We start from the raw sequence: 55,648 nt of genomic DNA on the forward strand, positions 1-55,648 counted from the left end.
CCACGCCCAGGAACCCCTGTCCGCGTGAACACGAAGCCTCCATCAAACACAGTGCGGTTCAGGGTGTCGGCTACGCCGCGAAGCGCTGAATCTGACCCACCCCATAACTTCTGGCCACGTGTCGGACCTTACCCATACACTTCAAACTAGAGGGAGATGACGTGATGAAAAGATACCTGACCGTGAACCCCCAGCCACGAGAACGCCCCAACCTCGCTGACCCCAGAGTCCGTGAGCAACGGTTGCAGGCCGCGGAACGCCTCATTCGCAATGAGGAAGCGCGCCGTCGCCAGCGCCGACTGAGTGCTCGCGCGACCTAGACAGATCCGAACGAGAGCCTCCACCCGTTGCGATCGGGTGGAGGTTTTCGTCGTTTGAGACGGTTTTCAAACTTGACGTGTTTCCTGGTCTTGCTCAGGCGATCCCGTTTCGGGAAGTATCACGCACACTGAGACGATGTCCATCGGCGAAAGACGGGACTCTCGCCGATTGCTTGGTCTCAAAGGAGTGAGAAGTCCCACTCCCACTGAGATCCGTCAGCCCGGTCAGATGTGCGGCTGCTGGCCCAGGATGAGCCGCGCCGCGTCGCGGTAGAGGTCGTCGGCGGTGCGACCGGTGGAGAAGTAGTCGCCGATGGCCTGCGTCATGACGGGGAAACGGCGCTGCAGTTCCTCGAGGTCGGGAGCGGCGGGTGCCGCGTCGGGAGTCGGATCTGGGGGAGCCTGCTCCTCGAGCACGTATCCGATGGTGAAGCGCTCACCGGAGAGCACGATGAGCCGGGCGCGCTGAGGCTCGATTCCGCGGTCGACGAGCGTGGCCATCGCGAGCTCGGAGAAGTCGGCGCGTCGCAGTGCCAGACGGGCGCCCGACACCACTCGAGCGCCATCGCGGTGGCGGAGCATCGCCGCGCGCAAAGCGGTGAAGGCGCTCAACAGCCACTGCGCCCAGTTCTCCTCGTCATCCGCTCGGGGAACCGCTCGGATGGCGTCGTCCATGACGGCGTCGGCGAGTGCCCCGAGGAGTTCGGCCTTGCTGCCGATGTGCCAGTAGAGGGTCGGCGCCTGAACGCCGAGTCGCACGGCCAGCGTGCGGAGGCTCAGGGCATCCAGGCCGTCATCGTCGAGGAGGCGCAGCGCCGCATCGATGACCTGCTGACGGTCCAGCGCCACAGCGCCTCACCTCCTTGCAGAATCGCTCTTACGGTGTTAGACATACCCTAACGCTCTAACGGTGTTAGAGCGTTAGGCGATTCCGATTACGACTCCGTCGTCGCGATGTCGCCGCAGCCCCGACATCCCTGAGGAGACCCGCATGAACCCGCTCGCATCGGCAGTTCACGACGCCACGCATCGCGTACCCGGTGTGCCCGAGCACAGCGACCAGCGCGCCGCGCACCGGCCTCATCGAGGCCGAGCCAACACTCCGCACCTGCCGCACGTACAGGACCGGAATGCCCGCCGCCAGTCCCCGCCGCGCGTGCTCGTGGCCTGGCAGAACTGGATCGGCCGCCACCTGGGTGGTTCCGAGCGCGGATAGCCGCTGCGCGCCGAACGCCCTACGCCATCACGGTTTCGGCGTCAGAAGTTCCTGCCGGAGGGTGTCCGTGCGCGAGAGTCGAACACGATCGCGCGGTCCCCTCCATCCCGTTTCGCGGCGTACATCGCTTGATCGGCCGCTCGGATGAGTTGGTCGATCGAGGTTCCGGTATCGTCAGCATCCGTTATCGCGATGCCGACGCTGGCCGTGATGTCGAATTCCGGCGGAAGGCGCCGGAACGGTTCGGCGATGGCTGCTCGAGCGCGGTCTGCCAGGGCGACGGCGTCGGCCGTGTCGGCCACGTGCAACGCGGCGATGAACTCGTCGCCGCCGTAGCGGGCGATCGAGTCTTCCGGACGGAAGACATTGCTCAGCCGTTCGGCGACTTCCTTGAGCACCGCGTCGCCGGTCGCGTGTCCGAGGTTGTCGTTGACGGCCTTGAAGCCGTCGAGGTCGACGAAGAGCACGGCGATCTGCTCGGCGGGGGCACGCTGCGTCTGCTGGACGTTCTCGTCGAACAGGCGCCGATTGGGCAGCCCGGTGACCTCGTCGAGCATCGCCGCCCGTCGCAGGCGCGCCTCCAGACGCAGTCGCACGAGCACCTGCCCGGCGAGTTGTGCCAGCGCCTCCGCTAACGGCACCGCCTGGTCATCGAACGTTCGGGGCTGGTCGAAATAACACGCGAAGGCGCCGAACGGCGTGCCGTCTTCGATGATCGGCGCGCCGATGACCGCGTGCACTCCGGCTCGTCGGAAGATCTCACCCAACCCGATGCCCGGAAGAATGAGGTCAGCCTCGTCGGGGCCCTCTATGGTCACCACATGTCCGAGCTGCACGGTCGTTCTGGCTCGCGGCGGCGCATCCTGCGGCCAGACTGCGGCGAGCATGTTCTCGCCGGCCACCAGCGCATATGAGCCTTCTTCGCCGGTGTGCACGCTGCAGGCGGTCGCGTTGAACGCGCGACGCGCGGTCTCCGACAAGAGCTCGCCGAGCTCCCGTTCCGATCGCGTGTTCGCGAAGGCGACGGATGCGGTGAGCAGCAGTTGCAGCCGCTGGCTCTCACGCAGGCCCAAAGCGCGCGTCTGGTCGCCTACCGCGGCGAGCTCGGGATCGAACGCGACGATCGTGTGCCCGTCGAAGATCCGGACGGCGCGGATGACGATCGAGCTGTGCGTCTCCTGGTAACTGTGCGTCGTCGACGCGAGCCGGAAGCCACCCGGGTTGCCGGTGGCGAGGGCAGCGGCGAGCTCATCATCATCGACCCCGAGCACGTTCGCCAACGGCATCCCGACGAGCGTTCCCGAGTGACGGCTGGCCCAGGCCTCCAGGGCGATGTTCGCCTCGACGATGACGCGAGATCGGTCGATGAGGGCGCGCGGGAATGGCTCCATGAGCGCGACTTCGTCGCGCAGGGCGGTCTTCAACACAGAGACATCTCGTGGCGCATGCCTTGATCGTGACGGGTGGGCACGGAATCGTCAAGTTTGCCGTGGTTCTGCCGCGGCTCAGCGACGTGGGGCGGCCTGCTCGATGATCGCGAGCAGGGCGCTACGGAAGTCGGACTCGCGGCCGATGTCGGGAAAGAGTTCGCTCTCGACCCTTCCCGCTCGCTCCCTCGCCTGCGTTCCGGCTGCCGTCCGCGTGATGACGTGACGGCGGCGGTCGCCCGGGTCGGCTTCGCGCACGACGAGTCCCTCGCGCACCAGGCGGTCGACGGTGCGTGACATCGTCTGCGCCTCCACGCGGGCCGCACGGGCCAGCGCCGCCTGACTGGCCGGTCCGGCGGAGAGCTGGTCGAGCACGATCAGGCCCGCGTGGGTGAGGCCCTGCCGCTCGAGCGCCTCTGCCCACGCCTGTTCGACGCGGCGTGCAGCGGTGGAGAGCAGGCGACCGGTCGGCCAGCGCTCGATCGACTGGTCGTCCGCGTTCACGCCGTCCGCCTCTGCATGCTGACAAATCTAACCCTCGACGGAAGGGCGGCGACGCGGAATGCGCCGCCGCCCTTCATGCACCGCCGGGCGGTGGTTCGACTACTTCGCCAGGAAGGCGAGGATGTCCTGGTCGAGCTGCTCCTGGTAGGCGCCGTAGATGCCGTGCGGGGCCCCGGGGTAGACCTTGAGGGTGCCGTTCTGCACGAGGTCGATCGACTTCTCGGCGGCGGCGGCGATCGGGACGATCTGGTCGTCGTCCCCGTGCGCGAGGAAGATCGGCACGGTCAGTGCCTTGAGGTCCTCGGTGAAGTCGGTCTCCGAGAAGGCCTTCACGCAGTCGTAGGCGCCCTTCAGCCCCACGAGCATGCCCTGGCGCCAGAAGTCGTCGCGAGCGCCCTGCGAGACGGTCGAGCCCTCGCGGTTCGCACCGAAGAACGGAAAGGCGAGGTCCTGGTAGAACTGCGAGCGATCCTTGAGCACGCCCTCGCGGATGCCGTCGAAGGCCTCGATGGGGGTTCCCTCGGGGTTCGCATCCGACTTCACCATGATCGGGGGAACGGCACCGGCCGTCACGATCTTGGCGACGCGGTCACCGCCGTGCTGGGCGGCGTAGCGCACGACCTCGCCGCCTCCCGTCGAGTGTCCGATGAGCACGATGTCGTGCAGGTCGAGCGCCTCGACGAGTTCGGCGAGGTCACGCGCGTACGTGTCCATGTCGTTGCCCTGGAAGGGCTGCGAGCTGCGGCCGTGACCGCGGCGGTCGTGCGCGATGGCGCGGTAGCCGTGCTCGGCGAGCAGCTTCAGCTCCACCTGCCAGGCGTCGGAGCTCAGCGGCCAGCCGTGGCTCAGGATGACCGGCTGCCCGGTGCCCTGGTCGGTGTAGTAGATCTGCGTTCCATCGGATGTGGTGATGTACGGCATGCGTTCTTCCTTTATCTTGTGCGGTGTCGTGCGGGGTGGTGCTGCGGCTCAGCCGAGGTCGGCGATGGCGTCGGTGATGAAGGCGGCCACCTCGGCGGGGTGCGTCTGCATGACGAGGTGCGGTGCGTCGAGCTCGATCACGCGACGCAGGCCGGCGCGGGTGTAGCCGAAGCGCTCGACGTCGGGGTTGATCGTGTGGTCGGCGCTCGAGACGATTCCCCAGGCCGGCTTGGTCTTCCATGCCACGGCGGATGCGCCCTCGCCGAACGCAACGGCCGAGAGCGGGCGCTGCGAGACGGCGAGCACCTTGGCGTCCTCCTCGTCGAGGCCGCCCGCGAAGACCGCGGGGAAGGCATCGACCTTGACGGAGACATCCGTTCCCGGCTCGGCACCCTCGATCGGGTACGGCGCGTAGACGAGGTTGGTGGCGAGGTCGGAGTCGGGGAACCCGCCCTGCAGCGCCCCGAGGCTCTCGCCCTCGTCGAGGGCGTAGGCCGCCACGTAGACCAGGCCGACGACGTTCTCGGCCACGCCGGCGACGGTGATGACCGCGCCGCCGTAGGAGTGTCCGGCGAGGATGACCGGGCCATCGATCTGCTCGACGAACGAGCGGATGTACGCGGAGTCACCCGACAGGCTGCGGTTGAACACGGGCGGCACGCGCACGTCGTGACCCTGTTCGAGCAGCAGCTTCGTGACGGGTGCCCAACTGGCGGCGTCGGCGAACGCTCCGTGGACGAGAACGATCGTGGGGGTGGTGGTCATGCTTTCTCCTTCGGTTGTGTCCTCACCGTAGGCTCGGCCGGTTCGCCCCGTCGTGGCCCTGCTGTTACCACGCAGGATGGTGGCTCGAACGGGGTCACCCTCGCGGCACCCCGCGCGGTCCTCGAACGCGCCGGGATTGGTACCCTGTCCGGATGGGTCGCGCGCGGATGTTCGAGGAGGAGGACCTGCTCGAGCGCGCCACCGACCTGTTCTGGAGCCGCGGCTTCGAGGCGACCTCCGTCGCCGACATCTCGCAGGCATCCGGTGTCGCGAACGGCAGCCTGTATGCGGCGTACGGATCCAAGCTCAACCTGTTCCTGATCGTCTTCGAGCGCTACTGCCGTGCGCGGGTCGCGCTCGTCGAGTCGACGATGGCCGCCTCGACCGACTCGATCGAGCAGGCGGTGCGCGCCTTCTTCGCGGTCATCATCGCGGATTGCGCGTCGCACCAGCCGAGTTGGGGCTGCCTCATGCTCAACAGCGTGGCCGAGATCGGCGCCCGGCATCCCGACGTTCTGAGCATCAGCTCCCGTGCCGTGAGCGACATGGAGACGGCGATCGAACGTCGGTTGGAGCAGGCAGCGGATGCCGGCGAGGCGCCGTCGGCGAGCACGGATCGCGCGGTGCTCGCGGCGCAGATCGTGCTCATCTCGCAGGGCCTCATCCAGCTGAGCCGCATGAACGATTCGCCGGAGCGTCTGGAGGAGATCGCAGCCGCCTCCACCCGGATGCTGCCGCTGGGACGCGGAACTCAGGCCTGAGCGTCCTCGCCACCCGCAGCCGGCGGCTCCGCGTCGATCGAAGCGCGTTTCGGCCGGCCGCCCTTGATGCTGCGGGCCTGCACCTGCGCGGCGATCGCGTCGATGTCCTCGGCCAGCCAGACCACGCCGCGGGCGAGCGGATCGGGCAGCAGTCCCGGCACGCCGCCCGTCTTGCCGGCGTCGTGGTGGGCGAGCCACACGCGCACGGTCGAGGTGGAGACGCCGAAGCGCGCGGCGACGTCGGCGACGGTCAGGAGGGCGGGTCGTTCGGCGGCCATTCTCGGATGCTACCTGTCAAGCCCCTGCTTCGGCGCCCGCGCCGTGCATAGCGTTGAGTATGACCGAAGCCCGCATCCACCACCCGAACCAGTCCGCCGAGTCCGCCGCGCACCTCATCGAGTTGGCACGCGGCATCCCGATCGCCATGCTCACCACGGTGGATGCCGAGGGCAAGCTGGTGAGTCGTCCCATGTCGCCGCGGCAGATCACCGACGACGGCGTGATCTGGATCTTCGCCGAGCGCGATTCACGGGACGCGGCGGAGATCACGGTCAACGCGAACGTGGGTCTCACGCTGGCATCAGGCTCCTCCTATGTGTCCTTCGCGGGAACCGCGCAAATCGTCGATGACCTCGCCAAGGCCCGCGAGCTCTGGGACAGCGTTGTCGAAGCCTGGCTTCCCGACGGTCCCGAGGACCCCAACGCGGTGCTGATCAAGATCACGGCGGAGACGGGGGAGTACTGGGACTCGCCGGGAGGTCGCATCGCGACGGTCATCAGCTTTCTCAAGGCCAAGCTCACCGGAGAGCGGTTCGAAGGTGGCGAGAACGAGACGGTCACCCTCTGAGCACCCCTTTCTGGGTGCCCGCTGTGAGATCGGAATAGCGGTATTTCATCAGGCGTTCTTCTATACGTGGGCATCGCTCGTGAGCGCGGGCGAGACCACATCGGAAGGTAGGAGCACAGTGAGACGTGTGAACGAAGAGGTCGAGCTCGAGAAGGGCGTCGTGACGAAGTACCGTCGTCACGTCAACGGTGGCGGCTTCGTTTCCCCCAAGGCGCGCGTTGACGCGTCGGCGCACATCGCTTCGACGGCGTACGTCGAGCAGGGCGCAACGGTGGCCCGCGATGTCTTCGTGGGCGCCGGAAGCTGGATCGACCGCGACGTGATGCTCGGAGCGCAGGCCTTCGTCGGCGCCAACGTGCACATCGGAGCCGGCTCGACCGTCGGCGATCGGGCGCGGGTGGGAAGCCACACGCGCATCGGAGCAGAGGTGCGCATCGCACCGGGAGTGCATGTGGATCGTGACATCGTCGTGCGTGACGGCGCGGCCGTGCGCGAGCACCTGCGCGCGGACGGAAAGTACGGCAAGGCCGCCTGAGCACCCGCAGGAAACGGGCGGCACCGAGTGCTCGGTGCCGCCCGATGATTTTGCCCGGCGCGAATGGTCCTGCGCCGTGCACGGCGCCGGATAGTGTGAGGCGAACGCGAGGAGCATGCATGGCCGTCATCGACAACGCCGTCTATGTCGACGGGGTGCGCGCCGCCGATCCGGTGACGCTCGCGTCGACCTTCGAGACCAAGGACCAGCTCGGCGGCTTCGCCTGGATCGGCCTGTACCGGCCGACGGATGCGGAGCTGCACGCCGTCGCGACGGAGTTCGAACTGCACGAACTCGCGGTGGAGGATGCCGCGAAGGGCCACCAGCGCGCGAAGCTCGAGCGCTACGGCAACACCCTCTTCGTCGTGCTGCGCCCGGCTCGCTACGACGACGCGACCGAGACGGTGGACTTCGGGGAGCTTCACCTGTTCGTCGGACCCGACTTCGTCGTCAGCATCCGGCACGCGGAGTCTCCCGACCTGCACGCGGTGCGGCTGCGACTGGAGGCCAACCCCGAACTGCTCGCAAAGGGGCCGGAGTCGGTGCTCTACGCGATTCTCGACCAGGTGGTCGACGAGTACGCGCCCGTGGTCGCGGGCCTGCAGAACGACACCGACGAGATCGAGGACCAGATCTTCCAGGGCGACAACGAGGTCACCCGGCGCATCTACGCCCTCATCAGCGAGGTGACCGCCGTTCAGCGCGCCACCCGGCCGCTTCCCGAGATGCTCGACGCACTGCAGGGCGGGAGTGAGAAGTACGGGGTCGACATCGAGTTGCAGCGCCGGTTGCGCGACGTGGCCGACCACAGCATCCGTCTCGTCGAGCATGTTGACGGCTTCAAGCAGCTGCTGCAGAACGCGCTGACCGTGCAGCTCACGCTGGTCGGCCAGCGGCAGAACGACGAGGTCAAGCGCGTGTCCAGCTGGGCTGCGATCCTCTTCACGCCCACCCTCGTCGGCACCATCTACGGCATGAACTTCGACCACATGCCCGAGTTGCACTGGCAGCTCGGATACCCGTTCGCCCTTGCCCTCATGTTCGCCACCGGTCTGGTGCTCTACCTCGTCTTCAAGAAGCGCGGCTGGTTGTAGGCCGGTTCACGGGCCGCGGAGGCCGGTTCCGCGGCCGCTTCTGGCGAAACTCGGGCTGCCTGCGCCGTAATGCGTAGGTATCGACTTAGGGTGTCGGTGTGTGGCGCCTGGAACGTAAGAACGAAGACGAGCATGGGAGCTCGCCGTCGGCCCTGCCCGAATCGCAGGTCACCGCTCCCCACATGCTGAGCACCGGTGACCCCCTCGTGCGACCCGGCAACATCGCCGAGCCGGCCTGGAACCGCTGGCGCGACGAGCTCGCCGCCGTCGGAGGGCGCTCGGCCCTGCTGCATTTCGAGGACAGGCCGCGTACCCGCATCGAGCTCAGCGTCACGCATCCCGGCGGGCTGCCCCAGTTCATCACCGGTAAGACCGTGCTGCTCTCGAGCCTGATCCGCGACGAACTCGCCCTGCGCAACGCTCGGCTGGCGGCCGGAGCGATCACGCAGAAGGGCGTCGAGCTGCGCTCCGTGCGCGGCATCGAGAGCGTGCACCTGGCCATCGGCCTCGCGCAGTGGCGCATCGGCGAAGAGGACTTCCTCGCGCCCGTCCTGCTGCGGCCCCTCGCGATACGCCGCTACGGCCGCGACTTCGAGCTCAAGCTCAAGGGACAGCCCTTCCTGAACCCCGAGCTGGCTCACGCGCTCAAGACCCAGTTCCAGATCTCGCTCGACGCCGACGCGTTCGTCGCGCTCGCCGTCAGCAACGGCGTCTTCAAGCCGCAACCCGTCATCGACCGACTGCGGGGACTGACCTCCCACCTGCCGTGGTTCAGCGTCGCCCCGCGCCTGGTCGTGTCGTCGTTCGCCGACATCGGCCGACGGATGTGCGCCGACGCGTCGAACCTCTCGCATCCGGTGATCGACGCCGTCGCGGGCAACCCCACCTCGCGCGCCCTCATCGAGGGCTCGTACAACCCCGTGCAGGCGAGCAACCAGGACTCGCGTCCGCCCGCCACCGACGTACTGCTGCTCGACGCGGACGCGGAGCAGGAGACGGTGATCGCGCAGATCTCCGCGGGCAACTCGGTCGTCGTGAAGACGCTTCCCGGAACCGGCGGAACGCAGACCATCGTCAACGCGCTCGGAACGCTCGTCGGCCAGCACAAGCGCGTGCTCGTCGTCAGTGCGCGCCGGGCCAGCCTCGACGGCATCGCCCACCGCCTTGCCCAGGTCGGGCTGCCCGGCGTGGCCGTGAGCACCCGCAGCCTGCGCCGCGACCTCATCCAGGGCATCAGCCGCAACGAGAAGGCCACCGCACCCAGCGTGAGCGACGTGGATGACGCCCTCGTGCGACTGCGCAAGGTACTGCTCGACTACCGGCACGCTCTCACGCGCCGCGACCCCGCGCTCGGCGTCTCGGTTCTGGATGCCCTCGGCGAGCTGACGCGCCTGTCGCGTCTCGCGGTGCCCCCTGTCACGACCGCCCGTCTGGAGCACGACTCGCTCGTCGCCCTCGCCCACGACCGGCCCGCGGCAGCCCAGACGCTCATCAAGGCGGCCGCGCTCGGCCAATTCCGCTACGGGCCGGGCGATTCGCCGTGGTACGGAGCGTCGTTCTCGTCGACGCAGGAGGCGAGCACCGCCCACGAATTGGCGAAGCGGCTCAACACCATCGAGCTGCCCCGGCTCATCGAGCGCGCCAACGCCCTCATCGGCCAGACGCGACTGCGCCCGTTCGAGTCCATCGCCGAACTCGGCATCTACCTGCGCCTGCTGCTCGACATCCGCGAGACCCTCGACAAGTTCCAGCCGGCCGTCTACGACCGCTCGCTCGTCGAGCTCATCGCGGCCACCTCGCAGCGCCGCGACACCCCGGAGATGTCGGGCGCGAACCGCCGTCGACTGCGCAAGCTCGCCGCCGAGTACCTGCGCCCGGGCGTGCACGTGACCGACATGAACGACGCGCTGCGCCGCATCCAGCAGCAGCGCACGCTGTGGCAGCGGTATGTCGTCGCCGGTTCGACACCGCAGGTTCCCGTCGGCATCGCCGACGTGCAGGTCGCCTACCAGCGCGTCACCGAAGACCTCGGCCGACTGGATGCGCCGCTCGGGGTCTCGGGAACGGCCCGTCAGCTCGCCGCCCGACCCATCCGCGAGCTGATCTACACGATGTCGGGCCTCGCCGCCGAGTCCGAGGTGCTCGCCAACCTGCAGGAGCGCACCGCCTTGCTCGCCCGCCTGCGCGACCTCGGCCTCGACCCGCTGCTGACCGACCTGTCGCGCCGTCACATTCCCGAGGAGGGCGTCTCGAACGAGCTCGAGCTCGCCTGGTGGCAGTCGGCCCTCGAACTGCTGCTCGCCGGCGACAAGGCCCTGCTCGGGGCCAACACCGCCGTGCTCGACCGGCTCGAGGCCGACTTCACCCTCGTCGACGAGGCGCACGCCTCGGCCTCCGCCGGCATCCTCGGCGCGCTGCTGGCCGAGACGTGGAAGATCGGCGTGGTCGACTGGCCCGAGGAGGCCGACCTGCTGCGGCGGTTGCTGCGCGCGGACCGGGTCAGCCCGAAGGTGCTGCAGGCGCGCGCCCCGCACCTCTCGAAGGTGCTCGCGCCCGTCTGGCTCGCCTCGCCCTACGACGTGGCCGACATCACCGACGAGATCGTCTTCGACACGGTCATGCTCGTGGATGCCGGTGCCACCAGCTTCGCCGAGAACCTCGGCGCCATCCGCCGCGGCAAGCAGGTGGTCGCCTTCGGCGATCCCGTGACGCAGACGCCCTCGCAGTTCGACATCGGCGTGTTCGACGCAAGCGAGACGGTGCCCGCCGAGGCGGCCTCTCCGAGCGTGGACGCGCTGCACGCGGATTCCGCGTTGGCACGGCTCGGCGAGATCCTGCCGACCCTCACCCTCACCCGCAGCTATCGCGCCGGGGGAGAGGACCTCGCCGAACTCGTCAACCGCCGGTTCTACGGCGGGCGCATCGAGGCCCTGCCGTGGGCGGGCAGCTTCCTCGGCCATGGCAGCCTCAACCTGCACTACGTTGTCGGGCACGGCATGCCCGACAACGACAGCGGTGCCGTCGAGAGCGTCGACGCCGAGGTCGCGAAGGTCGTCGAGCTCGTCATGGAGCACGCCGTGAAGCGACCGCGCGAGTCCCTCATGGTGATCACCGCGAGCGCCCGGCACGCCGTGCGCGTGCACCAGTCGGTGCTCGCTGCCTTCGCCAAGCGCACCGACCTCTCGAGCTTCATCCTCAACGACACAGCGGAACCCTTCACCGTCCTCACCCTCGAGCAGGCCACCGCTCAGAGCCGCGACCGGGTGATCTTCTCCATCGGCTACGGCCGCACGCCGCACGGCCGCGTGCTCTCCAACTTCGGCGCCCTCGGCGAGCCGGGCGGCGATCGCCTGCTCGCCGTCGGCATGACGCGGGCTCGGCGGGCGATGGACATCGTCTCGTGCTTCCGTCCCGAGGAGATCGACGAGGAACGTCGCCGCCACGGCATCCTCGCCCTCGCCAACGTTCTCGAGCACATCGACGTCCGCCAGAACGAGGAACGCGCCGTCGGAACGGGCGACGCCATGCTCGTCGACCTCGCCGCCCGCCTGCGTGCACGCGGCCTGCGCGTCGAGCTCGGTCATCGCGGCAAGCTCGCCGTGGCCGTCGCACACGCCGGCAAGGCGCTCGTCATCGAGACGGATGCGGTGGTCGGCAGTCGCAGCCTGCGCGAGTCGCTGCGTCTGCGCCCCGACGTGCTGCGCCGCCTCGGCTGGCACTACCTGCGGGTGCACTCCTTCGAGCTGTTCAGCGATCCGGAGGCCGTCGCCGCGCGTGTCGCCGCCCTGCTCGGCGTGAAGGCGTCATCGCCCGAGACGCTCGAGACCGCACCGCTCGACCTGCCGCCGCGTCGCGCAGCCGGCTGACGCGTACGCTGGAGCACGTGGTCGGCGAAGAGTCCCCGCGCGCGCAGCGCGTGGAACGGCAGCGGGGAGCGCGGCGCGCCAAGCTCACCCCCGTGCCCGGAACCGACACGTCGCCGGAGGCGCCCCCGGCTCCGGAGGGCGGCGTGGCGGCATCCGGCAGCTCGGGGCCGAATGACGACCGGCTGCGGCGGGAACGGCCGCCGCACTGGTGAAGCCCCGTCGTGCTGCCTGCGCGCTGAGCCTCAGTCGCGCTGGCGCGCCTGCACCGCGAGCAGGTCGCGGATCTCGGTGAGACGGTCCAGTTCCGTGGCCGCGGCGGCCGAAGGCTCCACGCCGGCACGACGGCGACGCTCCTGCGCGGCCTTCAGCGTGTTGATGGGCAGCACGAACACGAAGTAGACGACTGTTGCCACGATGAGGAACGTGATGATCGCCCCGAGCACGGCGCCGTAGCCGATCTCGGCCTTGGTGCCCGGGATGGTCCAGGTCAGCGAGTTCAGGCTGTCGGACTGGAAGATGGCGCCGATCAGCGGATTGAAGATGTTCGTGACGATCGAGTTCACCACGGCGGTGAACGCCGCTCCGATCACGACAGCCACAGCCAGGTCGATCACGTTGCCACGGATGATGAAGTCGCGGAAGCCTTTGAGCACGCTTTCCCCCCTCGGGGTCGAGAACACCGTCACGTCGACGTTAGGAGGCGGAGGAGCCGGCTGTCGAGGACGCCGAAGACGAGGATCCCGAAGAAGACGATCCGGACGAAGAGGATCCGGACGACGAGGACCCCGACGAGGACTTCGCGTCGGACGACTTCCCGGAGGACGTCGACTCACTGGAACCGGTGACACTGCCGGCGCCGCCCGATGAGGACCCCGCGCGCGAGTCGGTGCGGTAGAAGCCCGATCCGTTGAAGGTGACGCCGATGGCGCTGAACACCTTGCGCAGCTTTCCGCCGCACACCTCGCAGATGCTCAGGGAGTCATCCGAGAACGACTGCACGATGTCGAAGGCGTTGTCGCACGCGGTGCAACGGTAGGAGTAGGTGGGCACAGGGTCTCCGAGACGATCAGAACGAGAGGATTCGCGTCGGTGTGACGACACCGTTGACGGGCGCATCGTGTCGCTCGCGGGGAACCTCGTCGATCACCTCCGCGTCGAACACGACCGCATACACCGGGGGACATCTTTCCATTGATCCGAGGGTCTTGTCGAAATAGCCCCGTCCCCAGCCCATGCGCATACCGGTGCCGTCGACGGCGGATGCGGGAACGACGATGAGGTCGACATCGTTGATGGCGATGGGCCCGAGCAGTTCGCCGACGGCCTCGGGAAGCCCGTAGATGCCCTCGGTCTCGACGTTCTCCTCGCCGACGGTCCAGTCCAGCAGCCCGTCATCGCGCGAGATGGGGAACAGCACCCGGATGCCCTGGCTCTCCGCCCAGTTGATGAACGGGCGGGTGTTCGGCTCCTGGGGGGTCGAGAGATAGCAAGCCACCGACCGTGCGGAGAGGTCGAGGCCGACCGCCTGCAGGTTCTCGGTGATGCCCGCCGTCGCGGCATCCCGCTCGTGCGCGCTCATGTTCTGTCGTCGTTCGCGAATCTCGGCGCGCAGTGCGCGCTTGGTGGTGACGGCGTCGGACGACATGCGCTCATTGTAAAGGCGTCATCTGCTCGACATATGTTGCCGCTACGGTGGGGGGCATGACTCATCGCATCACGAAGGCCGTCATACCTGCTGCGGGACTCGGCACCCGCTTCCTTCCGGCAACGAAGGCGATGCCCAAGGAGATGCTCCCGGTGGTCGACAAGCCGGCCATCCAGTACGTCGTCGAGGAGGCCGTCTCGGCCGGGCTCGAAGACGTTCTCATGATCATCGGCCGCAACAAGAACGCGCTGGCCAATCACTTCGACCAGGTTCCCGAGTTGGAGCTCAACCTGGAGAAGAAGGGCGATCTCGACCGGCTCGAGCGCACCAAGTTCCCGAGCGACCTGGCCGACATCCACTTCCTGCGCCAGGGCGACCCCAAGGGACTGGGGCACGCCGTGCTGCGCGCCAAGAAGCACGTCGACGGCGTGCCATTCGCCGTGCTGCTCGGTGACGACATCATCCACCCCGACGAGCCCCTGCTCGACCGCATGCTCGACGAGCAGGAGAAGCGGGACGCGACCATCATCGCGCTGCTCGAGGTCGACCCGTCGCAGATCCACCTCTACGGTGCCGCCGCGGTCGAGGCGACCGAGACCGACGACGTCGTGCGCGTCACCGGCCTCGTCGAGAAGCCGTCGAAGGAGGACGCACCGTCGAACCTCGCCATCATCGGCCGGTACGTGCTGAAGTCCGACGTGTTCGAGGTTCTCGAGCGCACCGAGCCCGGCAAGGGCGGCGAGATCCAGCTGACCGATGCCCTTCAGGAGATGGCGGCGCATCCCGAGGTGAGCGGCGGCGTGTACGGCGTGATCTTCCGTGGGCGACGCTTCGACACCGGAGACCGCCTCGACTACATCAAGGCCATCGTGCAGCTGGCCGTCGAGCGCGAAGACCTCGGACCCGAGCTGCGGCCCTGGTTGCGCGACTTCGCGGGCGATCTCGACTAGGGTTCCTGCGTGGCCACAACCGTTCCCACGCTCCGCGAAGGCGCCATCACCATTCGGCCCATCCGGCTGCGGGATGCGCGAACGCTCGAGCGGGAACTCATGGAGAACCGGCGTTGGTTGCGCCAGTGGGAGGCGACCAGCCCGCACAGCTTCGCGAACTTCGACATGCGCGCGAGCGTGCGCGGCCTGCTCGCCCACGCCCGCGCCGGCACCGGCCTGCCCTTCGTCGTCGAGGTCGACGGCGAGATCGCCGGGCAGCTGAACGTCTCGAGCATCACGGGCGGCTCCCTGGCCTCGGCGAGTATCGGCTACTGGGTCGCCGAGCGGTTCGCGGGGCGCTCCGCGACCCCCACCGCCGTCGCCCTCGCCACCGACTACTGCTTCTACCACCTCGGCCTTCACCGCATGGAGATCTGCATCCGCCCCGAGAACGGCCCGTCGCTGCGCGTGGTCGAGAAGCTCGGCTTCCGCTACGAGGGGCTGCGGCGCCGGTTCATCCACATCAACGGGGACTGGCGCGACCACTATTCCTTCGCCCTCGTCGGGGAAGAGCTGGAGCAGGGCGTGCTGCGCCGTTGGCTCGACGGCGCGGTGCCACCGGATGCCGCGAGCGTTCCCCCCGCGGATCGGGAAGCGGCGGGACATCCGTTGCGTGTCGTGCAACGCTTCTAATGCACGGACCCCTACCGTGTAACCATGGGTGACGCGCTCGGGGGCGGTGTGATGGTGGCGGTCGCCGCTGCCCTCTGGATCGCCTACCTCGTGCCCAGTTGGCTGCACCGTCGCCAGTACGTCGCCATGGAACGCAACGCCGTGCGCATGCAGCAGGTGATGCGGGTGCTCGCCGAGACGGCCGAGACCCCCGAACACGTACGCGTGGAGGCGACCGCCCGCGCCGTCGCCGCGCAGGAGCGCGTGCTGCGCGAGCGCGAGGCCGCCGAACGGGCGCGCGAGAAGGCCGAACTCGAGATCGCGATGGCCGAGCGCCGTGCGACGGAGCGGGCCGCCGCAGACGCCATCCGAGCAGCGAAGGCGGCTGCGGATGCCGGCCGCTCGCGTCGGCGGATCGTGCGCCGCGCTCGCGCCATCACGTCGCTCTTCCTGCTCACCGCCCTGGGCGCCCTCGTCGTCGGCGTCGTGGTGGCAATCGCGGGCTCCGGCTTCACCGTCGCCATCGCGGGTGCCGCCGGCGTGTTCGCCGGACTGTTCGTACTGTCATCGCTGGCGCGCGCTGGACGCTCGGTGGCCATCGGCCAGCGCCCGGCCGCCACCGCCGCGCCCGTTGCCGTGTTCGAACCGGTCGAGTGGGCCGAAGAGGAACGCCCGGCCACGGTGGCATGGACGCCGCAGCCGTTGCCGAAGCCCCTGTCGCAATCCCCCGGCACGGCCGCTGCCGCCGCCATGGACTCCGCCGAGCAGGCAGAGGCGCTGCGCCGCGCTGCCGTGCTCGCTGCGATGTCGCAGAAGGCGGCCGAGATCAACGAGCCCGTCGTGCGCCGGCTCGCGCCCGCGCGGGTCGAGCCCGCCGCATCCGTCGCCGATCCCCGCTTCGCACGCATGGGCTTCGTCGACGGCGCAGAGCCGGGCATGACCGACCTCGACGCCGTGCTGCGCCGCCGCCGAGCGGGCTGAACGCTAGGCGCTCGGCAGGGCCTGCTCGATCACCTCGATGATCGCCGGGTCATCGGGCTCCACGCGCGAACGGAAGCGGTGCACGGCTCCATCGGGCGTCACGACGAACTTCTCGAAGTTCCACTTGACCTTGCCGGCCTTCCCCTCCGTGTCGGGGGTCTTCGTGAGCTCGGCGTAGAGCGGATGCTGTGAGCGCCCGTTCACGCGGATGCGGTCGAACATCGGGAAGGTCACGCCCCACGTGGTGGAGCAGTACTCCTTGATGGCTTCGTCGCTCCCGAGCTCCTGCAGGAACTGGTTGCTCGGGAAGCCCAGCACGGTGAAGCCGCGGTCGGCGTACTGCTTCTGCAGTTCCTCGAGCTTCTCGTACTGGGGGGCCAGGCCGCAGCGGGACGCCACGTTGACGATGAGCTTGACCTTGTCGCCGTACTCGGAGAGCGTGGTCTGCGTGCCATCGATGGTCGTCACGGGAATCTCGTTGAGCGAAGTCATACCTGATTAAAGCCGGGCATCGCCGGAATAAGTCCCCGACGGGCCGAATCCGTTGGCGGGGCCGCGTGAGGCCCGCCCGCCGGATGGCGTTCGCGTCAGCCGGCTGTCACGAGCGCCGTCCGCAGGATGATAGGCTCTTTTTCGCTCGGGCCCATGGCGCAGTTGGTAGCGCGTCTCGTTCGCAATGAGAAGGTCGGGGGTTCGAATCCCCCTGGGTCCACCGATGCGAATGCCCCGTTCAGCGGGGCATTCGCCGTATTCAACCCTCGTCACGCGCCCAGCGGTGGATGCTCCAGCAGGCTCACGTGGTCATCGAGGTAGGCCCTCAGCTCGACACCGTCGCCGGATGCGTCGCCCTTCCACCGCACGAACACCTCGTCGCCGCGCGCGAACAGCACACCGTCCCCCGAGCGCAGTGCCGTTGCGTCGACGGCGACCGGCTCTGCCGCGAAGTTGACCGTCTCACCCGCCGGATACCGGCCCCGAAAGGCGGCCTCCCGCTCCTGACGCCTGGCCTCGGCCGAGAGGGACTGGTACGCCGGGCGGCTGGGAGGCGCCGAGCGCGTCACCGACCCGGTCGCCGACGCGTCGCCCTCGGCGGAGAGCAGCAGCACTCCAAGACGCCAGACCCGCCCGAGCGGCTCCATGCGCGCGGGTCGCTGTACGAGCAGCACGCGATGCGGCGCGACGTAGCGTGCGAGCGCCTCGTCACGCGCGCCGGCCTGCCGGAGCCGGGCCGCGGCATCCTGCAGCGCACGACGCACCGAGTTCTCGAGTGCATCGTCGGCCGTCGGCTCGTTCACCCGCTTCTCCCGTCGTGCGTTCCTCCTCCTCACGATATTCGGCCGTCGCCCGGTCATGGGAGCATTGAGCAATGACGTCACCCTCGTTCCCGTTCGTTGCGGAGATCGAGGTGATGGACTTCGTGGGGCGTACCAGTTTCGCCCGCGGCCGGAGTTACTTCACCGGCAGCGCCGTGAGCGACCTGACCTGGGATGACGGCGCCGAACGCCTGCGCGCGCGGGTGCAGGGCGCCGAGCCGCTGCCCTACGTCTGCAGCGTCGACGTCGAGACGGATGTGCGGGGGCGCACCGGCATCGTCGGCAGCTCGTGTTCCTGCCCTATCGGGTGGGCGTGCAAGCACGCCGCAGCCGTGCTGCTGGCCGGCAACGCCCGCCACACGGCGCAGGGCGCCGCCCAGACGGCGGAGGGCTGGCGCCGCGACCTCGCCGCGCTGCGCGGCGGGTCCCCGGCCCTCGGCGCACCGCGGCTCGCGGCCAAGCTCCTCGGCCTGCAGTTCGAGGCCCGCGGGCGGTCGGGGCGCGCGTCCAATCGCTGGGCGCCCGTGAAGGAGACGACCGCGCTGCCCGGCACGCCCGTCGAGCGCATCGCCATGCGACCGGTCACCCGCGGCGCTCGCGGCGGCTGGATCAAGGGCAACCTCACCTGGAACAACATCGGCTACCAGCTGCACGCCGGGTTCGACCAGGCTTCGGTGCGCTGGTTCGGAACGTTCGCCCTCCTGCACAACGCCCGTCAGTCGGGGTACATCAGTTACGGCGCCGACTGGCTGAGCCTCGACGACTACGAGAGCGAGATGATGTGGTCGCTGCTCGCCGACGCCCAGCGCCTCGGCATCCCGCTCGTAGGTTCCGGCGGCGCCCCGCGCGTACGCGTGGCGGAGCGGGCATCCGTCGACCTCGATGCGACCGCGACGGCCGAGGAGCTGGTGCTGACCCCGACGGTGAGCATCGGCGACGAGGCCCGCAGCATCGAGACCGCTGGACCCATCGGAGACCACGGACTGTACGTCGTCGACTTCGAACGCGGTGAGCTCGTGCTCGGCGCCGTCGGCAGCCCGCTCACCTCCGAGCAGCGCAGCCTGTTGCGCGAGCCCCGACGGATGCGGGTGCCGGCCGCCGAGGTGCCCGAGTTCCTCGAGGGCTACTATCCGACGCTCGCGCGCGCCGTCGCCGTCACGAGCGGAGACCGCAGCTTCGAGCCGCCCCCGGTCGCGCCCCCGCAGCTGGTGCTCACGGCGGCGTATGAGCCCGAGACGGTGTTGCGGCTGCAGTGGAACGATGCCGAGCTCACCACGATCGACGACCTGAGGGCCGTGCTCGCCGAGGTCGCCCAGGTGGTCGGCTCCCTTCCGGCCGACGCGGTGCTCACGGGGGTGGCCGCGGCGGAGTTCACCACCACCACGCTGCCGCGCCTTCGCGCGATGGAGCGGGTGCGCGTCGAGGTCTCGGGCACCGCCCCCGACTACCGCGAACTCCTCGAGCCGCCCAAGCTCTCGGTGACCACCGTCGACAGCACCGACAACGACTGGTTCGACCTCGGCGTGCTGGTCACGGTCGAGGGCCGCACGATTCCCTTCGGGCCGCTGTTCTCGGCCCTCAGCAAGGGAGCGGGCAAGCTTCTGCTCATCGACAACACCTACCTGTCGCTCGACCAGCCGGTGTTCGCGCCGCTGCGCGCCCTCATCCAGGAGGCCGGGGGACTGCACGAGTGGGAGACCGGTGAGTTGCGCATCAGCCGCTACCAGACCGATCTCTGGGACGAGTTCGCCGAACTCGCCGACGAGGTCGAGACGGCGCAGAGCTGGACGCAAACGGTGGCCGGACTGTCCCAGTCGGTCGGTGTGGAGCCGGTTCCCCTGCCGGCCGGTTTCACGGCGACCCTGCGTCCCTACCAGCTGGAGGGCTACCACTGGCTCGCGTTCCTGTACGCACAGCGTCTGGGCGGCATCCTCGCCGATGACATGGGGCTCGGGAAGACGGCGCAGACCCTCGCGCTGATCAGCCATGCGCAGGAGCAGGGGCACGGACCCTTCCTCGTGATCGCTCCGACCTCGCTCGTTTCGAACTGGGCGGCCGAGGCCGCCAAGTTCACCCCCGGGCTGCGGGTGGCCACGGTGACGGCGACCGCCGGCAAGCGGGGCGAGGCGCTCGCCGACATCGCCGCGCGCTCGGATGTGGTGGTCGCGACGTACGCGATCCTGCGGCTGGACAGCGAGGAGTTCGCCGGTTCCCAGTGGGCCGGCCTCGTGCTCGACGAGGCCCAGTTCGCTAAGAACCCGCAGTCGCGGGTGAACCAGGCCGCTCGCGGCATCCACGCCGACTTCCGCCTCGCGGTGACGGGAACGCCGATCGAGAACAACCTCGGTGAGCTGTGGGCCCTCTTCCGCATCGTGGCGCCCGGGCTCTTCCCGTCGGCTCGGCGCTTCGCAGAGGAGTACCGCCGACCGATTGAGAACGAGAAGAATGCCGAGCGCCTCGCCCGGCTGCGCCGGCGCATCCGTCCGCTGATGCTGCGCCGCACCAAGGACAGGGTCGCGTCCGAGCTACCGCCCAAGCAGGAGCAGGTGCTCTCGGTTGAGCTCGAACCGCGCCATCGACGCATCTACGACATGTACCTGCAGCGCGAGCGGCAGAAGCTGCTCGGTCTGGTCGACGACCTCGACCGCAACCGGTTCATCGTCTTCCGCTCGCTGACCCTGCTGCGCATGCTCTCGCTCGATGCCGCGCTCATCGACGAGGAACAGTACGGCACGGTGCCATCGAGCAAGCTCGACGCCCTGTTCGAGCAGCTCGACGATGTGCTCGCCGAGGGCCACCGGGCGCTCGTGTTCAGCCAGTTCACCTCGTTCCTCAAGCGCGCGGCTGCGCGGTTCGACGCCGCCGGCATCCCGTACGCGTACCTCGACGGCAGCACCCGTAACCGGGGCGAGGTCATCGAGCGCTTTCGGGGTGGAGAGGCGCCGGTCTTCCTCATCAGCCTCAAGGCCGGCGGATTCGGCCTGAACCTCACCGAGGCCGACTACGTCTTCCTGCTCGACCCATGGTGGAACCCGGCGAGCGAGGCGCAGGCAGTGGACCGGGCGCACCGCATCGGCCAGGCCAAGAACGTGATGGTATACCGCATGGTGGCCTCCGGCACCATCGAGGAGAAGGTGATGGCGCTCAAGGCGCGCAAGGCCGAACTCGTGAACTCGGTGATGGACGATGACGCGATCTTCAGCGAGGCGCTGAGCGCCGACGACATCCGGGGCCTGCTGGAGTAGCGTCCGCCTCGGGTAGCCCTCGAGCCCGCAGCTTTTGCGGGTGTAGGAGGCCGAGCACTGGCAATTCGTGCGGGTTCGGTGCTCGGCTCCCCGCGGGACATAGCGGCGGGAGGCGTGTGCACGGTGCCGAACCCGCAGATTTTGTGGGTGTGGGAGGCCGAGCACCCGCGATTACTGCGGGTTCGGTGCTGGGCTACCCGCAGATTCTGCGTGCTCGCCAGTCCGCAGCAAAGAAGAGCATCAGCGACCGGATGGGCCGCCGAGTCCGCAGTTTCTGCTGGTGTGAGGCCGTGCCATGTGCCGAACCCGCAGATTTTGTGGGTGCGGGAGGCGCAGCACCCGCGATTCTTGCGGGTTCGGTGCTGGGCTACCCGCGATAACTGCGGGTTCGGTGTGTCAGAGGTTGATCATGTGGCCGGTGAGGCCGTGGAAGGCCTCCTGCAGCGCCTCGCTGAGCGTGGGATGCGTGTGCACGTTGCGCGCGAGCTCGAGCGCGCCGAGGTCCCACTTCTGGGCGAGGGTGAGCTCGGGGAGCAGCTCGGCGACGTCCGCGCCGATGAGGTGGCCGCCGAGCAGCTCGTAGTGGGCGGAGTCGGCGACGAGCTTCACGAAGCCGGCCGGCTCGCCCAGGCCGTGCGCCTTGCCGTTGGCGGTGAACGGGAAGGTCGACACGATCACGTCGTAGCCCTCGTCGCGTGCCTGCTGCTCGGTGAGCCCGAAGCTCGCGACCTGCGGCTGGCAGAAGGTGGCGCGCGGCATCATGCGGTAGTCGCCGAGGGCCATGGTCTCGGCCCCGCCGATGGTCTCGGCGGCCACGACGCCCTGCGCCTCGGCCACGTGTGCCAGCTGCAGCTTCGCGGTCACGTCGCCGATGGCATAGATGTGCGGAACGTTCGTGCGCATGAAGTCGTCGATGCCGATCGCGCCGCGCTCCGTCACCCGCACACCCGTGTTCTCGAGGCCGTAGCCTTCCACCCGCGCGGCGAAGCCGACCGACATGAGCACCTTGTCGGCGCTCGCGCTGCCGGGCTGCCCGTTGGCGCCGGTGTAGGTCACCTCGACGTGGTCGCCATGGTCGGTGACGGTCTCGACCTTCGTCGACGCCAGGATCGGGATGCCGAGCTTGCGATACTGCTTCGTGATCTCCTTCGAGACGTCGACGTCCTCGTTCGGCAGTGCGCGGTCGAGGAACTCGATGATGGTGACCTCGACGCCGTAGGCGCGCATGACGTAGCCGAACTCGATGCCGATGGCCCCGGCGCCGACGATGATGATCGACGTCGGCAGTTCGCGGCTGAGGATCTGGCTCTCGTAGGTCACCACGTTGTCGCTGAGCGAGACGCCGGGGAGCAGGCGAACAGTGGAGCCGGTCGCGATGATCACGTTGTCGAAGGTGACCGTCTCGCGTTCACCGTTGGAGAGCGCGACCTCGATGGTGTGCGGGTCGGTGAAGCTGCCGCGGCCGTCGAATTCGGTCACGCCGTTCTTCTTCATGAGGTAGTGCACCCCCTTGACGCGCCCCTCCGCTACTGTGCGGCTGCGATCGAACGCAGCGCCGTAGTCGAAGCTCACCTCGCCACGGATTCCGAACGTGTCGGCCTGGTGCGCGAAGGTGTTCGCCAGCTCGGCGTTGCGCAGCAGCGCCTTCGAGGGGATGCAGCCCACGTTCAGGCAGACGCCGCCCCAGTACTTCTCCTCGATGACCGCGACCGACTTGCCGAGTTGGGCGGCGCGCACCGCCGCGACGTATCCGCCGGGTCCGGCACCGAGAATGACGACATCGAAATGCTGGCTCATGCCATCCAAACTACGCTGCCGCAGCATCCGATCGCATGGTGAGAGTGGGGGATCCGTCCTGTTCGCCGAGGGCGAGACTCACCCGCACGTCGCCGAGTTCGGCGAGAGAGGTGACATGGGTGCCGCCACAGGCGATGCTCACGGATGCCTCGGGCAGCTCGCACACCCAGAAGCGGCGGTCGGTGAGCAACTGGCCGTCGCGGTCGATGCGCACGGGTGCGCCCGTCGCCACCCACTCGGCAAGGGTGCGGTTCGCGTGCGCCTCGAGCTCCGGAAGGGCCTGCTCGAGCCCGTCGGCGCTGAATCCCTTCCGACGCAGCGACTTGTTGAGCCGGAAGACGTCGACGGAGCCGCCGGGGGTGATCAACGACGACGTGATGGCGCTCGCGTCGAAGTCGGGCTGCCCGAGACCATCGGAACGCACCTCCTTCGTCCAACGGTCGGCCATCGCGCGGTTCAGGGCCAGCGAGGCGAGATGGCAGGCCGTGTGGCCGATCGAGAGAGCGCGCCGGTAGTCGGCATCGGCGATGACGGTCACGGTTTCTCCTTCCGTGACCCCTGGCTCGGCCGCGGCGACGACGTGGGCCACCAGGAACGCCCAGCCGTCGGCGCCGGGGCGCACGGGAGCATCCGCGCCGATGAAGAGCGTCTCGCCGTCGGTGGCGGCGAGCACCGCATCCAGGATCGGCAGGTCGCCTCGATCGGTGCGCAGGATGCCGCGGTCGGCGCCCTGGTCGGGCCAGCCGGCATCGACCGGGTGGAACGGGGTGGCGTCGAGCACGACGGCCTCTCGGCCCTCAGGCAGTGCCTCGAGGTGCAACACGAGAGCCGGCGCGCTCGTGCTGCCGTCGGGATAGAGAACGCGGGTGTCGGTGCGGGGGAGTGACATGCCTCTATTGTGCGGTGCCACCCCGGCGGGTGCTCACTCGGCCGGCGGCTGCAGCACCGAGAGGATATTGCCCGACGGGTCGGTGAACCAGGCGATGTCGGGTCCTCCGCCGCTGCCTGCCGGGGGCCGCGCGATGCCGTGCTCGTCCTGCCCGAAGCCGTCGTAGTGCAGCAGGGAGACGCCCGATCGCTCGAGCTCGGCGACCGCCGCATCGATGTCGTCGACGGCGAAGTTCAGCACGGTGTACGTGGCCGGCTCGTGATCAGGCTTGACGTAGACGAAGACCCTCTTGCCACCGCCGATGCCGAGGGAGATGCCTCCCATCGCATCCTCGACGTTGAGACCGAGCACGTCGGCGTAGAACGAGCGGGCCGCGTCGACGTCGCGCACGGCGAATCCGCTGAAGATATCCACTGGAGTGATCATGGGTACAGTCGACCACCGCGGACGGTCCGCGACAAGGGCGCCTGCGGGATCCGCCGGACTCTCAGCGCCGGCGCGGCCGGTTGCGTCCGCGGGCGAGCCGCGGTGAGATGGCCATCAGCGGTCCGACGAAGCGTCGTTGAAGCGAGCGCGCCGGACCCATCGTGGCCTGCACGAGATATTGACCCAGGATGGCTCCCGCGGCCAGCGCCCCCGCGACGCCCGCCGCCGCGAGCACCGACAGCAGGCCCTGCAGGTCGGAATCGGCAAGCTGCATGAGGCCGGTGAAGAGGATGCGGCCGGGCACCAACGGCACGAGGCTGGCCACGACAGCGACGATCGGCGGAACGCGCACCACCCGCACGGCCAGTGCGGCGAGCAGCCCCACGACGACGGCCGCGCTCGCCGAGGCGAACACGATGCCGATGCCGGCGCCGACACCGGCGGAGTACGCGAGTTCCGCCACCGCTCCCAGAACACACAGCCCCCAGATGGAACGGCGTGGCACCTGGGCCGCGAGGCAGAATCCGGCCACGATGACCGCCGCGGCCACCAGCTGCATCGGAACGTCTTCGAGCGAGGGCCCGGTGGCCGGGTCGAGCTTCAGGTCGAGGCCGAAGCGTCCGAGCAGCAGGCCGGAGGCCAGGACCCCGGCCACGAGGCCCGCGGTGATGAGTACCGCCTCGACCAGCCGGGCCGTGCCGGTGACGTAGAAGCCCGAAAGCGTGTCGTGCACGGCGCCGAACGTCGTCACTCCGGCCAGCAGCATGATGATCGCCGCCACCACGACGAGCGAGGGGTTCACGCTCGGGTCGACAAGCACCGCGCCGGCCGCGGCGATCGGCCCGACGCATCCGCCGGCGAGCGATTGGTAGAACACCGGAACGCGTCGGCGCTGAAGTGCCGAGGTGATGAGGTCGATCACGAGGGTCGCGAGGAAGGACGCGGCGGCGACGAGTGGTCCGCCGCCGAGCAGCAGCGCGGCCCCTACGCCCACGAGGCTCCAGCCGATGCTGCGCAGCCAGCGTGGGTACATCGGCTTTCGTCCGATGATGGCGGCGACCGTGCGGCGGGTCTCCTCGAGCGGCGGCGGATCGTCGACGATGCGGCTGATGAGCTCGGTCGCGCGCGTGAGCCGGGCATAGTCGAGCGTGCGGTACTTCACGTTGCGGCTGTGCGAGATGGTCTCGAAGGTGGCCGGATTCTCCCACGAGAGGGTGATGAGCGAGTAGGTGAGATCGGCCTCGACGTTCTTCACGCCGTAGGCGCGACTGACGGCCTGCATGGCCGCGACGGTGTCTTCCGCTCCGGCACCGCCGGCGAAGAGCGCCTCGGTGACCCGGATGGTCACGTCGAGCACCGCACGGATGTAGGCGGCGGCTTCAGCCGAACTCATTCCGGCCGTCGGAGGCGGGGTCGCCATGCTCATCCGGCCAGGCTCGCGCGCTCGCGCGCCCTGGCTGCGCGCTGGCGAAGGATCGCCTTGAACCAGGCCGCGTCGGGAACGCGGGCGAGGATCGGGCCGAGCACGACGGTGATGAGCACATACGCGGTGGCGAGCGGGGCGAGCAAGGGCGAGACCCCTGAACCCACTGCGATACCGGCGATGACGATGGAGAACTCGCCGCGGGCGGTGAGCGCGAAGCCTGCGCGCCAACGACCCGGGATGCCGATGCCCGCGCGACGAGCGGAGAGGTAGCCGGTGAGCACCTTCGTGGCCATCGTCAGTGCGGCGAGCGCGATCGCCGGAACGAGCATCGAGAGCAGGTCGCGCGCGTTGGTCGAGAGGCCGAAGAAGACGAAGAAGACCGCGGCGAAGAGGTCGCGCAGCGGCGTGAGCAGTTCGCTCGCATGCTCGGCGACGCGACCCGAGATCGCGATGCCGACGAGGAACGCCCCGACGGCCGCCGAGACGTTCACCTGCGCTGACAGGCCGGCGACGAGCATGGTGAGTCCGAGCACCCCGAGCAGCAGCGGTTCCGGATGCTCGGCGGCGAAGATGCGCGAGACGATGGTGCTGTAGCGCAGGGCGATGAAGAGGATGAGGGAGACGGCTCCCACGGCGATCGCCACGGTCAGTGCCCCCGTCAAGAAGGCCATCCCCATGACCACCGCCGAGAGCACCGGCAGGTAGAAGGCCATGGCGAGATCCTCGATCACGAGCACGGCGAGCACGACCGGCGTCTCACGGTTGCTCACGCGCCCGAGGTCACGGATGAGCTTGGCGATCACACCGGAGGAGGAGACCCAGGTGATGCCCGCAAGCGCGACGGCAGCGACGGGACCCCACCCCAGCACGAGCGCGAAGGCCGCCCCAGGCAGGGCGTTGAGCACCGCATCCAGCAGCCCGGCGATCTTGGATTGGCGCAGGTTGGTGAGCAGCTCGCTCGCGGTGTACTCCAGGCCGAGCAGGGCGAGCAGCAGGATGACGCCGATCTCGCTGCCGATGGCGAAGAAGTCCTCGCTCGCGTCGAGCGGTGCGATTCCGCCCTCGCCGAAGGCCAGCCCGGCGAGCAGGTAGAGCGGGATCGGGGAGATGCCGATGCGGATCGCGAGGCGCCCGAGCAGGCTCATGCCGAGCAGCAGCGCGCCGACTTCGATGATGATCAGCGTGGTGTCATGCATGCGCCCGGCCCGGCGTCAGTCGGGACCGTTGGCGATGAGGCGCCCGGCGGCGTCGAGGCCTTCGCGCGTGCCCACGGCGACGATGACGTCACCGGGACGCAGAACCTCCTCGGGCGTCGGCGAGGGGATGACCGCACCGTCGCGCGTGATCGCCACGATCGAGACGTGGGTGCGCGTGCGCGTCTTCGTGTCTCCGAGGGGCCGGTTGATGAAGGGCGATGCCGAGCCGAGTTCGAGCTGTTCCGTGTAGAGGCCGGCCACGTCATCCGAGAGCCGGGTGATGCGGCTGATGGCCACGGAGGTTCCGAGCAGGTCGGCGATGGCCTCGGCCTCGTCTTCGGTGATCGGGATGCTGTCGCGGCAGGCATCGGGGTCGTCGACGTCGAAGATGCCCAGATTGCGCTCGCCGTCGCGGTACGTTACGACGCTCAGTCGTCGACCGCTCTCCGTCACGAGATCGTGCCGCAGGCCGATGCCCGGCAGTTCGACCTTCTCGATGCGTACTCCCACGCCTCCAAACTACTCCGTGATCGGCCCCAACCATGCGTTCGCGACGGTGTTGTGGGCGGACTCCGCGTCGGAGGGGTGGAAGATGCCCGCGAGTACGTCGCGGTACAGGCGCCCCAGTTCGTTGCCGGCGAAGTACGAGCCGCCGCCGCTGACCCGGATCGCCTGGTCGACGACGTAGCGGGCGTTCTCGGTGGCCCGGATCTTCAGGCCGACCAGCTTCGGGAACCATTGGGAGCCGTGCGCAGCCTGCTCGTCCACGTCGCGGGCCAGACCGAACAGCTGCGGCGGGATGCCGTCCTGCGCGATCGCGGCATCCGCCACCCGCCACCGGATGTCGGGATCCTGCGCGTAGCTCTTGCCGTCGTTCTTGAGGGAGGTGCGGCGGCCGGCGGCCTCGACGGCGAGTTCCAGAGCCCGTTGGCCGACTCCGGTGTAGACCGCGGCGAGCAGGATCTCGAAGTTCGCGAAGATGGCGAAGATGAGGGGGTCGGGATTGGGTCCGGGGCTGAGGCGGCGGATGATGCGATTCGCAGGGGAGAAGGCGCCGTCGAGCACGGTGGACTGGCTCTGCGAGGCCCGCATCCCGAGGGTGTCCCAGTCGTCTCTCTGGGTCACCTGCTCGCTGCGCTCGACGAAGCCGTAGACGATCTTGGGCGCATCCGCCGAGGTGGAGTCCAGGCCCATGGTGCCGAGGCGGGTCCACGCCGGAGAGAGCGAGGTGAAGATCTTGGTGCCGGTGAAGGTGTAGCCACCGTCGGGCTGCGGCTGGGCATCCGTTCGCGATCCGAAGAGCACGAGGTCGTTGCCGGCCTCGCTGATGCCGAAGCCGAAGACCTCGCCCGCGCCCGCCTCTTCGAGCAGCCAGTCGAGGGAGGCGTCGCCGCGCTCGTGAAGCACCTTCGCGACCCCGGTCCAGACGAGGTGCATGTTGACCGCCAGCGCCGTCGCGGGTGCCGCGGCGCCGAGTCGTACCTGTTCGGCGGCGGCCCGCTCGAGGGTGAGGCCGAGGCCGCCGAACTCCTGGGGAACCAGTGCCCTCAGGTAGCCGACGGCCACGAGCTCGTCGAAGTCCTCCTGGAAGAAGGCGTTGTCGCGGTCATACCCCGCGGCGCGAGAGCGGATGCGTTCGAGCAGTTCGTCGGAGAGCACGGTCACACGCCCACCCTAGTTCGCTGTTCCCGTCGTTGAATCGGCTGCCGGATCTCGATCATCACGAGTCGCGCCCCGGAGAGGCTGGGAGGCCGACACTGCGCAAGCAGTCGACGGCATGAGGCGGTTCGCATCGCTCGTGCGGGGGTCGAGTCGGCCGTCATGCCAATGGGCCGACGACGTGGAGTTGTTGGAGAGCCGGACACTCGACGGACACACTCAAGAGCTCGTGTATCGTCTCACCCTCAGGTAGTGGCGGGTGCGCCGCTCCGGATCTCGTCGGATGAGGAGTCTCGAGGCGATCGTCTGGCGCTGGTGCCTGGCAGGTGTTTCAATGCCTTCATGACCTACGCCGTCGTATCCGTGCACGCGCCCCATCCCGAACATCGTGCCGCCGTGTTGGACTCGATGCAACGCTACAGCCGAGTGGCTCGCCAGCAGCCCGGGTTGGTATGGACCGGCATCGTCGACGATGACAGTGGTCGTTTCGTTGGAATCGCCGTGTGGGAGTCGCCGGTTGCAGCGCAAGCCGCCTCCGCGGCGCTGATGGCCGAGGTCGGTGACGACCCCTTCTCCACATGGGACGAAAAACCGATTGACGGGCTTCGAGGTGCCGTGTCGTAGCGACAGCTCGGCCTGACGTCGCCAGCTGGAACTCAGCAAAACCCGGCTTGTTCCGCGTTCGCATGCCGACCGCTATGCAGACGCCGTCGTCGCCTCAGGCCGGCGTCGAGTTCTGATCAAGCGGGTGATCCGGAGGTCGCTGAGCGTGAATCGACCGTCGGGCATTGCGGCACGGATGCTGGCTTCATCGAACCGACGCGTCGGGCGCAGCCCTTGGGGCAACTCCGGCGCGGGCGGAGCGGCTTCGCTCACGCCTTCGGCGAGCATCTGCGCTTGCGCTTTCGCGATGAGCGGCGTGATCATCAGCCATTCAGTGATCTGCGCGAGAGCCCGGATGGACCAGACGGGCGCGCGAACATACAGCGGGTGGCGGCCGGCAACGCCCGCGATGCGGCGGACGGCAGCGCCGAGCTCCAGTTCCTCGGCGCCCATGACGGCGACGGTGGGATCGGCGATCCGTCCGTCAAGGGCGGCGACCAGCACATCGACCGCGTCGGCGACGGCGACCGGCCGCACCATGCGTTCGGAGTAGCCGACGGTCGCGAAGACGGGAAACGTTCGCACGGCACGCGTCACGTGGTCGACCATGTGATCGCCTGGACCGTAGATCATTCCCGACTTCAGGATCGTGTAGTCGAGCCCTGAACCGCGCAGCATCTCCTCCGCAGCCCATTTCGTGTCGTGGTAACCGGATCCGCTGTCGGGTCGCGCGCGAAGGAAGCTGAGCATCACGATTCTCTTCACTCCAGCGCGGCGAGCGGCTTCGATGACCGCACGCGTGCCTTCGACGTGGACCGCTTCGAAGGTTTGATCGCCGATCTCACGATTGATGCCGGCGCAGTGCGCGACGGCCTCGCATCCCGCGAAAGCGGCCGCGAGAGCATCGACATCGCGGACCGAAGTGCCGGTGCGGCGCGAGATGACCACGGTCTGTGCGGGATCCAACCGCTCAGCCAGGTGTCGACCGACGAATCCCGTCCCGCCGGTGATGGCTACCCGCATGGCGTATCTCCTTTGCTTATTAGCAATGAAGCTACACGATATTTAGTAAGAGTGCTATATTGCAAGCATGGCAGATGCGGCGTCAGACATCTTCTCGGCCCTTGCGCACCCGACTCGTCGACAGATCCTGCAGGATCTGAAAGACGGCGAGCTGGCCGCGGGCGAGATCGCGGCCCGCTTCACAGCGACCGGGCCCACGATCTCTCGTCACCTGGCCGTGCTGAGGCAGGCCGGACTGGTGACTGAGCGACGTGATGCGAACCGCATCCTCTACTCGTTGGTGGGCGAACGACTCGCACTGTCCGTCGGAGACTTCCTCTCGACAGTGTGCCCCGAGCAGATCGTGCTGCGAGAGGTCCGCAAGCGCAGCACCGGGCGTGCAGCGCTCGGTTGACTCAGGTCCTCGACCTACCAGATGGTGCCGCCTCCGATGGAGATGCCGCCCCACGTGAGTGCGATGAAGATCGCCGCGAACACGACGGGCGCGATGCCCTTGCCGCTGCGGGCGAGCCCCTTGAGCAGGGCGATCACGGCGAGGATCGCGGCGACGACCGAGAGGCCGCCGCCGAGGATCAGCCCGATGAACAAGGGGATGGGCATGAGCACGAGGCCGGCCAGCGCGATCCAGAATGCGGCCCAGGCGGTCGGATTGGAGCGCCGTTCGACGGAGTAGGACATGCCTCATTATCTCTCGAGGGCGGCCCGGCGCCGGGTGCGGAGTGGATCGGCGGCTCTACTCGACGACGGGAGGGGTGCCGCTTCCGCGACCGCGACGGGCCAGCCACACGATGCCGAGCACGATCGCGGCGATCACGACGAGAACGCCGATCCAGGGGAGCAGCACGCCGATGACGACGAGGGCTCCCGACAGGAACGCGATCACGGCCTGCCAACCGGCCACGAGCCCGTCCCAGAAGGAGTGGGGAGCGCCGGCTGCGATGACTCCGGGTGCCGTGAAGGATGCGGAGAGTGTCGAGTAGGCGACCTGGTCGGCGATCGAGTCGCGTTGTGCGATGAGCGAGTCCAGCTCCGCCTGGCGCGCCGAGAGAGCATTCTCGATCTCGATGAGGTCGGCCGTGGTCGCCGCTTGCCCCATGAGCTGCTCGAGGCGCCCGACGGAGGTCTGCAGCGCAAGGATGCGCGCATCGACGTCCTTCTTCTGCTGGGTCACGTCGGCGGCCTGCGTCGTGTAGTCGCGCACATCGCCGAGGGCGCCGATCCGCTTCACGACGGCGTCGAAGTCATCCGCCGGAATGCGCAGCACGAGGTTCGCGCTCGCCGGTCGGTCCTCGCTCTGCGGCGACTGCGACCGCGACTCGACGCGGCCGCCGGCATCCGTGACGATTGCTGCAGCCCGTTCGCCGGATGCGACGGGGTCGTCGGCCGTGACCGTCATCGAACCCGTCGTGATCACCTGCTGGGGCTGTACGGAGCCCGTCGATGACGCCGAGCCGTCGGCGGCCTTCTCGGGGTCCTGTGCGACCTGCGGTGCGGACCCGCCCGCATCGGACGGGGCGCGCGAGTCGGCGCTGCTGCCCAGTGAGCAGCCGGAGAGCAGGAGCAGGGAGGCGACGGCGACGGTGGCGGCGGTCAATGCTCGATTCATGGCCACACTGTAGAACCGAACCGGAGTCGCCGGCGCTCTCGCGGCCGGATCGTGACATCACGATCGCGTATCGCGGTTTCAGTCCGAGAACAATCCGGATGCCGCGGCCAGATAGCCCTCGCCGTCGAAGTCGTCGATGATCGCACTCTGCACGATGTAGCCCTGGGCGAGACCGAGGCACACGGGCGTCTGCCGGTCGGCCAGAGCCTCGGCGTCATCGGCCGAGAGACGGGACTCCTGGGTGTGCCACGCGATGAGGTAGGTGCGAAAGAGGTCGGTGATCTGCTGGACGACGCCATTCGCCAGCGTGCGCACGTCGAGGTCCTGGGCCGCGACGGCCCAGAGCTGCACGAGCACGCGGGAGTCGCCGAACTCGCCGCGCATGCCCGAGATGAAGCGGCCAATGAGCTCCGCCGGCGACATCAGGCGATCGGCGCGCATCGCCTCGGCGACGTCGCGCGTGCGGCGACCGAGCACGTCGGAGACGACGGCCTGGATGAGCTCGTTCTTGCTCTTGTAGTGGCCGTAGATGGCTCCGGCAGACAGCCCGGACTCCGCGATGATGTCGGCCATCGTCGTCGCCTCGAAGCCCGTGCGGGCGAAGGAGCGCAGTGCGGCGGCGGCGATCTCGTGGCGGCGCGTCTCGCGATACTCCTCGGTGACCTTCGGCATCCTCACAGGATAAAAAAGAACGTTCGTTCTTGACAAGGGCAACAGGCTGATTCACAATAAAGAACGATCATTCGTTTTATAGGAGCTCCCATGTCGTCACCCGTCATCACCGCCCCGCACACCAAGTGGGCTCGCGCGATCGGCATCGCCGTCGGTGCCTCTCTCATCGTCGCCGTCGTGGTGCTCGCATTCCTCTGGCCGAGCATTACCTCGAGCATCAAGTCGTTCCCCATCGCCGTCACGGGCGACGCGACGCAGGTCTCGTCGTTCACCGAAGCGCTCGACAAGAACGCGGAGGGGCGCTTCGACGTCACGACTCTCGACAGCCGGAGCGAGGCTGTCGACCGGATCGAATCGCGCGACATCTATGGCGCCGTCGTGCTCGGGCAGAAGCCCGAGGTGCTGACCGCCTCCGCTGGCGGCACCGTGCAGACCCAGGTGATGGGCCAGCTGCAGTCGCAGCTGCAGATGCAGGTGAACTCTCTCACCGCCGCGGGCGTGCAGGCGGCCGTCGCGAAGACGAACGCCGCGGCCGAGGCCGGCCAACTCCCGCCTGCTCAGGCAGCGCAGATCATCGAGAAGGCGCTCTCGACCACCCCGGCGACCGTGAAGCTGACGGATGTCGTTCCGCTCGCGTCGACGGATTCCCGTGGCGTCGGCTTCGCGGCGGCGAGCTTTCCCATGGTGCTCGGCGGCATGCTGGGTGGCATCCTCATCTCGGTTCTCGTGGCCGGCGTCTGGCGTCGATTCGCGGCGATCCTCGCCTACTCCGTCATCGCGGGCTTCGGCCTGACCGCCATCCTGCAGCCGTGGTTCGGCATCCTGCAGGGCGACTTCCTCGTCAACGGTGCGGCCATGGCGCTGACACTGCTCGGAACCGGTGCCCTCATCGTCGGGGCCACGGCCGTGTTCGGCCGCATCGGCATCGCGGTCGGCTCGGTGATCACCATGTTCATCGGGAACCCGATCTCGGCGGCGACCCAGCCCCTGCAGTTCCTTCCCGCGCCCTGGGGAGCGATCGGCCAGTTCTTCGTGCCGGGAGCGAGCACGACCCTGCTGCGCGATCTCTCGTACTTCCCCGACGCGAACGCCCTGCAGTCATGGCTCGTGCTCGCGGGATGGGCGCTCGTCGGCGTCGTGCTCATGTTCGTGGGCCACTTCCGCAGCCAGGAGGTGGTGCACGTCGAGAGCGCCATCGAGAAGCCGATGACGGGCTCCGCTCCGGTGATCGCAACGGCCTAGTCTGGAACGCATGGATCATCGCACCCTCGGCCGTACCGGCCGCACCGTCTCGGTCATCGGACTCGGCACCTGGCAGCTCGGAGCGGACTGGGGCGATGTGAGCATCGCGGATGCGCGCGAGGTGCTCTCCGCATCCGTCGAGGCGGGCGTGAGCTTCTTCGACACCGCGGATGTCTACGGAGACGGGCGCTCGGAGAGCATCATCGGCGACTTCCTCGCCGACAACCCGGGCCTGGATATCACGGTCGCGACCAAGATGGGTCGCCGCGTCGAGCAGCTTCCCGAGAACTACGTGCTCGAGAACTTCCGCGAGTGGACCGATCGCTCGCGGCGCAACCTCGGCACCGAGACCCTCGACCTCGTGCAGCTGCACTGCCCGCCCGGCTCGGTGATCGCCAGCGGGGAGGTCTACGACGCGCTCGACACCCTGGTGCAGGAGAACGTGATCGCGAACTACGGCGTGAGCGTCGAGACCTCGGGCCAGGCTCTGGATGCGATCTCGCGCCCGGGCACCGCGACGGTGCAGATCATCCTGAACGCGTTCCGCCTCAAGCCGCTCGACGAGGTTCTGCCGGCGGCCCAGGCTGCCGGGGTCGGCATCATCGCTCGAGTGCCGCTGGCTTCCGGCCTGCTCTCGGGCAAGTACACCCGCGACACGACGTTCGCCCCCAACGACCACCGCAACTTCAACCGCGACGGCAGCGCCTTCGACGTGGGCGAGACCTTCTCGGGCGTGGGCTGGGAGAGGGGCCTCGAGGCCGCGCACGAGTTCGCCGACCTCGTGCCCGACGGCATCCCGACGGCGCAGGCAGCACTCGCCTGGGTGGCGCAGCTGCCCGGCGTGAGCAGCGTCATCCCCGGCGCCCGCACCCCCGATCAGGCGCGCTCGAACGCTGCCGCCGGCTCGCTGGCTCCGCTCGGTGAGTCCTTCAACGACGGCGTGCGCGACCTGTACGACCGCCGGCTGCGCGCCCAGATCCACCCGCGCTGGTAGCCCAGCGCCGTTCAGCCGATCTCAGCCGACGTCGTCGGGATTCCTGCCGGTGCGCTCTCCGGCATCCAGGGCCGCGATCTCGGCGAGCTCGTCGGCGTCCAGTTCGAAGCCGTAGACGTCGGCGTTGCTGGGGATGCGGCTCGCCGTGACCGACTTCGGGATGACGACGTTGCCCTGCTGCAGGTGCCAGCGGATGGCGACCTGAGCCGCCGAGACGCTGTGCCGCTGCCCGATGGCGCTCAGCACCGGATCGTCCACGGCCCGGCCGCGGGCCAGCGGCGACCAGGCCTCGGTCGCGATGCCGTGAGCGGCGTGGAACTCGCGCAGTTCGCGTTGCTGCAGCCAGGGATGCAGCTCGACCTGGTTCACGGCGGGGCGAACACCGGTCTCGTCGGCGATGCGGCGGATGTGGGAGGCGTGGAAGTTGGAGACTCCGATGGAGGCGACCCTGCCTTCCTGCTGCAGGCGGATGAGCGCCCGCCAGGTGGGAACGTAGAGGTCCTGCCGGGGGCAGGGCCAGTGGATGAGGTAGAGGTCGAGCGCCTCGAGCCGCATCCGTCGCAGGCTCGCGTCGAAGGCGCGCAGCGTGGCACCGAAGCCGTGATCGTCGTTCCAGACCTTGCTCGTCAGGAACACCTGCGCGCGCGGTACCGCGGATGCCCGCAGCGCCTCCCCGACGCCGTGCTCATTGCCGTAGAGCGTGGCCGTGTCGACGTGCCGGTAGCCCGCATCGAGCGCCGCGGTCACGACGGCCGGCGTGTCGGCATCCGGCACCTTGTAGACGCCGAGGCCGAGCTGCGGCACCGAGTTGCCGTCGCGCAGCGACAGCCTGGTCGTGAGGTCGAGGCCCATCGTGCTCAGCTCGGCTGCACCGGTACGGGCTCGGTGTCGGGCATCGGGCTCGCGTCGCGCCCGCGCAGGTCGGGGTGCCAGCGGCGCGCGAGCACGGGCACGATGAAGCCCACGAAGGCGAAGGCGGTCGCGGCGTAGAACGCGCCGACGGGCGAGTAGGCGTCGATGAGCACGCCGGCAGCGGCGGATCCGAGGGCGGCGCCGATGAGCTGTCCCGTGCCGACCCAGCCGTAGGCCTCGGCCGTGTCGCTGAACTTGACGCTCGCCGAGACGATGGCGAAGAGCACGGCGAGGGCGGGGGCGATGCCGAGACCGGCGATGAACAGGGTGAGGGAGAGCCACCAGAAGTTCATCGCGCCGAGCGCGAGCGCCGTTCCGACGAAGACGAGCAGCATCCGCCGCGCCGTGGACCATGGTCCGATGGGCACGCGCCCGAAGCTGAGGCCGCCGGCGATGGAGCCGATGGAGAAGATGGCCAGCACGATGCCGGAGTCCGCGTTGCCGTGGCCGAAGACGGCAACGACACCGGCCTCGATCGCCGCGCAGGCGCCGACGAGCAGGAAGCCGACGATGGTGGCGAGCATGACGGGAGGACGCCGCAGCACGGTGCCGAAGGCGCGCTTGGATCGCGGGATGCGCACTCGCCCGAGCTCGGGCGAGACGACGAACCAGATGCCGCCGCCCACGAGGAACGTCACCGCCAGCAGGATCGCCCAGACGGTGCCGATCTGGGTGGCGACGAAGGTCGTGACCACGGGGCCGACCACCCAGATGACCTCCTGGGCCGTCGCGTCGAGCGAGAACAGCGGCGTCAGCTGCCGCGAGTTGACCATCTTCGGGTAGATGGTGCGCACGGCCGGCTGGATGGGCGGAGTCGACAGGCCGGAGATGAAGCCGACGATCATGTACAGCGGAATGGTCATGGGCACGAGCGCCACGACACTCACCGCGGTCGCACAGATGATGATCGTGATCACGATGACCCGGCGCATGCCCCAGATGCCCATGAACCGGCTCGTGAGCGGGCCGGCGATGGCCTGGCCGATGCTCGTCGCGGCGAGCACGAGCCCGGCCGCGCCGTAGGAGCCGGTCTGACGCTCGATGTGCAGCAGGAAGGCGAGCGAGAGCATGCCGTTCGGGAACCGAGCCGTCAGCTGGGCGGCGATGATGCGCGCGACGCCCGGGGTTTTCATCAGATCGGTATAGCTGGCCACGATGCACCCACCCTATCCGGGTTGGAACTGCCGCTGTCAGCGGGTTAGCCTCTACTGATCACAGCGAGAGGTACCTGCGCGTGCACCATCAGCTCACCAGCGTCGAAGAGCTCGCCGCCGTCCTCGAGGATGGCCGTGCGCCGCGCATCCTCGACGTGCGCTGGCGGCTCGGTGCCACGGATGGCGAGAGCCGATTCCTCGAGGGGCATATACCGGGCGCGGTGTACGTCGATCTCGACCGGGAACTGGCCGGTCACGGCGCCGCGACCGACGGGCGGCATCCGCTGCCTGCCGTGCGCGACCTGGAGTCAGCGGCGCGCAGCTGGGGGCTGGGCGACGGCGACGCCGTGGTCGTCTACGACGACAACGCCGGCCAATCCGCCGCGCGGGCGTGGTGGCTGCTGCGCTACGCCGGCGTCGCCGACGTACGCGTGCTCGACGGCGGCCTCGCCGCTTGGCGTGCTGCGGGCCATGCACTCGAGGAGGGCGCGGCCACTCCGCGTTCGGGATCGGTGAACCTGACCTACGGCCACCTGCCGGTGCTCGACATGGACGAAGCGGCTGCGCTGCCCGCGACCGGCGTTCTGCTCGATGCGCGGGCGCCGGAGCGCTTTCGAGGGGAGGTGGAGCCGGTCGATCCCGTGGCCGGCCACATCCCCGGCGCCCTCAATGCGCCGAGCTCGGCAAACCTGGCCGCCGACGGCCGCTTCCTGCCCGCCGCCGAGCTGCGTCGTCGGTACGAGGAGCTCGGCGTGAGCGCCGATGCTGCCGTCGGCGTCTACTGCGGCTCGGGCGTGACCGCTGCCCACGACGCCCTCGCGCTCGCCGTGGCCGGCTTCGAGGCCGCCCTCTATCCGGGCTCGTGGTCGCAGTGGTCGAACCACCCCGACCGCCCGGTGGAAACATCCCCGGAACATTGAGCGTCGAGACTTGATCCATCCCCTGCACAACGAAAGAAGGAACCACATGCGCATGCGCTCCGCGATGCCCGCCCTGGTGGCGACGGCCGCAGCCGCAGCACTGCTGCTCACCGGCTGTGTCGACAACAGCACCTCGACCCCGGCCGCCTCGGGCGCGGCGAGCGATGTGAAGAAGGACGACAAACTGGCCGGCCTGCTGCCCGACTCGGTGACCAAGGCCGGCAAGCTCATCATCGGCACCGACCCGACCTACGCGCCCAACGAGTACAAGGACGACGCCGGCAACCCGATCGGCTGGGAGATCGAGCTCGCGGACGCCGTCGCGGCCAAGTTCGGCGTGAAGACGGAGTACCAGGTCTCCAAGTTCGACAACATCATCCCCTCGGTCACGGGCGGCAAGGCCGACCTCGGGCTCTCCTCGTTCACCGACACCACGGAGCGCGAGAAGCAGGTGGACTTCGTGAACTACTACACCGCCGGCATCCAGTGGGCCTCCGCAAAGGGCAAGGACGTGGACCCCGACAACGCCTGCGGCCTCAAGGTCGCCGTGCAGGCCACGACGTATGAGGACACCGACGAGGTCCCCGCGAAGTCGCAGGCCTGCGTCGACGCGGGCAAGCCCGAGATCCAGAAGCTGCAGTTCGACACGCAGGATGCGGCGACCAATGCCGTGGCGCTGGGCCAGGCCGACGCGCTGTCGGCGGATTCTCCCGTCACCCTCTACGCCGTCAAGCAGACCGGCGACAAGCTGCAGCTGGCGGGCAAGAGCTTCGATGTGGCTCCCTACGGCATCGTCGTGGCCAAGGACTCGGACCTCACGAAGGCCGTCCAGCAGGCGATGCAGGCCCTCGTCGATGACGGCACCTACGGCAAGATCCTCAAGAAGTGGGGCGTCGAGGACGGCGCCGTCGACACGATCGGCGTCAACGCCGCGTCGAAGGAGTAAGCGCCATGACGACCGCGACCACGGAACGCGCGGGCATAGCCCCGGCGGAATCCGAGCCCATCCGGGCGATCAAGCTGCGGCATCCGTGGCGCATCGTGTTCGCGGTCGTCATTCTGCTCATCGCCGCCGTCTTCCTCATCGACGCGGCGATGCGCCCGGCCTATGACTGGCCGTCGGTCGGAAAGTACCTCTTCGACCGGCGTGTGTCGGCGGCTGCACTGGTGACCCTGGAGCTCACGGTGCTCGCCATGGTCATCGCCATCGTGCTCGGGGTCGTGCTGGCCGTCATGCGGCTCTCGCCGAACCCGGTGCTGAAGGCCGTGTCGTGGTTCTACGTGTGGCTGTTCCGTGGAACGCCGGTGTACGTGCAGCTCGTCTTCTGGGGCCTGCTCGCGACCATCTACCAGAGCATCGACGTGGGCATTCCGTTCACCGGCGTCGAGTGGGCATCCTTCTCGACGCGCGCCGTGCTGAGCGCCTTCTGGCTCTCGGTGATCGGACTGGCCCTCAACGAGGCCGCGTACATGTCGGAGATCGTGCGGGCCGGCCTGCTCTCGGTGGACACCGGCCAGCACGAGGCCGCGACGGCCCTCGGCATGGGCTGGGGACAGACGATGCGTCGGGTCATCCTGCCGCAGGCGATGCGCGTGATCATCCCGCCCACCGGCAACGAGGTCATCTCGATGCTCAAGACGACCTCGCTCGTGACGGCGGTTCCCTTCAGCTTCGACCTCTACAACCGCACCCGCGACATCTCGGCCGAGACTTTCAACCCGGTTCCGATGCTCATCGTCGCCTCGCTCTGGTACCTGTTCTTCACCTCGATCCTCATGGTGGGCCAGTACTTCCTCGAGAAGCGCTTCGCCCGCGGCATCGGCGACCGGCGCGACGACGGTCCGAAGGATGCGGGAGCCGCACCGGGCGGCGCCGTCCCGATCGCGGGGGCGAACCAGCCCTCCGTGGTCTTCCCGCAGTCGCATGAAGGAGGACACCGCTGATGACCGACACGTCCGTTGCGGGCGCGCCCGCGGCATCCGTGACCGCGACACCGATGGTCGAGGCGGTCGGCGTCTCGAAGACCTTCGGCTCGAACCAGGTGCTGAAGTCGATCTCGCTGACCGTTCTGCCGGGTGAGGTGCTCTGCCTCGTGGGGCCGTCGGGCTCGGGCAAGTCGACCTTCCTGCGGCTGATCAACCACCTCGAGACCCTCACATCGGGGCGTCTCAGTGTCGACGGCAACCTCGTGGGCTACCGGCAGTCGGGCGAGAAGCTCTACGAGCTGCACCCCAAGGATGCGGCCCGCCAGCGCCGCGACATCGGCATGGTGTTCCAGCGCTTCAACCTCTTTCCGCACATGACGGCGCTCGAGAACGTGATGGAGGCGCCGGTGCGGGTGAAGGGCCAGTCCAAGGCGGAGGCCCAGAAGCGCGCCCGTGAGCTGCTCACCCGCGTGGGCCTCGCCGACCGCGCCGACTACTACCCCGCGCACCTCTCGGGTGGGCAGCAGCAGCGCGTCGCCATCGCCCGCGCGCTCGCGATGGAGCCCAAGCTCATGCTCTTCGACGAGCCGACGTCGGCCCTCGACCCCGAGCTCGTCGGTGAGGTGCTCGATGTCATGAAGGAGCTCGCGCAGTCGGGCATGACGATGATCGTCGTGACGCACGAGATGGGCTTCGCGCGCGAAGTGGCCGACCGGCTGGTGTTCATGGACGGCGGTGTCGTCGTGGAATCGGGCGACCCCCGCGAGGTGCTCGCCAACCCGCAGCACGACCGCACGAAGGCGTTCCTCTCCAAGGTGCTCTGACCGATCGTCTCCGCCGCTGAGCGAGACCGGCGCACCGTAACGCGGCGCAACGGCGCGCTCGCGCATCCCGCGGCCGACATAGCCTGTTCCTCATGCCGAGCCTGCTGCACGACGCCGAGACGGCAGCCGTCGCGCCCGCCGTCGGCGACTGGGAGGTGCTCTCGTCGGTGGCCCAGCTCGTGGGCGAGACGCCCGTGGTCGAGCTCGGGCGACTCGCCGCCGGGCTGCCCGGCCGGATCGTCGTCAAGCTCGAGGGCCGCAATCCGGGCGGGTCGTCGAAGGACCGGGCCGCGCTCGGCATCATCCGTTCCGCAGAGGCGAGCGGAGCACTCGCCCCGGGCGCAACGATCGTCGAGTCCAGCTCGGGCAACACCGGCATCGGCCTGGCGCTCATCGGCCGCCTTACCGGGCATCCGGTGGTCATCGTGCACTCCGCCGACATCTCGGCCGAGAAGAAGGCGCTGCTGCGGGCGTACGGGGCGAGGCTCGTCGAGGCCGACTGGGACGCCGCGCCCGACGACGCCGCCAACCCGCGTGCCGTCGCTGCGGCCCTCACGGCCGAGATTCCGGGCGCGTGGCAGTCCCGCCAGTTCGACAACGCCGACAACCCCAATGCCCACTTCACGGCAACCGGACCGGAGCTCTGGCGCCAGACGGCCGCGCGCGTGACCCACTTCGTCGCCGCGATCGGCACGGGCGGAACCATCAGCGGAGTCGGCGGCTTCCTCAAGCAGGCCTCGAACGGCGCCGTGCGCGTGATCGGCGCGAATCCCGTGGGGTCGACGTACGGCGGCGGCGCCGAGGGCCCCATACTCGTGGACGGCGTCGGCACCCGCTGGTCGCGGGACTGGTGGCCGGCCAACGTGCACGCCGCGGTCATCGACGAGGTGCGCACCATCCCCGATCGTCGGGTGTACGACACGTTGCACGCGCTCGCCCTCGAGGAGGGGCTGCTGCTCGGGCCCTCCTCCGCCCTCGCCGTCGCGACCGCGCTCGAGATCGCCGCGGATGCCGCGCCCGGCTCGGTCATCGCCGTCATCTCGGCCGACTCGGGCCTGAACTACCTCACCAAGGGCTTCAATGCCGACTGGCTGCACGCCGCCGGCCTGACGGGAACGGACGCATGACCCTTACCCACTTCGGCTGGTTCCTCGGCGCGGGCTTCGGAGTTCAGGGATGGGGCGATCCCAGCTACGGCATCGGCTACGACTGGAAGCAGCCGCAGGTCTACCAGGATGCGGCGCGCGTCTTCGAGGCATCCGGATTCGACCTCTTCGTGATCGAAGACGGCGTGACGGTGCCCGACACCTACGGCGGCACCGCCGAGGTGAACCTGGCCGCGGCCCGGTTCGTTCCCAAGCACGACCCGCTGCCGCTGGTGCCCTACCTGCTGGGCGCGACCTCGAAGCTCGGCATCGTGCCGACGCTGAGCGCGAGCTTCTACGAGCCGTTCACGGCCGCACGCCTGCTCTCGACCCTGCAGCACTTCGCCGACGGCCGCCTCGGCTTCAACGTCGTCACGAGCGGCAGCGACCTGGCCGCCCAGAACTACGGCCTCGACAAGCAGATCGAGCACGACCTGCGCTACGACCGCGCCGACGAGTGGGTCGACGTGGTGCGCAAGCTCTGGCGCAGCTGGGAACCCGACGCCATCGTCGAGGATGCGAAGGGCGGCGTGTTCGCCGACTTCCGCAAGGTGCACACGATCGATCACACGGGCCGCTTCTTCCAGGTGCGCGGGCCCTTGACGAACGCACCACTGGCCGAGGAGCCCGTGATGGTGCAGGCGGGCGCCTCGGGGCGGGGGCAGGCGTTCGCCGGCAAGCACTCCGACGTCGTGCTCGCCCTGGCCTCCACGCCCGAGCGGATGCGGGCCCACCGGGAGTCGGTGCGTCAGGCAGCCGCCGACGCCGGCCGCGACCCGGACGCCATCCGCGTGCTGTTCGTCGTGCAGCCGATCGTCACGGCGAACGCCGAGGAGAGCGCCGCGGTGCGCGCGCGCCGGTCGGAGCTGACGCAGGCGGCCATCGACGAGGCGCTGCAGTCCATCTCGTACCTCACGGGTACCGACTTCAAGCGCTTCGACCTCGACGAGCCGCTTCCCGAGCTCACGACCAACAGCAACCAGGGCACGCTCGACAACTTCGTGAAGTCGGCGCCCGACGGGTCGACGCTGCGCGAGATCCTCCAGACGCGAGCCAACGGCGACGGGCTCGCCGTCATCGGCACGGCCGACGAGGTCGCCGACCACCTCGGCGAGCTCGGTGACGCGGTCGGCGGCGACGGGTTCCTGTTCACCGGCCAGGTGCATCCGGCGAACGTGCATCGCACCCTCGACAGCCTCGTTCCGGCGCTGCGACGCCGCGGCATCCTGCGCACCGAGCTCGGCGACGGCGGCCTGCGCGCGAACCTGCTGGACTTCTGATGGCGGTCGAGCTCGGAGCAGGCGGTGTCACGCCCGAGCAGGTCGTGCTCATCGCCCGTGGTGCCGACGTCGAACTGGCGCCGGGAGCATTGGATGCGGTGGCGGCCGCCCGCACCGTCGTCGACGACGCGGTTGCGGCCGGTGCTGCCGTGTACGGGCTGACGACCCGGCTCGGCGAAGGGCGGGACGACCGGCTGGACACCGCGGAACTCGCCGCCTTCCAGCGCCGGGTGATCGCGAACCACCGCGGGGGAGCGGGCGAACCACTCGTGCCCGAGTACGTGCGCGCCACGCTCGCGGCGCGGGTGGCGGTGCTGCTCAACGGCGGATCGGGCGTGCGTCCCGAGCTGGTCACCGCGGCGGTGTCCCTGCTGCGCAGGGAGGAACTCCCGGCGGTTCCCTCGCTCGGCTCGGTCGGCGCCGCGGACCTGACCGTGCTCGCCGAGCTGCTGGCCGCTCTCGTCGACGACGGCTTCGAGCCGGCCGCGGGCGAGGCGGCCGCCTTCCTCAGCTCCAACGCCCTGAGCGTGGGCGTCGGCAGCGTGCTGCTCGACCGGCTGGAGGGCGTCGCCCGCGGCGCCGACCGCGCCGTCGCGCTCACGCTGGAGGCGCTCGCGCACCACGGACGCGGGGGATCCCTGACCCCTTTCGACCACGCGGTGCAGCAGGCGCATCCGGTGCCCGGGCAGATCGCCTCCGCGGAGCGCATCCGTTCGCTCACGCGCGACGTCGCCGTGCTGCACGATCAGCGCGAGCGCAGCGTGCAGGATCCGCTCTCGGTGCGCACCGCCCCGCAGGTCAACGGCGCGCTTCTCGACCTCATCGGGCGATTGCGCGAGCAGCTCGCCCTCGAACTCGCCTCCCGCAGCGAGAACCCCCTCGTGGATGCGGCGAGCGGGCGCACGCTCTCGGGCGGGAACTTCGCGATCACCTCCCTCGTTCTCACCGTCGAATCACTGCGGTTGGCGCTCGCCCACGTTGCCGCGGCATCCGAACGCCGCATCGCACTGCTCTCGGAGCTGCAGCGGCCCTTCCGCGCCGACGGGCGCTCACGGTTGCCCGGCCTGAGCTGGTATGCCGCTGCCGACGCGCTCGCCGAACTGCGGCAGCTCGCCGCCCCGGTCAGCCTGGGCGCATCCGTGCTCTCGGGGGTCGAGGACACGGCCTCGTTCGGTCCTGCCGCCCTGCGGCTGCTCGAGCGCTCGATCGCGCTGAGCACCGTGGTGCTCTCGGTCGAGGCGCTGCACGGCGTCGAGCTGGTGCGCCTGGCCGGTCGGACGCATCCGTGGTCGGAGCACCTTGATGCGGACGCGGCCTCAGCCGGCGTCGCGGTCGGCGCGCTGCTCGTCGAGTGACTTCTCGAAGCTGAGGTAGCCGACCGACTCCCAGTCGCCGTCGAGGTCGAACGCGGGCGTGTAGCCGAGCTCGAGGTAGAGCGCGACGGCCTCGGGCTGGCGGGCGCCGGTGGTCAGTTCGATGCGCCGGACGCCCCGGCGCAGCGCCTCGGCCTCGAGTTCGGCCATCACCCGGCGGGCGAGGCCCTTGCGGCGGTGGGACGAGTGCGTCCACACCCGTTTGACCTCGACGGTGCCCTCGCCGACGCGCATGAACGCGCCGCCGGCGACGACCTCGCCCGCTTCATCGACGAGCAGCAGGAAGTCACCGCCCTCCTCCGGAGTGAAGCGCTCGGCGGGGTAGCGGCTGAGCTCCACGGAGGAGGGGATGCCGTCGTTGAGGCCGTAGCGCTCGTCGTATTCGCGCGAGAGCTCGTCGATGAGCGGCCGGGCCTGAGGATCGTCGTGGCGGGTTCGAAGGACGGTGATGCTCACGCCTTCGACGATATCCGAGCGCGGCCTTGCCGCGGGTGCTCAGCCTCGCAGGGCCTTGAGGATGCGCTGTGCGGAGACCGTCTCGGCCGTGCCGAGCTCCTGTGCGAACAGGCTGACCCGCAGTTCCTCGATCATCCAGCGCGCCTTCACGAGAGCAGGAGAGGCGTGGCTGTCGATGGGGACCGTGCCACCGGCCTCGACGTAGCGCTCGGTGACCTGCTGCACCTCTCGCATCCAGACCTGATCGCGCTGCGGGTTCTCGGCGAGCTTGGTCAGGCGCGAGGTGATTCCGGCGAGGTAGCGGGGCAGGTGTCGCAGCCGATCGAGGCCGGTCGTGGAGATGAAGCCGTCGAAGACCAGTCCGGCGAGCTGCTCGCGCGCATCCGTCACGGCGGTGATGGTCTGCATGCTCGTGCCCTGCTTGATGGCGCGCTCCACGTCGCGGGCGGCGCTCAGCGTGCGTCCGACGAGGCCGATCGTCTCGAACATCGTGTCCATGAGAACTGCGGAGACCCGGTCGCGGGTGGTCTCGAATTCCTTGCGCGTGAAGAACGCGCCGCTCGGAGCGACGCGATAGAGCACGTCGTCGATGCACGCGAGCAGGGCGTCATCGAAGAGCGTGCCGGTCGAGCGATAGGGGCTGGCCGCGAGGGCGAGCTTCTCGGCGTTCGTGAGGTGCTGCTGCACGTACGTCGACGGGTTGGCCACCGCGAGCGCCAGCAAGCGGCGGATGCCGCCCGGCATCGCGGCGGCCTGCTCCTGGGCGGTCGCGAGCAGGCGGACGCCGACCGTCGCTCCCTCATCGACGATGGCGGGATAGGCGCGGATGAGGTTGCCTCCGACACGGGTGTCGACATGCTGCGGCAGTTCGTCGACGTCCCAGGACTTCAGCCCGGTGCGCTCCGGGAAGGCCGGGGCGTCCGTGCGTCGTGGGCCGCGCGGTGCGTCAGGCCGGGCTTCGAAGGTGCGAGCGACGGCATCCCGCGCCCTGTCCGAGAGCTGCGCCTGCAGGGCGCGCAGGTCTTTGCCGTCGGCCAGGGTGCGCCCCCTCTCGTCGACCACGCGGAAGGTGACCCGAAGGTGCGGGGGCACGCGGTCCAGGTCGACGTCTGCGGCGGACACGGGGGTGTAGCTGAGGCGGGCGATGACCTCGGCGACGGTCTCGGCGAACGGGCTGCCGTTGGGAGCGACGGGAAGAGCATCCGCGATCTTCGCCGCCCAGTCGTTCGCGGGAACGACGTGCCGGCGGATGACCTTGGGGAGCGCCTTGATCATCGCCGCGATCAGTTCGGTGCGCAGGCCAGGGACCTGCCAGTCGAAGCCCACCCGGCTCACCCGGGCGAGCAGGGCGAGCGGGATGAGCGCCGTCACGCCGTCGTCGGGAGCGCCCGGCTCGAACCGATACCGCAGGCCGTAGCGCTGGTCGCCCTGCTGCCAGTAGGCGGGATAGGCGTCTTCGTCGACGGTCACCGCATCCTCGGGCGCGAGCGTCTCGGGCGTCATCGTGAGCAGGTCGGGCGTCTCGTTGCGTGCTCGCCGCCACCAGCCCTCGAAGGTGCGCGTGGAATATACGTCTGCGGGAATGCGGTGGTCGTAGAACGCGAAGACGGCCTCGTCGTCGAAGAGGATGTCGCGGCGGCGGGTGCGTTCCTCGAGGGCGGCGAGTTCCTTGCGTAACGCGCGGTTGGCGCGGTCGAAGGCCTGCTGGGAGTCCCACTCGCCTTCCACGAGGGCATGGCGGATGAAGAGTTCGCGGGCGTACGCCGGTTCGATGCGCGCGAACTGCACCCGGCGCTTGGGAACGATCGGCACGCCGTAGAGGGTGACGCGCTCGTACGCGACCACGGCACCCTGCTTCTTCTCCCAGTGCGGCTCGCTGTAGTTGCGCTTGGCGAGCGACCCGGCGAGCGGTTCCGCCCAGGCCGGGTCGATCGCAGCATTCATGCGCGCGAACAGCCGAGCCGTCTCGACGAGCTCCGCGCTCATGAGGGCGTCGGGCTGCTTCTTCACGAGTGCCGATCCCGGGAAGATCACGAAGCGCGTGCCGCGGGCGCCGAGGTACTCCGTGAAGGGCCGGCGCCCGGATGCCGCCTGCTGGCGGGCGCGCTCGTCCTTGATTCCGATGTGAGAGAGCAGCCCCGAGAGCAGGGCGCGATGGATGCCGTCGGGATTGGGTTCGCCGGTGGCGGCCAGGTGCAGGTTCAGCGGCTTGGCCAGCTGGCGAAGCTGGCGGTGCACATCCTGCCACTCGCGCACGCGCAGGTAGTTGAGGAACTCGCTCTTGCACAGCCTCCGGAAGGCGCTCGAGGAGAGCTCCCGCTGCTGGGTCTCGAGGTGATTCCAGAGATTCAGCAGGGTGAGGAAATCGCTCGTCGGATCGACGAAGCGGGCGTGCAGCTCGTCGGCCTGCGCCCGTCGTTCGAGCGGGCGCTCGCGCGGGTCCTGAATGGTGAGCCCGGCGACGATGGCGAGCACGTCGCGGCTGACCCCCTGCGCCTTCGACTCGATCACCATGCGGCCGAAGCGGGGATCGATCGGCAACCGCGAGAGCTGGTGACCGACCCGGCTGAGCCGCTCGCCCTCGAGCGCGTTCAGTTCGCGCAGCAGGTCCATGCCGTCCTTGATGCCCCGCGGGTCGGGCGGGGTGAGGAACGGGAAGGCCTCGATCGCGCCCAGGCCGAGCGAGATCATCTGCAGGATGACGGCGGCGAGGTTCGTGCGCAGGATCTCGGGCTCGGTGAACTCGGGGCGTCGGGCGAAGTCCTCCTCGGAGTACAGCCGGATCGCGATGCCCGCACTCGTGCGGCCCGAGCGGCCGGAGCGTTGGTTCGCCGAGGCCTGCGAGATCGCCTCGATGGGCAGGCGCTGCACCTTCGACCGCACGCTGTACCGGCTGATGCGGGCCGTACCCGCATCCACGACGTAGCGGATGCCGGGGACGGTGAGGCTCGTCTCGGCCACGTTCGTGGCGAGCACGATGCGGCGACGGACGCCGGCCACCTTCGAGGGCTCGAAGACCCGATGCTGGTCGGCGGAGGAGAGCCGGCCGTAGAGGGGGAGCACCTCGGTGGTGCTCCCTGAGCCCGTCGAAGGGCCGCCGGAATAGTGGCCGCGGACCGCCTCCTCGGCATCCCGGATCTCGTTCTCGCCCGAGAGGAAGACGAGCACGTCGCCGCTGGACTCGCGCGCGAGCTCGTCGAGGGCATCGAGGATGCCCTGCAGGTAGTCCTTGTCCTCGACCGCCGCGCCCTCGTCGTCGTTCTCCTCGTTCCCTGAACCCGTCGACGGACCGGCGTCGGCAACGAGCGGCCGGTACCGGACCTCGACGGGATAGGTACGCCCCGACACCTCGATGATGGGCGCGGGCGTGCCATCGGCATCCGAGAAGTGCGCCGCGAAGCTCTCGGGGTCGATGGTCGCCGATGTCACGATGACCTTGAGGTCGGGGCGCTTGGGCAGCAGCGTCTTCAGGTACCCGAGCAGGAAGTCGATGTTGAGGCTGCGCTCGTGGGCCTCGTCGATGATGATGGTGTCGTAGCGGCGCAGCAGGCGGTCGTGGTGCATCTCGTTGAGCAGGATGCCGTCGGTCATCAGCTTGATGCGGGTCTCGGCCGAGGCCTTGTCGGTGAAGCGCACCTGGTAGCCGACGAGGGCGCCGAGCTCGCTGCCGAGTTCCTCGGCGACGCGCTCGGCGATGGTGCGGGCGGCCAGGCGGCGCGGCTGCGTGTGGCCGATGCTCGTGCGGCCGAGCTCGAGGCAGATCTTGGGCAGCTGGGTGGTCTTGCCCGATCCTGTGGCGCCGGCGATGATGACCACCTGGTTGTCGCGGATGGTCGCGGCGATCTCGTCCCGCATCCGGCTGACGGGCAGCTCGGGGGGATAGGAGATCGCCGGGATCTCGGGGGCGACGGTCTCAGGCATAGCCCTCCATCGTAAACCGCCGAATGAGCGGATTGAGGCGTACACTGCACGTAAAGAACAGCCCTCACGCTGAGGGCATCGGCTCACGATCCGTTGACTTGTCCGGGGCGTGAGCCGTTCTTCGTCTCCCCACTCGAAGCAGCGTTCGTCGTCGGCTCAGCGACCGAGGGTGAACTCCGCCGCCTCGGTGGGCGGGTCCGCTTCGGTCGGGGGTGCCTCCGCGAGGCGCGTCGAGAGCAGGCGATAGGCCCGAGTGCCGAACGCCGCCAGCGCGAGCACCAGGAGGGCGATTCCCGCGAAGAGGAAGACGAGCGCGATCCCGCGCGCCTCACCGTCGCCGAGCAACCAGCCCCATGCGGCCTTGCCCTCGTCGGAGTTCATGTACGGGATGATCCAGAACTGCGCGATGGGCGCGATCGCGAACGAGGTGATCGGTGCCGCGGCGGCCTCGAGGGTCTGTGCGAGACCGAACACCCGTCCCTGCCGGCGGAACGTCACCACCTTCTGGATCACGGTCTGCTCGGCCGCCTCCACGACCGGGATGATGACCATGTACACCCAGATGCCGAGCGCGTAGAGCCACCACCACTCGCGCAGGGTGAAGACCGCACCGAGCACGCCCATGCCCGCGACGGCGAGCAGCATCGTCCGCACCGGATTGCGTCCGAGTCCCCACTTGGCCACGACGAGGCCGCCGATGAGGAAGCCCGTCGACGTGACGCCCAGCACGATTCCCCAGACCTCGACGGGAAACAGCGTGAGCCCGTAAGGATCCATGAGTGCCATGTAGACACCACCGATGAGGTTGTTGAGCGTGGTGAACAGGATGAGGGTGAACAGTCCGGGGATGGATCGGATGGCTGCGATGCTGCCGCGCAGGTCGAACATCGCCGGCCGTTCGCCCTCCGCGGGCACTGGGCGTTCCTCGGGGATCCGGAGGAAGAGGATGTGGATGAGCGCGGCGAGCGTGGCCCCGATGGCGATCACGAGGGTCCAGCCCATGCCGAGCAGACCGACGGAGAGCCCACTGAAGACGCTCGTCACCATGAAGGCCAGCCCCTGCACGGTGCCCACCAACCCGTTGGCGTTGGCGTGCCTCTCGACCGGCACGAGCAGCGTCACCGTGGTGGAGAGCGCGATGTTGCGCATGTTCTCGGCCACCGACCCGAGCAGGATGATGGCGGAGAACAGCCAGAACCAGATATCGCCGAGGTCGAGCAGCTCGGATTCCGGATGGAGGAGGTAGAGCACGCCGGCGATCGCGAACGCCACGAGCGGGATGACGCTCGAGGCCACCATCACGGCATGCTTGCGATGGCGGTCCACGATGGTTCCGAACAGGATTCCGAACGCGGCGATGAGGAGCATGTACGCTCCGCCGATGATGCCCGTGGCGAGCACGGACCGCGTCTGGAGGTAGACCCAGAACGTGAGGGCGAACCACAGGAAGCTCGTGGTCACGTTGGCGAGCATCGTGTTGACGAGCACCTGGATGAAGGTGCGCATGCCGTTGGCCGGCGGCGTCGGATGGACTGCCTCTGCGGAGGCCTCGTCGTGCTCCGTCATGGTGCGAGCTTAATCGCGCCCACTGACGCTGCCAATGGACCGCGTCGGGGTCGACTTGCCACTTCTTGCGGCTTCGCGCGCGGGGAAATCGCAAAAAGTGGCAAGTGGGCGAAAGATCGGGCGACAAAACTGTTGACTCAGCAAAGTGGTTTGCGGTACAAAGTAGTCATGAACGCGATCAACGCTTCCGATGACGAGGCCCTGGACCCCGCCGCCGCGCTCGCACTGCTGAACGATCAGCAGCGCGACATCGCCCGCCAGCTGGCCTCTCTCGTGCCGTGGATCCTGTTCGCATGGGGCGTCGCCTGGACCGTCGGCTTCGGGATGCTGTGGCTCATCGACGGAGCACGCCCGGCATTCTCGGTTCCCTGGCCGGTGGCGGCGGTCGTCTTCGCCGCTCTCAACCTCGCCGCACTCATCGCCACGGCCATCCTCGGGGTGCGCAGCGGTCGCGGCATCCGCACGGCGCCGGATGCCGCCTTCACCGGAGCCGTCTACGGCTCCACGTGGACGATCGGCTTCGTCGTGATCTTCGCCTTCGGAGCGGCCCTGCAGGTCAACGGCATGGACCCGTCGCTCAGCAGCATCTACTACCCGACGGCCTCGGCGGCCTTCGTGGGCATCATGTACATCCTCGCGGGGGGCATCTGGCACACCTGGTCGATGATCGTGCTCGGCGGCTGGTTCGCGCTCGTCGCGGCGGTCGCGCCCTTCTTCGGCTACCCCGCGAACTACCTCATCTTCGCCGTCGCCGGCGGCGGCGTCTTCCTTCTCGGTGCTCTCGCGGCCTGGATCCGCATCGCCCGTGGTGCCCCCGCCAAGGGGATGCGTCGTGCCTGACCTCGACCCCGTCATCCATGCGCAGGCGCGACTGCGCATCACCGCGGCCCTCGCGACACTGGGCGAGGGGGACAGCATCACCTTCCCGCGACTGCAGGAGTTGCTCGACATGACCGCCGGAAACCTGTCGACCCACCTGCGCAAGCTCGAGGAGGCCGGCTACGCCGAGGTCACCAAGACCTTCACCGGCCGCACGCCGGTCACCTACGTCGCGCTCAGCCGCATCGGCCGGCGCGCCTTCGAGGACTACATGGACGCGCTGCGCGCGCTCCTGGGGAGCACATCATGAGCCTGGCATCGCTGCACAGCGTCACCCGCCGCTTCGGCGAGGTGGTGGCGCTCGACGACGTGAGCATCGACATCCGGCCCGGAAGCATCGTCGGCCTTCTCGGTCCCAACGGCGCGGGCAAGACGACGGTGCTCTCCCTGCTCACCGGCCTGCGCCGGCCGAGCAGTGGCGAGGTGCTGCTGTTCGGCGGTTCGCCGCGCGACTATCGCAATCGGCAGCGGCTCGGCTCCACGCCGCAGGAGTCCGCTCTGCCGCCGACCCTGCGGGTCTCAGAGGTGATCGACTATGTCGGCGCGCACTTCGAGAACCGGATGCCGACGGCCGCGCTCGCCGAGGAGTTCGGCCTCGAGTCGCTGCTGCGCCGCCAGACCGGCTCGCTCTCCGGAGGGCAGAAGCGCCGGCTCTCCGTCGCGCTCGCCTTCGTGGGGCGCCCAGAACTCGTGCTGCTCGACGAGCCGACGACCGGGCTCGATGTCGAGGGCCGCCGAGCTCTCTGGGATGCCGTGCGGCGCCAGCACGAGGCGGGCGCGACCGTCGTCATCACCAGTCACTATCTCGAGGAGATCGAGGCCCTCGCCGAACGCGTGCTGGTCATCACGGGCGGGCAGGTCGTCGCCGACGACACGCTCGATGCCGTCGTCGCCCGTGTCGGGCTCAGCCAGGTGCGCCTGCGCACGCCGCTTCAGCAGCGCGTCAGCGAACTGCAGGGCGTCGCGCGTTCCGAGATCGGTGACGACGGCGCCACGACCTTCTCGGTGACGGATGCCGACCGGCTGATCGTCGACATCGTGCGCTCCGGCATCCCGTTCTCCGACCTGGCGGTGCGGCGGGCGACCCTCGAGGAGGCCTTCCTCGGGCTCACCGAGAACGCGACAGCCCCCGCCGCACCCCAGACAGCACCCGAGATCGAGGAGATGTCGCGATGAGCACCTTCGGGCTCACCCTCACCCACGCCAAGTACAACCTCATCGAGACGGCGCGCATCCCGATCGCGCTCATCGGCTCGCTCGTGTTCCCGGCGCTGGCCCTGCTGTTCTTCGTCATCCCGCAGCGGGTGGTGGCCGAGAACGCGCTCTACGCCACGCAGGCGGTCATCTCGCTCAGCGTGTTCGCCGTCATGTCGAACGCGCTGTTCAGCTTCGGCCTCACCATCGCGGAGAACCGCGAGAAGCCGTGGGACCCCTACCTGCGCACCTTGCCCGCGCCCGGAGTCGCGCGCGTGCTCGCCCAGGTCGTCTCCACCGGAGGCCTGGGGCTCGCCGCCATCATCCCCGTGATCGTGCTCGGCGCCCTCTTCACCGCCGCCCAGGCGTCGCCGTTGCACGTTCTCGCCGGGCTGGTCGCTCTCGCGGTCGGCGCGCTGCCGTTCATGTTCATCGGCATCAGCATCGGCTACGCGATGCCCGCCAAGGCCGCGATCGCCGTGGTGCAGGTGGTCATGTTCGCCCTGGCCTTCATCGGCGGGCTGTTCCTGCCGCCGCTGCTGTTCGCCGACTGGCTGAACACTCTCTCGACCTTCACGCCGTCGCGGCAGGCGCGCGAACTCGTCATCTGGGCGGTGCAGGGCGGAGACCTTGCCCCGTGGGTGTGGATCGGGGTGCTGTCGTGGACGCTGGCGACCTTCCTGCTCGCGCTCGTGCTGTTCCGGCGCGACGAGGGCCGGCGTTACCGCTGATTTCGCGCCGAGCGCAACCCCGGTTCGCGCGCTGCGCGAGAGGAGCAGGATGGGGGCATGACAGTTCCCACGCTCACGCTCAACGACGGCAACACCATTCCCCAGCTCGGCTTCGGCGTCTTCCGCGTCGATCCCGCTGAGACCGAGCGCGTCGTCACCGATGCCCTCGAGGTGGGATACCGCCACCTCGACACCGCCCGCATCTACGGCAATGAGAAGGGCGTGGGCCGGGCGATCGCCGACTCGGGCATCGCGCGCGAGGAGCTCTTCATCACGACGAAGCTGTGGAACGACGACCAGGGCGGCTCTTCCGCGCACAAGGCGTTCGACAAGAGCCTGGACCGACTGGGACTCGACTACGTCGACCTCTACCTCATCCACTGGCCGGTGCCGAGCAAGGACCGCTACGTCGAGAGCTGGAAGGCCCTCGAGGAGATCAAGGCCTCCGGCCGGGCGCGCTCCATCGGCGTCAGCAACTTCCTCGCGCACCACCTCGAGCGACTGCTCGGCGAGACCGAGATCGTGCCCGCCGTCGACCAGATCGAGCTGCACCCCGCGCACCAGCAGCTCGAGACCACCGCGTTCGCACGTGAGCACGGCATCCACATCGAGGCGTGGGGTCCCCTCGGCCAGGGCAAGTATCCGCTGTTCGAGGAGCCGGCGGTGGCGGATGCCGCTGCCGCGCACGGCAAGTCGCCCGCCCAGGCGGTGCTGCGCTGGCACATCCAGACCGGCAACATCGTCTTCCCCAAGTCCAACTCGCGGGAACGCATGGCCGAGAACTTCGACATCTTCGACTTCGAGCTCACCGACGACGAGGTGGCCGCCATCAGTGCCCTCGAGCGCGGCGGTCGCGTCAGCGCGCATCCCGACGAGGTCGAGTGAGCGCGTGAACCGCCTCGCCGCATCCGCGTCCCCCTACCTGCTGCAGCACGCCGACAACCCCGTCGACTGGTGGCCGTGGGGCGCGGATGCGTTCGCCGAGGCCCGCCGGCGCGACGTGCCGGTGTTCATCTCCATCGGCTACGCCACCTGCCACTGGTGCCACGTGATGGCGCGCGAAAGCTTCAGCGACCCTGTGGTCGCGGCCTACCTTAACGACAACTTCGTGAGCATCAAGGTCGACCGCGAGGAGCATCCCGACGTCGACGCGAGCTACATCACGGCGGCGGGCGTGTTCACCCGCAACCTCGGCTGGCCGCTGTCGATCTTCGCGACACCGGCCGGGCTCACCTTCTTCGCCGGCACCTACTTTCCGCCGCGTCCCGTCGGCAACACACCCGAGTTCCTGCGGGTGCTCGGTGCGGTGACCGATGCCTGGGCGAACCGACGCGACGAGCTCACCACGCAGGCCGAGGCGATCGGGCAGGCCATCGCCACGGCTTCCGTGCGCGCGGGCGAGGGAGCCGGGCTGCCCGACGTCGCCGCGCTCGAGGCGGCGGGCGCGATGCTCGCAGAGCAGGAGGACCGCCAGTACGGCGGCTTCGGCGACGAGCCCAAGTTCCCGGTGGCGACGGTGCTCGGTTTCCTGCTCGAGCTCGGGGGAGAGGGCGACGCGCTCGCCGCCCGCACCCTCAAGGGGCTCGGCGCATCCGGGCTGCGCGACAGCGTCGAAGGGGGCTTCTTCCGCTACGCCACCCGGCGCGACTGGACCGACCCGCACTACGAGCGGATGCTCTACGACAACGCCCTGCTGCTCGAGGACTACACCGCCGCCTGGCTGGCCGACCCGGGTCGGGAGTGGGCGGGTCTGGTCGCCGACGGGATCGCACGGTTCCTGACCGGCGTCCTGCAGCTGCCGAGCGGCGGCTTCGCGAGCGGACAGGACTCCGAGAGCGTCGTCGACGGCGCCCGCACGGAGGGTGGCTACTACCGGCTCGACGAGGAGGCCCGAAGCCGGCAGAAGCCGCCCGCGCTGGACCGCAAGGTGCTCAGCGGCTGGAACGGCCTGGCGATCGCCGCGCTGGCACGCGCCGGATTCGCATTCGACCGGCCCGACTGGCTGCAGGCTGCCCGGCGCGCGGCCGACGACCTTCTCGAGCGACACGTGCTCGATGACCGCCTGGTGCGCGCCTCCCTCGACGGCCGGGCCTCGGATGCGGTGGCCACGCTCGAGGACTACGGCATGCTCGCGGGCGGACTCGTCGCGCTCGGCACCGCGACGGGCGACGTGCGCTACGCCGAGGCCGCGCGGGGACTCATCGACGCGACGCTGACCGAGTCCGACGATGCCGGCGCGTTCACGATGCCCGGCGGAGCCGATCCCGTGCTCGTGGCCAACGGCATCGCGCTCGCGGCCGATCCCAGCGAGGGTGCCTACCCATCGGGAATCAGCGCCTGCGCGGATGCCGCCTACCGCCTCTACCTGCTCACCGGCGATCGCCGCTACCGCGATGCCGCCGAAGCGGCGCTCGCCCCCCTCGGGCAGGACGCCCTGCGTGTCCCCCTCGCCTTCGGCGGCGCGCTCGCGACCATGCGCCGTCTTGCCGCTCCCGTGACCCAGCTCGTGACCGTGCTCTCCGAGGTGACGCCGGCGCATGACCCGCTCGTCGCCGCCAGTCGCAGGCGCACCGCATCCGTCGTCACGATCGTCACCGACGCACAGGCACAGCAGTGGGCGGATGCCGGCTTCGAGCTGCTCGAGGCGCGCACGAGCCGCGAGGGCCGAGCCGCCGCCTACCTCTGCGAGCAGTTCACCTGCCGTCTTCCGGTCACCGAGGCGTCTGCCCTCTAGCAAGTCGGAGCGCAGGGTGCCGTTTCTTACGGCATGTTTCGACTCTTACGCCGTGTTGC

Annotated in this window: 55 protein-coding genes and 1 tRNA gene; 29 read left to right on the forward strand and 27 right to left on the reverse strand. The window is 69.1% G+C overall.

Translation table 11 applies throughout. The features are described from left to right. Positions 1-545: 545 nt before the first annotated feature. Positions 546-1,169 carry a TetR family transcriptional regulator gene (locus tag WDJ51_RS10045; protein ID WP_337852320.1) on the reverse strand — a complete coding sequence of 208 codons (624 nt, stop codon included), beginning with the start codon at positions 1,167-1,169 and terminating at the stop codon, positions 546-548. 142 nt (positions 1,170-1,311) lie between these two features. Here WDJ51_RS10045 and WDJ51_RS10050 point away from each other — a divergent pair, with 142 nt between their 5' ends. Further along, a complete protein-coding gene (locus tag WDJ51_RS10050) occupies positions 1,312-1,536 on the forward strand; it encodes a hypothetical protein (protein ID WP_337852321.1) in 225 nt (74 codons plus the stop codon). Positions 1,537-1,577: 41 nt separating this feature from the next. Here WDJ51_RS10050 and WDJ51_RS10055 read toward each other — a convergent pair whose 3' ends face one another. From WDJ51_RS10055 to WDJ51_RS10070, 4 genes are all read right to left on the reverse strand, one after another. Further along, entirely contained in the window at positions 1,578-2,963 is a 1,386-nt protein-coding gene (locus tag WDJ51_RS10055; protein ID WP_337852322.1) for a GGDEF domain-containing protein, read from the reverse strand. Between the two features lie 78 nt (positions 2,964-3,041). Next, positions 3,042-3,467: a MarR family winged helix-turn-helix transcriptional regulator gene (locus WDJ51_RS10060; RefSeq protein ID WP_337852323.1), complete on the reverse strand. Its 426-nt coding sequence runs from the start codon at positions 3,465-3,467 to the stop codon at positions 3,042-3,044. A gap of 99 nt (positions 3,468-3,566) precedes the next feature. Further along, positions 3,567-4,388 (reverse strand): alpha/beta fold hydrolase, encoded by an 822-nt coding sequence (locus WDJ51_RS10065; RefSeq protein ID WP_337852324.1) that lies wholly within the window; start codon positions 4,386-4,388, stop codon positions 3,567-3,569. A 48-nt stretch (positions 4,389-4,436) separates the two neighbouring features. Further along, entirely contained in the window at positions 4,437-5,153 is a 717-nt protein-coding gene (locus tag WDJ51_RS10070; protein ID WP_337852325.1) for an alpha/beta fold hydrolase, read from the reverse strand. Positions 5,154-5,305: 152 nt separating this feature from the next. On the opposite strand from WDJ51_RS10070, the gene WDJ51_RS10075 reads away from it, so the two are divergent. Beyond that, positions 5,306-5,914 (forward strand): TetR/AcrR family transcriptional regulator, encoded by a 609-nt coding sequence (locus WDJ51_RS10075; protein ID WP_337852326.1) that lies wholly within the window; start codon positions 5,306-5,308, stop codon positions 5,912-5,914. Here WDJ51_RS10075 and WDJ51_RS10080 read toward each other — a convergent pair. After that, positions 5,905-6,192, reverse strand: coding sequence for a helix-turn-helix transcriptional regulator (locus WDJ51_RS10080; RefSeq protein WP_337852327.1), 288 nt, complete (start codon positions 6,190-6,192; stop codon positions 5,905-5,907). The genes WDJ51_RS10075 and WDJ51_RS10080 overlap by 10 nt on opposite strands. A gap of 59 nt (positions 6,193-6,251) precedes the next feature. Here WDJ51_RS10080 and WDJ51_RS10085 point away from each other — a divergent pair, with 59 nt between their 5' ends. From WDJ51_RS10085 to WDJ51_RS10105, 5 genes are all read left to right on the forward strand, one after another. Then, the gene (locus WDJ51_RS10085) at positions 6,252-6,761 is read left to right on the forward strand and encodes a pyridoxamine 5'-phosphate oxidase family protein (protein WP_337852328.1); all 510 of its coding nucleotides are present in this window, start codon (positions 6,252-6,254) and stop codon (positions 6,759-6,761) included. Between the two features lie 118 nt (positions 6,762-6,879). Continuing rightward, entirely contained in the window at positions 6,880-7,296 is a 417-nt protein-coding gene (locus WDJ51_RS10090; protein WP_337852329.1) for a transferase, read from the forward strand. Between the two features lie 119 nt (positions 7,297-7,415). Then, a complete protein-coding gene (gene corA, locus WDJ51_RS10095; protein ID WP_337852330.1) occupies positions 7,416-8,390 on the forward strand; it encodes a magnesium/cobalt transporter CorA in 975 nt (324 codons plus the stop codon). A gap of 98 nt (positions 8,391-8,488) precedes the next feature. Next, a complete protein-coding gene (locus WDJ51_RS10100; protein WP_443218482.1) occupies positions 8,489-12,256 on the forward strand; it encodes an AAA family ATPase in 3,768 nt (1,255 codons plus the stop codon). A gap of 17 nt (positions 12,257-12,273) precedes the next feature. After that, positions 12,274-12,468, forward strand: coding sequence for a hypothetical protein (locus WDJ51_RS10105; RefSeq protein WP_337852332.1), 195 nt, complete (start codon positions 12,274-12,276; stop codon positions 12,466-12,468). A 30-nt stretch (positions 12,469-12,498) separates the two neighbouring features. On the opposite strand, the gene mscL is transcribed toward WDJ51_RS10105, so the two are convergent. Genes mscL through WDJ51_RS10120 form a run of 3 tightly spaced genes read right to left on the reverse strand, consistent with a single transcriptional unit; the run spans position 12,499 to position 13,901 of the window. Further along, positions 12,499-12,909 carry a large conductance mechanosensitive channel protein MscL gene (gene mscL / locus WDJ51_RS10110; RefSeq protein ID WP_337852333.1) on the reverse strand — a complete coding sequence of 137 codons (411 nt, stop codon included), beginning with the start codon at positions 12,907-12,909 and terminating at the stop codon, positions 12,499-12,501. Between the two features lie 40 nt (positions 12,910-12,949). Further along, positions 12,950-13,306 (reverse strand): FmdB family zinc ribbon protein, encoded by a 357-nt coding sequence (locus WDJ51_RS10115; protein ID WP_337852334.1) that lies wholly within the window; start codon positions 13,304-13,306, stop codon positions 12,950-12,952. Positions 13,307-13,322: 16 nt separating this feature from the next. Next, positions 13,323-13,901: a 5-formyltetrahydrofolate cyclo-ligase gene (locus WDJ51_RS10120; protein ID WP_337852335.1), complete on the reverse strand. Its 579-nt coding sequence runs from the start codon at positions 13,899-13,901 to the stop codon at positions 13,323-13,325. Between the two features lie 56 nt (positions 13,902-13,957). Between WDJ51_RS10120 and WDJ51_RS10125 the strand changes: the two genes are divergently transcribed. The 3 genes from WDJ51_RS10125 to WDJ51_RS10135 are packed head-to-tail and all read left to right on the forward strand — an operon-like array spanning position 13,958 to position 16,483. Further along, positions 13,958-14,851, forward strand: a complete 894-nt coding sequence (locus WDJ51_RS10125) for a UTP--glucose-1-phosphate uridylyltransferase (protein ID WP_337852336.1) — start codon at positions 13,958-13,960, stop codon at positions 14,849-14,851. Between the two features lie 9 nt (positions 14,852-14,860). Continuing rightward, positions 14,861-15,523 carry a GNAT family N-acetyltransferase gene (locus WDJ51_RS10130; RefSeq protein WP_337852337.1) on the forward strand — a complete coding sequence of 221 codons (663 nt, stop codon included), beginning with the start codon at positions 14,861-14,863 and terminating at the stop codon, positions 15,521-15,523. Between the two features lie 24 nt (positions 15,524-15,547). Beyond that, a complete protein-coding gene (locus WDJ51_RS10135) occupies positions 15,548-16,483 on the forward strand; it encodes a hypothetical protein (RefSeq protein ID WP_337852338.1) in 936 nt (311 codons plus the stop codon). 3 nt (positions 16,484-16,486) lie between these two features. Here WDJ51_RS10135 and WDJ51_RS10140 read toward each other — a convergent pair whose 3' ends face one another. After that, positions 16,487-16,975, reverse strand: a complete 489-nt coding sequence (locus tag WDJ51_RS10140) for a glutathione peroxidase (protein WP_337852339.1) — start codon at positions 16,973-16,975, stop codon at positions 16,487-16,489. Positions 16,976-17,122: 147 nt separating this feature from the next. On the opposite strand from WDJ51_RS10140, the gene WDJ51_RS10145 reads away from it, so the two are divergent. Further along, positions 17,123-17,195 (forward strand) — tRNA-Ala (locus WDJ51_RS10145). Positions 17,196-17,244: 49 nt separating this feature from the next. Here WDJ51_RS10145 and WDJ51_RS10150 read toward each other — a convergent pair. After that, positions 17,245-17,778 carry a hypothetical protein gene (locus WDJ51_RS10150; protein ID WP_337852340.1) on the reverse strand — a complete coding sequence of 178 codons (534 nt, stop codon included), beginning with the start codon at positions 17,776-17,778 and terminating at the stop codon, positions 17,245-17,247. A 71-nt stretch (positions 17,779-17,849) separates the two neighbouring features. On the opposite strand from WDJ51_RS10150, the gene WDJ51_RS10155 reads away from it, so the two are divergent. Continuing rightward, positions 17,850-21,041, forward strand: a complete 3,192-nt coding sequence (locus tag WDJ51_RS10155) for a DEAD/DEAH box helicase (protein ID WP_337852341.1) — start codon at positions 17,850-17,852, stop codon at positions 21,039-21,041. A 396-nt stretch (positions 21,042-21,437) separates the two neighbouring features. Here the strand turns inward: WDJ51_RS10155 and lpdA are convergent, their stop codons facing one another. From lpdA to WDJ51_RS10190, 7 genes are all read right to left on the reverse strand, one after another. Further along, positions 21,438-22,838: a dihydrolipoyl dehydrogenase gene (gene lpdA / locus WDJ51_RS10160; RefSeq protein ID WP_337852342.1), complete on the reverse strand. Its 1,401-nt coding sequence runs from the start codon at positions 22,836-22,838 to the stop codon at positions 21,438-21,440. Between the two features lie 10 nt (positions 22,839-22,848). Then, positions 22,849-23,727, reverse strand: a complete 879-nt coding sequence (locus WDJ51_RS10165; RefSeq protein ID WP_337852343.1) for a metal-dependent hydrolase — start codon at positions 23,725-23,727, stop codon at positions 22,849-22,851. Between the two features lie 33 nt (positions 23,728-23,760). Next, a complete protein-coding gene (locus WDJ51_RS10170) occupies positions 23,761-24,153 on the reverse strand; it encodes a VOC family protein (RefSeq protein ID WP_337852344.1) in 393 nt (130 codons plus the stop codon). 61 nt (positions 24,154-24,214) lie between these two features. Then, entirely contained in the window at positions 24,215-25,579 is a 1,365-nt protein-coding gene (locus tag WDJ51_RS10175; RefSeq protein ID WP_337852345.1) for a threonine/serine ThrE exporter family protein, read from the reverse strand. Next, on the reverse strand, positions 25,576-26,775 hold the full coding sequence (locus WDJ51_RS10180) for a cation:proton antiporter (protein WP_337852346.1): 1,200 nt from the start codon (positions 26,773-26,775) through the stop codon (positions 25,576-25,578). Before WDJ51_RS10180 ends, WDJ51_RS10175 begins: the two co-directional genes overlap by 4 nt. A 15-nt stretch (positions 26,776-26,790) precedes the next feature. Continuing rightward, entirely contained in the window at positions 26,791-27,285 is a 495-nt protein-coding gene (locus WDJ51_RS10185) for a cation:proton antiporter regulatory subunit (protein ID WP_337852347.1), read from the reverse strand. Between the two features lie 9 nt (positions 27,286-27,294). Then, positions 27,295-28,440 (reverse strand): acyl-CoA dehydrogenase family protein, encoded by a 1,146-nt coding sequence (locus WDJ51_RS10190; RefSeq protein WP_337852348.1) that lies wholly within the window; start codon positions 28,438-28,440, stop codon positions 27,295-27,297. A gap of 336 nt (positions 28,441-28,776) precedes the next feature. On the opposite strand from WDJ51_RS10190, the gene WDJ51_RS10195 reads away from it, so the two are divergent. Continuing rightward, positions 28,777-29,058, forward strand: coding sequence for an antibiotic biosynthesis monooxygenase (locus WDJ51_RS10195; protein ID WP_337852349.1), 282 nt, complete (start codon positions 28,777-28,779; stop codon positions 29,056-29,058). Positions 29,059-29,130: 72 nt separating this feature from the next. Here WDJ51_RS10195 and WDJ51_RS10200 read toward each other — a convergent pair whose 3' ends face one another. Then, complete coding sequence (locus tag WDJ51_RS10200) at positions 29,131-30,060, reverse strand: NAD(P)H-binding protein (RefSeq protein ID WP_337852350.1); 930 nt, start codon at positions 30,058-30,060, stop codon at positions 29,131-29,133. A 67-nt stretch (positions 30,061-30,127) separates the two neighbouring features. Here WDJ51_RS10200 and WDJ51_RS10205 point away from each other — a divergent pair, with 67 nt between their 5' ends. After that, the gene (locus WDJ51_RS10205) at positions 30,128-30,454 is read left to right on the forward strand and encodes a metalloregulator ArsR/SmtB family transcription factor (RefSeq protein ID WP_337852351.1); all 327 of its coding nucleotides are present in this window, start codon (positions 30,128-30,130) and stop codon (positions 30,452-30,454) included. Between the two features lie 14 nt (positions 30,455-30,468). On the opposite strand, the gene WDJ51_RS10210 is transcribed toward WDJ51_RS10205, so the two are convergent. The 3 genes from WDJ51_RS10210 to WDJ51_RS10220 form a co-directional block, all read right to left on the reverse strand. Beyond that, entirely contained in the window at positions 30,469-30,738 is a 270-nt protein-coding gene (locus WDJ51_RS10210) for a hypothetical protein (protein WP_337852352.1), read from the reverse strand. A gap of 55 nt (positions 30,739-30,793) precedes the next feature. Continuing rightward, positions 30,794-31,666, reverse strand: coding sequence for a DUF4349 domain-containing protein (locus WDJ51_RS10215; RefSeq protein WP_337852353.1), 873 nt, complete (start codon positions 31,664-31,666; stop codon positions 30,794-30,796). A 78-nt stretch (positions 31,667-31,744) separates the two neighbouring features. Beyond that, complete coding sequence (locus WDJ51_RS10220) at positions 31,745-32,338, reverse strand: TetR/AcrR family transcriptional regulator (RefSeq protein WP_337852354.1); 594 nt, start codon at positions 32,336-32,338, stop codon at positions 31,745-31,747. A 90-nt stretch (positions 32,339-32,428) separates the two neighbouring features. On the opposite strand from WDJ51_RS10220, the gene WDJ51_RS10225 reads away from it, so the two are divergent. Continuing rightward, a complete protein-coding gene (locus WDJ51_RS10225) occupies positions 32,429-33,580 on the forward strand; it encodes an ABC transporter permease (protein WP_337852355.1) in 1,152 nt (383 codons plus the stop codon). Between the two features lie 10 nt (positions 33,581-33,590). Further along, entirely contained in the window at positions 33,591-34,574 is a 984-nt protein-coding gene (locus WDJ51_RS10230) for an aldo/keto reductase (protein WP_337852356.1), read from the forward strand. Between the two features lie 21 nt (positions 34,575-34,595). Here the strand turns inward: WDJ51_RS10230 and WDJ51_RS10235 are convergent, their stop codons facing one another. Beyond that, entirely contained in the window at positions 34,596-35,426 is an 831-nt protein-coding gene (locus tag WDJ51_RS10235; RefSeq protein WP_337852357.1) for an aldo/keto reductase, read from the reverse strand. A gap of 5 nt (positions 35,427-35,431) precedes the next feature. After that, positions 35,432-36,640 carry an MFS transporter gene (locus WDJ51_RS10240; RefSeq protein WP_337852358.1) on the reverse strand — a complete coding sequence of 403 codons (1,209 nt, stop codon included), beginning with the start codon at positions 36,638-36,640 and terminating at the stop codon, positions 35,432-35,434. An 80-nt stretch (positions 36,641-36,720) separates the two neighbouring features. On the opposite strand from WDJ51_RS10240, the gene WDJ51_RS10245 reads away from it, so the two are divergent. From WDJ51_RS10245 to WDJ51_RS10275, 7 genes are all read left to right on the forward strand, one after another. Continuing rightward, positions 36,721-37,560 (forward strand): sulfurtransferase, encoded by an 840-nt coding sequence (locus tag WDJ51_RS10245; RefSeq protein ID WP_337852359.1) that lies wholly within the window; start codon positions 36,721-36,723, stop codon positions 37,558-37,560. 46 nt (positions 37,561-37,606) lie between these two features. Further along, a complete protein-coding gene (locus WDJ51_RS10250; RefSeq protein ID WP_337852360.1) occupies positions 37,607-38,506 on the forward strand; it encodes an ABC transporter substrate-binding protein in 900 nt (299 codons plus the stop codon). A gap of 5 nt (positions 38,507-38,511) precedes the next feature. Further along, the gene (locus tag WDJ51_RS10255; RefSeq protein WP_337852361.1) at positions 38,512-39,504 is read left to right on the forward strand and encodes an amino acid ABC transporter permease; all 993 of its coding nucleotides are present in this window, start codon (positions 38,512-38,514) and stop codon (positions 39,502-39,504) included. Between the two features lie 53 nt (positions 39,505-39,557). Beyond that, positions 39,558-40,310, forward strand: coding sequence for an amino acid ABC transporter ATP-binding protein (locus WDJ51_RS10260; protein ID WP_443218483.1), 753 nt, complete (start codon positions 39,558-39,560; stop codon positions 40,308-40,310). 92 nt (positions 40,311-40,402) lie between these two features. Further along, complete coding sequence (locus WDJ51_RS10265; RefSeq protein WP_337852363.1) at positions 40,403-41,437, forward strand: PLP-dependent cysteine synthase family protein; 1,035 nt, start codon at positions 40,403-40,405, stop codon at positions 41,435-41,437. Then, complete coding sequence (locus WDJ51_RS10270) at positions 41,434-42,735, forward strand: NtaA/DmoA family FMN-dependent monooxygenase (protein ID WP_337852364.1); 1,302 nt, start codon at positions 41,434-41,436, stop codon at positions 42,733-42,735. The genes WDJ51_RS10265 and WDJ51_RS10270 overlap by 4 nt, the downstream gene beginning before the upstream one ends. Next, positions 42,735-44,090 (forward strand): aromatic amino acid lyase, encoded by a 1,356-nt coding sequence (locus WDJ51_RS10275; RefSeq protein WP_337852365.1) that lies wholly within the window; start codon positions 42,735-42,737, stop codon positions 44,088-44,090. The genes WDJ51_RS10270 and WDJ51_RS10275 overlap by 1 nt, the downstream gene beginning before the upstream one ends. Here the strand turns inward: WDJ51_RS10275 and WDJ51_RS10280 are convergent. The 3 genes from WDJ51_RS10280 to WDJ51_RS10290 all read right to left on the reverse strand — a co-directional run bounded on the left by WDJ51_RS10280 (position 44,052) and on the right by WDJ51_RS10290 (position 50,051). Next, a complete protein-coding gene (locus WDJ51_RS10280) occupies positions 44,052-44,564 on the reverse strand; it encodes a GNAT family N-acetyltransferase (protein WP_337852366.1) in 513 nt (170 codons plus the stop codon). The genes WDJ51_RS10275 and WDJ51_RS10280 overlap by 39 nt on opposite strands. 39 nt (positions 44,565-44,603) lie before the next feature. Beyond that, entirely contained in the window at positions 44,604-48,485 is a 3,882-nt protein-coding gene (hrpA, locus tag WDJ51_RS10285) for an ATP-dependent RNA helicase HrpA (RefSeq protein WP_337852367.1), read from the reverse strand. A 156-nt stretch (positions 48,486-48,641) separates the two neighbouring features. Further along, positions 48,642-50,051: an MFS transporter gene (locus WDJ51_RS10290; RefSeq protein ID WP_337852368.1), complete on the reverse strand. Its 1,410-nt coding sequence runs from the start codon at positions 50,049-50,051 to the stop codon at positions 48,642-48,644. Between the two features lie 168 nt (positions 50,052-50,219). Here WDJ51_RS10290 and WDJ51_RS10295 point away from each other — a divergent pair, with 168 nt between their 5' ends. The 6 genes from WDJ51_RS10295 to WDJ51_RS10320 are packed head-to-tail and all read left to right on the forward strand — an operon-like array spanning position 50,220 to position 55,589. Next, a complete protein-coding gene (locus WDJ51_RS10295; protein ID WP_337852369.1) occupies positions 50,220-50,891 on the forward strand; it encodes a hypothetical protein in 672 nt (223 codons plus the stop codon). Continuing rightward, positions 50,884-51,180 carry a transcriptional regulator gene (locus WDJ51_RS10300; protein WP_337852370.1) on the forward strand — a complete coding sequence of 99 codons (297 nt, stop codon included), beginning with the start codon at positions 50,884-50,886 and terminating at the stop codon, positions 51,178-51,180. The genes WDJ51_RS10295 and WDJ51_RS10300 overlap by 8 nt, the downstream gene beginning before the upstream one ends. Then, entirely contained in the window at positions 51,177-52,106 is a 930-nt protein-coding gene (locus WDJ51_RS10305; protein WP_337852371.1) for an ABC transporter ATP-binding protein, read from the forward strand. Before WDJ51_RS10300 ends, WDJ51_RS10305 begins: the two co-directional genes overlap by 4 nt. Beyond that, complete coding sequence (locus tag WDJ51_RS10310) at positions 52,103-52,855, forward strand: ABC transporter permease (protein ID WP_337852372.1); 753 nt, start codon at positions 52,103-52,105, stop codon at positions 52,853-52,855. The genes WDJ51_RS10305 and WDJ51_RS10310 overlap by 4 nt, the downstream gene beginning before the upstream one ends. Before the next feature lie 57 nt (positions 52,856-52,912). Further along, positions 52,913-53,740 carry an aldo/keto reductase gene (locus WDJ51_RS10315; protein ID WP_337852373.1) on the forward strand — a complete coding sequence of 276 codons (828 nt, stop codon included), beginning with the start codon at positions 52,913-52,915 and terminating at the stop codon, positions 53,738-53,740. A 4-nt stretch (positions 53,741-53,744) separates the two neighbouring features. After that, positions 53,745-55,589 carry a thioredoxin domain-containing protein gene (locus tag WDJ51_RS10320; protein WP_337852374.1) on the forward strand — a complete coding sequence of 615 codons (1,845 nt, stop codon included), beginning with the start codon at positions 53,745-53,747 and terminating at the stop codon, positions 55,587-55,589. Positions 55,590-55,648: the final 59 nt, after the last annotated feature.

Source organism: Rathayibacter sp. YIM 133350, assembly GCF_037404875.1.
GTDB lineage: Bacteria > Actinomycetota > Actinomycetes > Actinomycetales > Microbacteriaceae > Orlajensenia.

Excerpts from the sequence above, each read along its gene's own strand:
- WDJ51_RS10305 (WP_337852371.1), top strand. The coding sequence starts at position 51,177 with ATGAGCCTGGCATCGCTGCACAGCGTCACCCGCCGCTTCGGCGAGGTG.
- WDJ51_RS10265 (WP_337852363.1), top strand. The coding sequence starts at position 40,403 with ATGCCGAGCCTGCTGCACGACGCCGAGACGGCAGCCGTCGCGCCCGCC.
- WDJ51_RS10255 (WP_337852361.1), top strand. The coding sequence starts at position 38,512 with ATGACGACCGCGACCACGGAACGCGCGGGCATAGCCCCGGCGGAATCC.
- WDJ51_RS10215 (WP_337852353.1), bottom strand. The coding sequence starts at position 31,666 with ATGAATCGAGCATTGACCGCCGCCACCGTCGCCGTCGCCTCCCTGCTC.
- WDJ51_RS10085 (WP_337852328.1), top strand. The coding sequence starts at position 6,252 with ATGACCGAAGCCCGCATCCACCACCCGAACCAGTCCGCCGAGTCCGCC.
- WDJ51_RS10195 (WP_337852349.1), top strand. The coding sequence starts at position 28,777 with ATGACCTACGCCGTCGTATCCGTGCACGCGCCCCATCCCGAACATCGT.
- WDJ51_RS10050 (WP_337852321.1), top strand. The coding sequence starts at position 1,312 with ATGAACCCGCTCGCATCGGCAGTTCACGACGCCACGCATCGCGTACCC.
- WDJ51_RS10200 (WP_337852350.1), bottom strand. The coding sequence starts at position 30,060 with ATGCGGGTAGCCATCACCGGCGGGACGGGATTCGTCGGTCGACACCTG.
- WDJ51_RS10175 (WP_337852345.1), bottom strand. The coding sequence starts at position 25,579 with ATGAGCATGGCGACCCCGCCTCCGACGGCCGGAATGAGTTCGGCTGAA.
- WDJ51_RS10260 (WP_443218483.1), top strand. The coding sequence starts at position 39,558 with ATGGTCGAGGCGGTCGGCGTCTCGAAGACCTTCGGCTCGAACCAGGTG.
- WDJ51_RS10270 (WP_337852364.1), top strand. The coding sequence starts at position 41,434 with ATGACCCTTACCCACTTCGGCTGGTTCCTCGGCGCGGGCTTCGGAGTT.
- WDJ51_RS10295 (WP_337852369.1), top strand. The coding sequence starts at position 50,220 with ATGAACGCGATCAACGCTTCCGATGACGAGGCCCTGGACCCCGCCGCC.
- WDJ51_RS10070 (WP_337852325.1), bottom strand. The coding sequence starts at position 5,153 with ATGACCACCACCCCCACGATCGTTCTCGTCCACGGAGCGTTCGCCGAC.
- WDJ51_RS10210 (WP_337852352.1), bottom strand. The coding sequence starts at position 30,738 with ATGTCCTACTCCGTCGAACGGCGCTCCAATCCGACCGCCTGGGCCGCA.
- lpdA (WP_337852342.1), bottom strand. The coding sequence starts at position 22,838 with ATGAGCCAGCATTTCGATGTCGTCATTCTCGGTGCCGGACCCGGCGGA.
- WDJ51_RS10205 (WP_337852351.1), top strand. The coding sequence starts at position 30,128 with ATGGCAGATGCGGCGTCAGACATCTTCTCGGCCCTTGCGCACCCGACT.
- WDJ51_RS10310 (WP_337852372.1), top strand. The coding sequence starts at position 52,103 with ATGAGCACCTTCGGGCTCACCCTCACCCACGCCAAGTACAACCTCATC.
- WDJ51_RS10140 (WP_337852339.1), bottom strand. The coding sequence starts at position 16,975 with ATGACTTCGCTCAACGAGATTCCCGTGACGACCATCGATGGCACGCAG.
- WDJ51_RS10315 (WP_337852373.1), top strand. The coding sequence starts at position 52,913 with ATGACAGTTCCCACGCTCACGCTCAACGACGGCAACACCATTCCCCAG.
- WDJ51_RS10290 (WP_337852368.1), bottom strand. The coding sequence starts at position 50,051 with ATGACGGAGCACGACGAGGCCTCCGCAGAGGCAGTCCATCCGACGCCG.
- WDJ51_RS10235 (WP_337852357.1), bottom strand. The coding sequence starts at position 35,426 with ATGGGCCTCGACCTCACGACCAGGCTGTCGCTGCGCGACGGCAACTCG.
- WDJ51_RS10135 (WP_337852338.1), top strand. The coding sequence starts at position 15,548 with ATGGGTGACGCGCTCGGGGGCGGTGTGATGGTGGCGGTCGCCGCTGCC.
- hrpA (WP_337852367.1), bottom strand. The coding sequence starts at position 48,485 with ATGCCTGAGACCGTCGCCCCCGAGATCCCGGCGATCTCCTATCCCCCC.
- corA (WP_337852330.1), top strand. The coding sequence starts at position 7,416 with ATGGCCGTCATCGACAACGCCGTCTATGTCGACGGGGTGCGCGCCGCC.
- WDJ51_RS10080 (WP_337852327.1), bottom strand. The coding sequence starts at position 6,192 with ATGGCCGCCGAACGACCCGCCCTCCTGACCGTCGCCGACGTCGCCGCG.
- WDJ51_RS10170 (WP_337852344.1), bottom strand. The coding sequence starts at position 24,153 with ATGATCACTCCAGTGGATATCTTCAGCGGATTCGCCGTGCGCGACGTC.
- WDJ51_RS10120 (WP_337852335.1), bottom strand. The coding sequence starts at position 13,901 with ATGTCGTCCGACGCCGTCACCACCAAGCGCGCACTGCGCGCCGAGATT.
- WDJ51_RS10220 (WP_337852354.1), bottom strand. The coding sequence starts at position 32,338 with ATGCCGAAGGTCACCGAGGAGTATCGCGAGACGCGCCGCCACGAGATC.
- WDJ51_RS10155 (WP_337852341.1), top strand. The coding sequence starts at position 17,850 with ATGACGTCACCCTCGTTCCCGTTCGTTGCGGAGATCGAGGTGATGGAC.
- WDJ51_RS10065 (WP_337852324.1), bottom strand. The coding sequence starts at position 4,388 with ATGCCGTACATCACCACATCCGATGGAACGCAGATCTACTACACCGAC.
- WDJ51_RS10165 (WP_337852343.1), bottom strand. The coding sequence starts at position 23,727 with ATGTCACTCCCCCGCACCGACACCCGCGTTCTCTATCCCGACGGCAGC.
- WDJ51_RS10230 (WP_337852356.1), top strand. The coding sequence starts at position 33,591 with ATGGATCATCGCACCCTCGGCCGTACCGGCCGCACCGTCTCGGTCATC.
- WDJ51_RS10275 (WP_337852365.1), top strand. The coding sequence starts at position 42,735 with ATGGCGGTCGAGCTCGGAGCAGGCGGTGTCACGCCCGAGCAGGTCGTG.
- WDJ51_RS10250 (WP_337852360.1), top strand. The coding sequence starts at position 37,607 with ATGCGCATGCGCTCCGCGATGCCCGCCCTGGTGGCGACGGCCGCAGCC.
- WDJ51_RS10075 (WP_337852326.1), top strand. The coding sequence starts at position 5,306 with ATGGGTCGCGCGCGGATGTTCGAGGAGGAGGACCTGCTCGAGCGCGCC.
- WDJ51_RS10180 (WP_337852346.1), bottom strand. The coding sequence starts at position 26,775 with ATGCATGACACCACGCTGATCATCATCGAAGTCGGCGCGCTGCTGCTC.
- WDJ51_RS10225 (WP_337852355.1), top strand. The coding sequence starts at position 32,429 with ATGTCGTCACCCGTCATCACCGCCCCGCACACCAAGTGGGCTCGCGCG.
- WDJ51_RS10125 (WP_337852336.1), top strand. The coding sequence starts at position 13,958 with ATGACTCATCGCATCACGAAGGCCGTCATACCTGCTGCGGGACTCGGC.